The organism is Ruegeria sp. HKCCD7181, assembly GCF_057221055.1.
Map to the genome: position 1 here is coordinate 452,923 of NZ_JBWVBC010000003.1, position 48,287 is coordinate 501,209.

The 48,287-nt window shown below is 57.3% G+C and carries 52 protein-coding genes and 1 tRNA gene (1 of these 53 running past the window's edge); 30 read left to right on the plus strand and 23 right to left on the minus strand.

Features of this window, described 5'->3' with window-relative positions; translation table 11 throughout:
- The 4 genes in view from AC2TCY_RS08965 to AC2TCY_RS08980 are tightly spaced (at most 42 nt apart) and all read left to right on the plus strand, a layout consistent with a single transcriptional unit that may run on beyond the window.
- Positions 1 to 1,722, plus strand: partial view of a [protein-PII] uridylyltransferase family protein gene (locus tag AC2TCY_RS08965; RefSeq protein ID WP_480846897.1) — the 3' portion only. 1,071 nt of this gene lie to the left of the window's left edge; the window shows 1,722 of its 2,793 coding nt (coding positions 1,072-2,793); the start codon falls outside the window, past its left edge; it ends in the stop codon at positions 1,720 to 1,722.
- A complete protein-coding gene (locus AC2TCY_RS08970; RefSeq protein WP_480846899.1) occupies positions 1,709 to 1,981 on the plus strand; it encodes a hypothetical protein in 273 nt (90 codons plus the stop codon). Before AC2TCY_RS08965 ends, AC2TCY_RS08970 begins: the two co-directional genes overlap by 14 nt.
- 42 nt (positions 1,982 to 2,023) lie before the next feature.
- A complete protein-coding gene (locus tag AC2TCY_RS08975; protein ID WP_480846900.1) occupies positions 2,024 to 3,226 on the plus strand; it encodes an RSP_2647 family RNA methyltransferase in 1,203 nt (400 codons plus the stop codon).
- Positions 3,223 to 3,777 carry an RSP_2648 family PIN domain-containing protein gene (locus tag AC2TCY_RS08980; protein WP_480846901.1) on the plus strand — a complete coding sequence of 185 codons (555 nt, stop codon included), beginning with the start codon at positions 3,223 to 3,225 and terminating at the stop codon, positions 3,775 to 3,777. The genes AC2TCY_RS08975 and AC2TCY_RS08980 overlap by 4 nt, the downstream gene beginning before the upstream one ends.
- A 61-nt stretch (positions 3,778 to 3,838) precedes the next feature.
- On the opposite strand, the gene AC2TCY_RS08985 is transcribed toward AC2TCY_RS08980, so the two are convergent.
- The 7 genes from AC2TCY_RS08985 to AC2TCY_RS09015 form a co-directional block, all read right to left on the minus strand.
- On the minus strand, positions 3,839 to 4,528 hold the full coding sequence (locus AC2TCY_RS08985) for a M48 family metallopeptidase (RefSeq protein WP_480846902.1): 690 nt from the start codon (positions 4,526 to 4,528) through the stop codon (positions 3,839 to 3,841).
- A 196-nt stretch (positions 4,529 to 4,724) separates the two neighbouring features.
- Positions 4,725 to 6,437, minus strand: coding sequence for a hypothetical protein (locus AC2TCY_RS08990; RefSeq protein ID WP_480846904.1), 1,713 nt, complete (start codon positions 6,435 to 6,437; stop codon positions 4,725 to 4,727).
- Positions 6,438 to 6,608: 171 nt separating this feature from the next.
- Positions 6,609 to 7,793 carry a vWA domain-containing protein gene (locus tag AC2TCY_RS08995; RefSeq protein WP_480846905.1) on the minus strand — a complete coding sequence of 395 codons (1,185 nt, stop codon included), beginning with the start codon at positions 7,791 to 7,793 and terminating at the stop codon, positions 6,609 to 6,611.
- 3 nt (positions 7,794 to 7,796) lie between these two features.
- The gene (locus AC2TCY_RS09000) at positions 7,797 to 7,967 is read right to left on the minus strand and encodes a hypothetical protein (protein WP_480846907.1); all 171 of its coding nucleotides are present in this window, start codon (positions 7,965 to 7,967) and stop codon (positions 7,797 to 7,799) included.
- Between the two features lie 6 nt (positions 7,968 to 7,973).
- On the minus strand, positions 7,974 to 9,338 hold the full coding sequence (locus tag AC2TCY_RS09005) for a DUF2927 domain-containing protein (RefSeq protein WP_480846909.1): 1,365 nt from the start codon (positions 9,336 to 9,338) through the stop codon (positions 7,974 to 7,976).
- On the minus strand, positions 9,335 to 9,784 hold the full coding sequence (locus tag AC2TCY_RS09010) for an N-acetyltransferase family protein (protein WP_480846911.1): 450 nt from the start codon (positions 9,782 to 9,784) through the stop codon (positions 9,335 to 9,337). The genes AC2TCY_RS09005 and AC2TCY_RS09010 overlap by 4 nt, the downstream gene beginning before the upstream one ends.
- A 128-nt stretch (positions 9,785 to 9,912) precedes the next feature.
- The gene (locus tag AC2TCY_RS09015) at positions 9,913 to 10,758 is read right to left on the minus strand and encodes an AAA family ATPase (RefSeq protein WP_480846912.1); all 846 of its coding nucleotides are present in this window, start codon (positions 10,756 to 10,758) and stop codon (positions 9,913 to 9,915) included.
- A gap of 380 nt (positions 10,759 to 11,138) precedes the next feature.
- Between AC2TCY_RS09015 and dksA the strand changes: the two genes are divergently transcribed.
- Together dksA and AC2TCY_RS09025 are read left to right on the plus strand one after the other, a co-directional pair.
- On the plus strand, positions 11,139 to 11,561 hold the full coding sequence (gene dksA, locus AC2TCY_RS09020) for an RNA polymerase-binding protein DksA (RefSeq protein ID WP_480846982.1): 423 nt from the start codon (positions 11,139 to 11,141) through the stop codon (positions 11,559 to 11,561).
- 71 nt (positions 11,562 to 11,632) lie between these two features.
- Positions 11,633 to 12,790: an FAD-dependent monooxygenase gene (locus tag AC2TCY_RS09025; RefSeq protein WP_480846913.1), complete on the plus strand. Its 1,158-nt coding sequence runs from the start codon at positions 11,633 to 11,635 to the stop codon at positions 12,788 to 12,790.
- A gap of 1 nt (position 12,791) precedes the next feature.
- Here the strand turns inward: AC2TCY_RS09025 and xth are convergent, their stop codons facing one another.
- Together xth and AC2TCY_RS09035 are read right to left on the minus strand one after the other, a co-directional pair.
- Positions 12,792 to 13,571 carry an exodeoxyribonuclease III gene (gene xth, locus AC2TCY_RS09030; protein WP_480846915.1) on the minus strand — a complete coding sequence of 260 codons (780 nt, stop codon included), beginning with the start codon at positions 13,569 to 13,571 and terminating at the stop codon, positions 12,792 to 12,794.
- A 60-nt stretch (positions 13,572 to 13,631) separates the two neighbouring features.
- Entirely contained in the window at positions 13,632 to 13,955 is a 324-nt protein-coding gene (locus AC2TCY_RS09035; protein WP_480846916.1) for a HesB/IscA family protein, read from the minus strand.
- A 76-nt stretch (positions 13,956 to 14,031) separates the two neighbouring features.
- Between AC2TCY_RS09035 and AC2TCY_RS09040 the strand changes: the two genes are divergently transcribed.
- The gene (locus AC2TCY_RS09040) at positions 14,032 to 15,174 is read left to right on the plus strand and encodes a deoxyguanosinetriphosphate triphosphohydrolase (RefSeq protein WP_480846918.1); all 1,143 of its coding nucleotides are present in this window, start codon (positions 14,032 to 14,034) and stop codon (positions 15,172 to 15,174) included.
- On the opposite strand, the gene AC2TCY_RS09045 is transcribed toward AC2TCY_RS09040, so the two are convergent.
- Positions 15,175 to 15,726 (minus strand): putative pterin-binding protein, encoded by a 552-nt coding sequence (locus AC2TCY_RS09045; protein WP_480846919.1) that lies wholly within the window; start codon positions 15,724 to 15,726, stop codon positions 15,175 to 15,177.
- A 133-nt stretch (positions 15,727 to 15,859) separates the two neighbouring features.
- Between AC2TCY_RS09045 and argS the strand changes: the two genes are divergently transcribed.
- The 6 genes from argS to AC2TCY_RS09075 all read left to right on the plus strand — a co-directional run bounded on the left by argS (position 15,860) and on the right by AC2TCY_RS09075 (position 21,503).
- Positions 15,860 to 17,605, plus strand: a complete 1,746-nt coding sequence (gene argS / locus AC2TCY_RS09050) for an arginine--tRNA ligase (RefSeq protein ID WP_480846920.1) — start codon at positions 15,860 to 15,862, stop codon at positions 17,603 to 17,605.
- 39 nt (positions 17,606 to 17,644) lie between these two features.
- Positions 17,645 to 18,760, plus strand: a complete 1,116-nt coding sequence (locus AC2TCY_RS09055) for an SPOR domain-containing protein (RefSeq protein ID WP_480846921.1) — start codon at positions 17,645 to 17,647, stop codon at positions 18,758 to 18,760.
- Positions 18,757 to 19,764 (plus strand): beta-N-acetylhexosaminidase, encoded by a 1,008-nt coding sequence (gene nagZ / locus AC2TCY_RS09060; RefSeq protein WP_480846922.1) that lies wholly within the window; start codon positions 18,757 to 18,759, stop codon positions 19,762 to 19,764. Before AC2TCY_RS09055 ends, nagZ begins: the two co-directional genes overlap by 4 nt.
- A complete protein-coding gene (locus AC2TCY_RS09065) occupies positions 19,754 to 20,548 on the plus strand; it encodes a segregation and condensation protein A (protein WP_480846923.1) in 795 nt (264 codons plus the stop codon). The genes nagZ and AC2TCY_RS09065 overlap by 11 nt, the downstream gene beginning before the upstream one ends.
- Complete coding sequence (scpB, locus tag AC2TCY_RS09070; RefSeq protein ID WP_480846924.1) at positions 20,541 to 21,197, plus strand: SMC-Scp complex subunit ScpB; 657 nt, start codon at positions 20,541 to 20,543, stop codon at positions 21,195 to 21,197. The genes AC2TCY_RS09065 and scpB overlap by 8 nt, the downstream gene beginning before the upstream one ends.
- Before the next feature lie 63 nt (positions 21,198 to 21,260).
- A complete protein-coding gene (locus AC2TCY_RS09075; RefSeq protein ID WP_480846926.1) occupies positions 21,261 to 21,503 on the plus strand; it encodes a hypothetical protein in 243 nt (80 codons plus the stop codon).
- A 3-nt stretch (positions 21,504 to 21,506) separates the two neighbouring features.
- Here AC2TCY_RS09075 and AC2TCY_RS09080 read toward each other — a convergent pair whose 3' ends face one another.
- The 8 genes from AC2TCY_RS09080 to AC2TCY_RS09115 form a co-directional block, all read right to left on the minus strand.
- The gene (locus tag AC2TCY_RS09080) at positions 21,507 to 22,586 is read right to left on the minus strand and encodes a 2'-deoxycytidine 5'-triphosphate deaminase (RefSeq protein WP_480846927.1); all 1,080 of its coding nucleotides are present in this window, start codon (positions 22,584 to 22,586) and stop codon (positions 21,507 to 21,509) included.
- 61 nt (positions 22,587 to 22,647) lie between these two features.
- A tRNA-Pro gene (locus AC2TCY_RS09085) sits at positions 22,648 to 22,724 on the minus strand.
- 62 nt (positions 22,725 to 22,786) lie between these two features.
- Positions 22,787 to 23,431: a MerR family transcriptional regulator gene (locus AC2TCY_RS09090; protein ID WP_480846928.1), complete on the minus strand. Its 645-nt coding sequence runs from the start codon at positions 23,429 to 23,431 to the stop codon at positions 22,787 to 22,789.
- Positions 23,432 to 23,449: 18 nt separating this feature from the next.
- Positions 23,450 to 23,752: an integration host factor subunit alpha gene (ihfA, locus tag AC2TCY_RS09095; protein WP_298385582.1), complete on the minus strand. Its 303-nt coding sequence runs from the start codon at positions 23,750 to 23,752 to the stop codon at positions 23,450 to 23,452.
- 96 nt (positions 23,753 to 23,848) lie between these two features.
- Positions 23,849 to 24,820 (minus strand): beta-ketoacyl-ACP synthase III, encoded by a 972-nt coding sequence (locus AC2TCY_RS09100; RefSeq protein WP_480846929.1) that lies wholly within the window; start codon positions 24,818 to 24,820, stop codon positions 23,849 to 23,851.
- A gap of 24 nt (positions 24,821 to 24,844) precedes the next feature.
- The gene (gene plsX / locus AC2TCY_RS09105) at positions 24,845 to 25,930 is read right to left on the minus strand and encodes a phosphate acyltransferase PlsX (protein ID WP_480846930.1); all 1,086 of its coding nucleotides are present in this window, start codon (positions 25,928 to 25,930) and stop codon (positions 24,845 to 24,847) included.
- 24 nt (positions 25,931 to 25,954) lie between these two features.
- Positions 25,955 to 26,161: a 50S ribosomal protein L32 gene (gene rpmF, locus AC2TCY_RS09110; protein ID WP_008756996.1), complete on the minus strand. Its 207-nt coding sequence runs from the start codon at positions 26,159 to 26,161 to the stop codon at positions 25,955 to 25,957.
- Between the two features lie 206 nt (positions 26,162 to 26,367).
- Positions 26,368 to 26,904 carry a YceD family protein gene (locus tag AC2TCY_RS09115; RefSeq protein ID WP_480846931.1) on the minus strand — a complete coding sequence of 179 codons (537 nt, stop codon included), beginning with the start codon at positions 26,902 to 26,904 and terminating at the stop codon, positions 26,368 to 26,370.
- A gap of 105 nt (positions 26,905 to 27,009) precedes the next feature.
- On the opposite strand from AC2TCY_RS09115, the gene AC2TCY_RS09120 reads away from it, so the two are divergent.
- From AC2TCY_RS09120 to AC2TCY_RS09130, 3 genes are all read left to right on the plus strand, one after another.
- Positions 27,010 to 27,462: an outer membrane protein assembly factor BamE gene (locus AC2TCY_RS09120; RefSeq protein ID WP_480846932.1), complete on the plus strand. Its 453-nt coding sequence runs from the start codon at positions 27,010 to 27,012 to the stop codon at positions 27,460 to 27,462.
- 98 nt (positions 27,463 to 27,560) lie between these two features.
- Positions 27,561 to 28,301 carry a GNAT family N-acetyltransferase gene (locus AC2TCY_RS09125; RefSeq protein WP_480846933.1) on the plus strand — a complete coding sequence of 247 codons (741 nt, stop codon included), beginning with the start codon at positions 27,561 to 27,563 and terminating at the stop codon, positions 28,299 to 28,301.
- Positions 28,302 to 28,368: 67 nt separating this feature from the next.
- Complete coding sequence (locus AC2TCY_RS09130) at positions 28,369 to 30,177, plus strand: ABC-F family ATP-binding cassette domain-containing protein (protein ID WP_480846935.1); 1,809 nt, start codon at positions 28,369 to 28,371, stop codon at positions 30,175 to 30,177.
- A gap of 73 nt (positions 30,178 to 30,250) precedes the next feature.
- Here the strand turns inward: AC2TCY_RS09130 and AC2TCY_RS09135 are convergent, their stop codons facing one another.
- Positions 30,251 to 30,793 carry a sugar O-acetyltransferase gene (locus AC2TCY_RS09135; RefSeq protein ID WP_480846936.1) on the minus strand — a complete coding sequence of 181 codons (543 nt, stop codon included), beginning with the start codon at positions 30,791 to 30,793 and terminating at the stop codon, positions 30,251 to 30,253.
- 9 nt (positions 30,794 to 30,802) lie between these two features.
- The gene (locus AC2TCY_RS09140; protein WP_480846937.1) at positions 30,803 to 31,558 is read right to left on the minus strand and encodes a 3-hydroxyacyl-CoA dehydrogenase; all 756 of its coding nucleotides are present in this window, start codon (positions 31,556 to 31,558) and stop codon (positions 30,803 to 30,805) included.
- A 214-nt stretch (positions 31,559 to 31,772) separates the two neighbouring features.
- On the opposite strand from AC2TCY_RS09140, the gene AC2TCY_RS09145 reads away from it, so the two are divergent.
- Complete coding sequence (locus AC2TCY_RS09145; RefSeq protein ID WP_480846938.1) at positions 31,773 to 32,648, plus strand: hypothetical protein; 876 nt, start codon at positions 31,773 to 31,775, stop codon at positions 32,646 to 32,648.
- A gap of 73 nt (positions 32,649 to 32,721) precedes the next feature.
- On the opposite strand, the gene tyrS is transcribed toward AC2TCY_RS09145, so the two are convergent.
- On the minus strand, positions 32,722 to 33,972 hold the full coding sequence (tyrS, locus tag AC2TCY_RS09150; RefSeq protein WP_480846939.1) for a tyrosine--tRNA ligase: 1,251 nt from the start codon (positions 33,970 to 33,972) through the stop codon (positions 32,722 to 32,724).
- 429 nt (positions 33,973 to 34,401) lie between these two features.
- Here tyrS and AC2TCY_RS09155 point away from each other — a divergent pair, with 429 nt between their 5' ends.
- The gene (locus AC2TCY_RS09155; RefSeq protein ID WP_480846983.1) at positions 34,402 to 35,475 is read left to right on the plus strand and encodes an anhydro-N-acetylmuramic acid kinase; all 1,074 of its coding nucleotides are present in this window, start codon (positions 34,402 to 34,404) and stop codon (positions 35,473 to 35,475) included.
- Positions 35,476 to 35,611: 136 nt separating this feature from the next.
- On the opposite strand, the gene AC2TCY_RS09160 is transcribed toward AC2TCY_RS09155, so the two are convergent.
- Complete coding sequence (locus AC2TCY_RS09160) at positions 35,612 to 36,508, minus strand: LysR family transcriptional regulator (protein ID WP_480846940.1); 897 nt, start codon at positions 36,506 to 36,508, stop codon at positions 35,612 to 35,614.
- 85 nt (positions 36,509 to 36,593) lie between these two features.
- Here AC2TCY_RS09160 and AC2TCY_RS09165 point away from each other — a divergent pair, with 85 nt between their 5' ends.
- The 5 genes from AC2TCY_RS09165 to AC2TCY_RS09185 all read left to right on the plus strand — a co-directional run bounded on the left by AC2TCY_RS09165 (position 36,594) and on the right by AC2TCY_RS09185 (position 39,799).
- On the plus strand, positions 36,594 to 37,025 hold the full coding sequence (locus AC2TCY_RS09165; protein ID WP_480846942.1) for a VOC family protein: 432 nt from the start codon (positions 36,594 to 36,596) through the stop codon (positions 37,023 to 37,025).
- Between the two features lie 27 nt (positions 37,026 to 37,052).
- Positions 37,053 to 37,808, plus strand: a complete 756-nt coding sequence (locus AC2TCY_RS09170) for a hydrolase (protein WP_480846943.1) — start codon at positions 37,053 to 37,055, stop codon at positions 37,806 to 37,808.
- 217 nt (positions 37,809 to 38,025) lie between these two features.
- Positions 38,026 to 38,367 (plus strand): 5-carboxymethyl-2-hydroxymuconate Delta-isomerase, encoded by a 342-nt coding sequence (locus AC2TCY_RS09175; RefSeq protein ID WP_480846944.1) that lies wholly within the window; start codon positions 38,026 to 38,028, stop codon positions 38,365 to 38,367.
- Positions 38,368 to 38,533: 166 nt separating this feature from the next.
- Positions 38,534 to 39,055, plus strand: coding sequence for a GNAT family N-acetyltransferase (locus AC2TCY_RS09180; protein ID WP_480846946.1), 522 nt, complete (start codon positions 38,534 to 38,536; stop codon positions 39,053 to 39,055).
- A gap of 129 nt (positions 39,056 to 39,184) precedes the next feature.
- The gene (locus AC2TCY_RS09185) at positions 39,185 to 39,799 is read left to right on the plus strand and encodes a LysE family translocator (protein WP_480846947.1); all 615 of its coding nucleotides are present in this window, start codon (positions 39,185 to 39,187) and stop codon (positions 39,797 to 39,799) included.
- 54 nt (positions 39,800 to 39,853) lie between these two features.
- Here the strand turns inward: AC2TCY_RS09185 and AC2TCY_RS09190 are convergent, their stop codons facing one another.
- Positions 39,854 to 40,273: a cupin domain-containing protein gene (locus AC2TCY_RS09190; protein WP_480846948.1), complete on the minus strand. Its 420-nt coding sequence runs from the start codon at positions 40,271 to 40,273 to the stop codon at positions 39,854 to 39,856.
- An 88-nt stretch (positions 40,274 to 40,361) separates the two neighbouring features.
- Between AC2TCY_RS09190 and AC2TCY_RS09195 the strand changes: the two genes are divergently transcribed.
- From AC2TCY_RS09195 to AC2TCY_RS09225, 7 genes are all read left to right on the plus strand, one after another.
- On the plus strand, positions 40,362 to 41,780 hold the full coding sequence (locus tag AC2TCY_RS09195; protein ID WP_480846949.1) for a protein adenylyltransferase SelO: 1,419 nt from the start codon (positions 40,362 to 40,364) through the stop codon (positions 41,778 to 41,780).
- Between the two features lie 172 nt (positions 41,781 to 41,952).
- On the plus strand, positions 41,953 to 43,620 hold the full coding sequence (locus tag AC2TCY_RS09200) for a sulfatase-like hydrolase/transferase (RefSeq protein WP_480846950.1): 1,668 nt from the start codon (positions 41,953 to 41,955) through the stop codon (positions 43,618 to 43,620).
- Between the two features lie 62 nt (positions 43,621 to 43,682).
- Entirely contained in the window at positions 43,683 to 44,927 is a 1,245-nt protein-coding gene (locus AC2TCY_RS09205; protein WP_480846951.1) for a DUF3179 domain-containing (seleno)protein, read from the plus strand.
- A gap of 71 nt (positions 44,928 to 44,998) precedes the next feature.
- The gene (locus tag AC2TCY_RS09210; protein WP_480846952.1) at positions 44,999 to 45,763 is read left to right on the plus strand and encodes an outer membrane protein; all 765 of its coding nucleotides are present in this window, start codon (positions 44,999 to 45,001) and stop codon (positions 45,761 to 45,763) included.
- A 115-nt stretch (positions 45,764 to 45,878) separates the two neighbouring features.
- On the plus strand, positions 45,879 to 46,583 hold the full coding sequence (locus tag AC2TCY_RS09215; RefSeq protein ID WP_480846954.1) for an endonuclease/exonuclease/phosphatase family protein: 705 nt from the start codon (positions 45,879 to 45,881) through the stop codon (positions 46,581 to 46,583).
- 72 nt (positions 46,584 to 46,655) lie between these two features.
- Entirely contained in the window at positions 46,656 to 47,069 is a 414-nt protein-coding gene (locus AC2TCY_RS09220; RefSeq protein ID WP_480846955.1) for a Fur family transcriptional regulator, read from the plus strand.
- A gap of 136 nt (positions 47,070 to 47,205) precedes the next feature.
- The gene (locus AC2TCY_RS09225) at positions 47,206 to 48,087 is read left to right on the plus strand and encodes a DMT family transporter (RefSeq protein WP_480846957.1); all 882 of its coding nucleotides are present in this window, start codon (positions 47,206 to 47,208) and stop codon (positions 48,085 to 48,087) included.
- Positions 48,088 to 48,287 lie beyond the last annotated feature (200 nt).

Here is a 48,287-nt window from a genome sequence, read left to right on the forward strand (position 1 = left end):
CTGGCGGGGAAAGGTTGGGTGCCTCAGGATGTGGCCGACAAGCTGACGGATCACTACCGGGCCCACCGGGAAGTTGAGCATCGCATTCAGATGGTCCACGACGCGCAGACGCATAAGATCCCTCAATCGGAGGACGGGTTCGAAAGGGTCGCCTGCCTGATGGGGCTCAGCAGCGCTGAGTTGACCAGCGTTCTAACCCGCCGGCTGGCCGAAGTGCACGATCTGACCGAGGGTTTTTTCGCCCCGGGACCCTCTGCCGCGCCTGCATCTGTTCAAGAGGTTTCCTTCGATCAGAATATAATGGCCCGCTGGCCTACATATCCGGCACTCCGCTCGCAGCGCGGGGCGCGAATATTCGAACGGCTGAAGCCGGAAATTCTGTCGCGCCTTGCCAAAACCGCGCAGCCAGACGAAGCATTGCAGGCGCTCGACGGATTTCTCGCTGGGCTCCCTGCCGGTGTGCAGTTGTTTTCCTTGTTCGAGGCCAACCGGCAACTGATCGATCTGCTGATCGACATCGTCGGCACCTCACACGCTCTGGCGTCTCATCTGTCGCGCAATGCTTCGGTGTTTGATGCGGTGATTGGCGGCAGTTTCTTTGCCGACTGGCCGGGCAGAACAGCGTTGGAAGCTGAGTTGTCAGACTCTCTGGCTGCGGAGACCGACTATGAATCGCAGCTGGATCTGGCGCGCCGCTGGTGCAAGGAATGGCACTTTCGCATCGGTGTGCATCACCTGCGCGGACTTATTGATGGCGCACAAGCAGGACAGCAATATGCCGAATTGGCAGCGGCCGTGATCGCCGCCATTCTGCCCTGTGTTACCGAGCAGTTCACCAAAAAACACGGCCCCGCGCCGGGGCGTGGAGCCGCCGTTCTGGGTATGGGGTCTTTGGGGGCCGGGCGGATCAATTCACAGTCTGATCTGGATATGATCGTAATCTATGATCCGCTGGATCAGGACATGTCGGATGGCCCGCGACCTCTGGCCACTCGCACCTATTATGCGCGGTTTACACAGGCGCTAATCACGGCGCTGTCGGCTCCGATGTCGCAAGGGCGGCTCTATGAAGTTGACATGCGCCTGCGCCCGTCCGGAAATCAGGGTCCGGTTGCGACCAGCTGGGCCAGTTTCACCAACTATCAGCAGAATGAGGCCTGGGTGTGGGAACATCTCGCGCTGACGCGTGCGCACGTGGTCGCAGGTGATGTCGGGTTGGGCGAAGACATTGAAACATTCCGCTCTGAGTTTCTGTCGCGCCCTCGTGATCGGGTGAAGGCTCTGCGCGAAGTGGCTGAGATGCGCACCCGGTTGGCGGCGGCGAAAGCGCCCGCGGGTGTTTGGGATGCCAAAAATGGTCCCGGTCGGATGATGGATATCGAACTGATCGCCGAAACGGGGGCTCTGTTTTCAGGAACCACTCAGCGAGACGTGCATTCCGGTCTGGATGGTACCGTCGCAGTCGGCTTGTTGGATGTCGCGCAGGCGCAAACCCTGAAAGACTGTTACGACTTATGCTGGTCCGTACAATGCGCGGCACGGTTGCTGTCTGGGAAAGTGATCGAGGCTGACAAGATCGGGGAGGGTGGCGCGGCCTTTCTGTGCCGGGCGACCGGTTTCGAACAGGTCGAACATCTGCAAGCCGCACTGCAGAAGAGTTACGCAACTGCCGCCGATCTTATCGGTGGTGTCGTCGAGGAGGGCAATGATGGCGCGAAGTGATGATCCCAATGACCCCAAAGGGCTGATCCGAGAAGCTTATCGCATCGAAGGCATCGCCTTGCCCGAGTGCCGCAGCATCTTTCTGGACTGGGCTCTGGGATTGCCCGCCGAGCGCGATCAGAGGCAGGCTCTAACCGAGTTGCACGCGGCTTATTCCGCGCAGGATGCAGACCATCCGATGACGCAGGTTTTGCGCGATGGGCTTGAGACCGCCGAAGCGCCGAAGCGACGCGGCGGTTGGCGCAAGCGAGCCCGCTGACAGGGTCTTTCCCCGCGCCGCATTCGAGACTATGAGGGCGCCATGACCCAAACAGTTGACCGCCCACGTATCCGCCTGAAACCCAAAGCCAATGCGCGCGGTCTGCGCCATGGATTCCCTTGGGTATATGCCAACGACATCGTTACAGACCGCCGCACGCGCAAGATCGCGGCAGGCGCTCTGGCCGTGCTTGAGGATGACAAGCGCGCGCCCATTGCGCTGGTCGCGGTAAATCCGAACTCGAAGATCATGTGCCGTGTGCTGGACCGGGATATCGGTGCTGATCTCAACGCAGAATGGTTCGAAACTCGCTTGCGGCGGGCGTTGGAACTGCGCGAACGCCTGTTCGATGCGCCTCATTATCGACTGATCCACGCCGAGGCCGATGGCTTTCCGGGTGTGATCATCGACCGATTTGGCGACGCCTGCGTGATCCAGCCCAACGCCGCATGGGCGGAAGTATATCTAGAGTTGCTGACTGAAGCACTGGTCAAGGTCACGGGCGTGACGATCGTTCTCAAGAACGCTTCGGGCCGGACCCGCGGGTTGGAGGGGCTGGACGATGTGAACAAGACCCTTCGCGGTCAGGCGCCGGAAGAACCTCTGCCCGTGCCCATGAACGGCGCCACTTATATGGCTGATCTGACCGGCGGGCAAAAAACAGGCTTGTTCTACGACCAACGCCCCAACCACGCGTTTGCGGCGCAGTTGGTTCATCCGCAAGCTCAGGTTCTGGATGTGTTCAGCCATGTGGGCGGCTTTGGACTTGCCATGCTCGCGGGAGGGGCCGCTCAGGCGCTGTCGGTAGACGGATCTGCCGCAGCGCTGGAGCTGGCGGCCGAGGGGTCAGAAGCTTCAGGATTTGCAGGCCGGTTCCAGACCCGTCAGGGCGATGCGTTTGAAGTTCTGACAAAGTTGGGGGAAGAAGGTGCGCAGTTCGACGTTGTTATCTGCGATCCGCCAGCGTTTGCTCCGTCAAAACAAGCGCTTGACGCAGGGCTGCGCGCTTATGAACGCGTCGCCCGTCTGGCGGCAGTTTTGGTCAAACCAAGTGGTTATTTGGGCCTGTGCTCGTGCTCGCATGCTGCCGACCTGGGACGATTCCGCGACGCATCCTCGCGCGGGATTGGCCGGGCAGGGCGGCAGGCACAACTAATCCATACCGGCTTTGCCGGGCCAGATCATCCGCAACTGCCGCAGTTGGCGGAAAGCGGATATCTCAAAGCCGTGTTCTACCGGCTATGAAGGTCGTACTGGATACCTGCGTCATCTATCCGACAGTGATGCGGGAAATGCTTCTGGGCGCTGCCAAGCTGGGCCATTTCACCCCTATCTGGTCGGGCAGAATTCTTGAAGAATGGGCCCGTGCCGCTCGCAAACTCGGACCCGAGGGCGAGGCGCAAGCACGTGCCGAAATAGCATTGGCTAAGGTTCAGTGGCCGGATGCGGAGCGTCCTGCATCTGCCGGGCTGGAGCAGCGGCTTTGGTTACCAGACATCTCCGATATTCATGTGCTGGCTACCGCTGTTGTGTCGTCTGCCGATTTGATCATCACGGTTAACGCCAAGGATTTCCCGCGCAACATCCTTGCTGAAGAAGGGCTCGATCGTCGTGATCCGGACAGCTTCTTGCATGAGCTATGGTTAAACGACTCTGACGGTATCGCCGATTTGGCATCCCGTGTTCTGGACGAGGCCAATCGCCTGTCTGGCAGCCAATGGACCCTGCGCGCTTTGATGAAAAAGGCACGCCTGCCTCGAGTCGGAAAAGCGCTGCAATCAACTTCTGCTCAATAGATACCTCGAATAACTGCGAACGGTCGAAGTATCGGGGAAGGCTGGATCTACGCTACGTTACCTAACCCTTCGCGCTCCACCGGTGTTCTAAGGCTTCTAACGCGGCGATCCGTTCATCTGTCTTGGGGTGGCTCATCAACCAGGCTGGAACCACACCTGCGCGTTGCTTGGTGAGGTCTTCCAGTTTGTGAAATAGCGACTTCTGAGGCCCGATCCCAATCCCGGCCTTGGTTAACAATGCAGCGGCATATTCATCCGCCTCGTATTCATCGCTGCGTGACAGTCGTGACGCAAGGAGAGCCGTCAGGGCATTGGCTATCCACGCTCCGATAAACGGAATAAAGCGGTTCAGAACCATCATAAGCGCCGCTCGCATGGCATTCTGGCCGGAAAAATCGATCATGCGACGGCGCGCATGCCCAAGCGCCACATGCCCTAGCTCATGCGCGATCACGCTGGCCATCTCCTCGGCCGAAACCTCGCCGCTACGGAATTTGCGATAAAAACCACGTGTAATGAAGATACGCCCGTCCGGAGCGGCCAGACCATTTACCGGATCGATCTCGTAAATGTAGACCGGCACACGCGCAACATCCAACGCGGCGGCCAGGCGATCGGTCATACGTTTCAGTACTGGATCAGCCAGTTCGGTCGATTTTGCATCCAATTCCCGATGCGTGCGCCAGACAGAAATCCGGTACATTACAACGGCATAGGCGATTGCCAGCAAGATTGGCGTGAGGCGCAGCATGACTTAGATATGGGCCAGTGCATCCCGGCTGGCAAGGGGGCAGAGTGGCAGCGGATCAGACAATCCTGAGTTCTCAATGTTCCATCGGGCCAACCATTGGTCGTCTGCTCATATTGCCCTGAGACCTAAGAAGGTCTCGTACTATGATCAATTGTAAGTGCTTCAGTTCCTTCAGCACTCGGCAGCAGGCACGCAGTTAGTATTGAGGGGTGGTCAAACCCAGATTATCGTGCAGATTCACCAGCGCCTCCGAAGTCAGGACCGCCCCTTTGGAGGCATCCAGGAATGCATGTTCTGCGTCCTTTTTTGCAACCAGGCTGTCAATTTTCAGGCCCTTGGCATCCGCGCGCAGGTCATCGCGTGCCGCTTCATAGGATTCCGCCTGCTTCAACTCGTCTTCCAAATTGTCGAACTTGTCATCATATTCGGGATCGGACGGATCAAGCGCGGCGATGTCATCGATAATCTCGTCACTGCTACGCCCGTCGTAGCTTTCATTCAGGGCGCGTAAATCCCGACGGGTATCATAGAGTTGTTCGCGAAGATCGTAATACTCCGCCGCAGCAGCCTGATAGGCGGCAATCTTTCCGACATTGCTGTTGGCAGAGGCATTTCTGAATGCTGGCGCAGCTGCCTTGGAGGCATTCAGGTTGCGCAGTTTGTCTGAGCCATAGGGATCAGTGATCGCAGCCGCCAGAGGGTCACGATACCGGCGCTTCTTGTCGCCATAAATTGGCTCATCATAGCGAAGACGGTAGTCCGTTTCCTTGAGGCGGTAATTTTTATCAGGATATTGAAGATAACCCGGATCATAGGGCACAGGTTGGATCGTCACATCGTCCTTGTAGCGGTGTTTGGGTTGCGGCAACCCAAGGTGTCCGTGAAAATCTCCCAGTGTACTACGCGTCAGAGTACGTCCTTTGGAGGCGTCAAAAAAGGCCTCTTCAGCCACTTGCTGTGCATCATAGGTTTGGTGTCCCAAATCTTTGACGTCTGCGCGCAGGTCATCTCGGGCCTCCTCGTAGGCCTTCGCGTCCTGCAATTCGGCCTCCAACTTGTCGCGCTCGGTGTCATAATCGGGATCGGACGGATCCAATGCTTTGATGTCGTCGGCTATCTCTTCGCTGCTACGTCCGTCATAGCTTTTGTTCAGGTCGCGTAAATCTCGTCGTGCATCATAGAATTCTTTGCGCGTATCATAATACTCGGCCGCAGCAGCCTGATAGGTGGCAATTTTGCCGACATTGCTGTTGGCAGAGGCATTTCTGAACGCCGGGGAGGCTGCCTTGGCGGCATCCAGATTGCGTAGCTTGTCCGAGCCATAGGGATCAGTGATCGCTGCCACAAGCGGATCGCGGTACCGGTGCTTCTTGCGGCCATCCACGTCATGAAATCTGTTGTTGCGTGTAACCGGGCGGGGCGAGCGTTCAAGCGGTTTGACCGAGGCTGTCTGATATGAGCGTTTTTTTGAGGCTGAGTTACGCTCGGACTTCCGTGCAGGTTGCTTTCCGAACAACTGTCCGACGTCCCGTTTGAATTCGCGCCCAAACTCTGCAAGCGTGGTTGTCCGGACTTTTCCGTTCCCGGCTTTGCCAGCATAGGCTCTCTGTGTCTTTCCTTTGTTTTGCTTTTTGATCTTGTTGTTTTTCTGGGAGCCTACGGTCCGGACCCGGGACTTGTCTTGACCGGCTTTAGCATCGCTTCCTTTTGCAGAGTTCCCTTTCCCATTTCCGCCGGCCTTGTTGCCATTGTTGCCTTTTCCGGCATTGCCGTTGCCTTTTCCCTTGTCGCTCTTTGCGTATGCTGCATCGGGCGATAACGATAATGTAGCTACCGCAGTGGATGTGATGATCAGTGCCGCGGCAGTCGCCACGGACGCAAAAATTGTGCGAAGTTCTTGATTGGTCATTTCAGCCCCCCAGCCTCAATTCGGTCAAAACATATCACGAAAAGGATAACCGCCGAGTATTTTAGATGGATTGTTTATCCACGGCGTCAAATCGAGCGAAATTGGCCGAGTTTTGCTCGCTTTGTCCGTCGAGCGGAAACAGTTGGGTGGCGTGCAAACCAAATTACGGGGCTAACGTGTCAGCTCTCGCATACCCTGTTCCAGCCCGGCCAATGTCATCGGCACCATGCGATCTTCGAAGATCTCGCGGATCATGCCGATGGAATGAGTGTATTCCCAGTACTTCTCGGGCACTGGGTTGATCCACAGGTTCGATCCCCACTGCTCGCGCGCACGTTGTAGCCAGACTTGCCCGGATTCCTGGTTCCAGTGTTCGTTGGCGCCGCCGGGGTAGGCGATCTCATAGGGGCTCATCGAGGCATCGCCGACAAAGATGCACTTATAGTCTCCGCCGTAAGTACGCAGCACTTCATGAGTTGGAATCTGTTGGTCCCATCGGCGGCGATTGTCGCGCCATACGCCTTCATACAGGCAGTTGTGGAAGTAATAATATTCCAGGTGTTTGAATTCGGTTCGTGCCGCTGAAAACAGCTCTTCGACCACCTTGATATGCGGATCCATCGAGCCGCCGACGTCGAGGAACAGCAAGACCTTGACTGCGTTATGGCGTTCAGGGCGAGTTTTCACATCGAGATAGCCGTGTTCAGCCGTCGCGCGGATCGTGCCGTCCAGATCCAACTCTTCCGCTGCGCCTTCACGAGCCCAGCGGCGCAGGCGCTTCAGGGCGACCTTGATGTTACGGGTGCCCAGTTCAACGGTGTCGTCAAGATTCCTGAATTCGCGCTTGTCCCAGACCTTGACCGCGCGTTGGTGGCGGCTTTCCTTCTGGCCGATGCGCACACCCTCGGGGTTATAGCCATATGCCCCGAACGGAGAGGTCCCAGCCGTACCGATCCACTTGTTGCCGCCCTGATGCCGACCCTGCTGTTCGCTCAGGCGTTCGCGCAGTGTTTCCATGAGCTTTTCGAACCCGCCCATGGCCTCGATCTCGGCTTTTTCCTCGTCCGACAAGTGTTTTTCAGCCATCTTGGCCAGCCAGTCCGCCGGAATGTCTACGGCCTCGAGCACCTGATCGAAGGTGATCTCGTTCAGGCCTTCGAAACTGGCGGCAAAGGCGCGATCGAACTTGTCGATATTGCGTTCGTCCTTAACCATCGACACGCGAGCAAGGTAGTAGAAAGCCTCGACATCATAGGTGGCCAGCCCCTTTTTCATCCCTTCCAAAAAGGTCAGATATTCTCGCAATGATACGGGGATGCCGGTCTTCCGAAGGTTTTCGAAGAAGGGCAGAAACATCCGTCAGGCCACCAGTCGTACCAGGATCAGTGACAAGACCAGTCCAACCAGAGCAAAGGCGATCCCGTAACCGGCAGCATATTGCGCCATGTCGGCACCGCTTCCCTTCCGTTTGCGGGCAGTCAGGGCACCCAGAACCGCCCCCAAGATCGCCATTCCAAATACCACTAACATGCGCCGTTACCCATTTGTGTTGCTGGCGGTCCTCTGGGCGATTTCCTGTGTCACCGAGTGCACCACCACGTCCGAGCCGAACCCGTAACGCGCCCATCCGATACTGTCCACCCTGACCGCGCGTGCCTGATCGGTTCGCCCGGCCTGACGCAGCGCTTCGGATTTTAACAGCATAAGCGTCGCCAGAAGCGCAGCATTTTCGGCGCGCATCATTACGTCTATAGCTTGGTCGAGTTCGGGCAAAGCGTCCGGGCCTTTACCATTCGCCAGCGCAAAAGCGGTTGTCTGGGCGGTGATGTGGGCGCGGTGCACTTCAGTTCCTGGTGTTGCGTCCAGATATTGCAACGCAATCTGGTACTCGCGCTGTGCCGCCGCGGGGTCGTCAAATTGCTTCATGCGCCCCATTAGATAGTGGGGATAGGCGCGGCGGTGATCGGTCCAACCTTGTTCCTGCCCGATCCGCGCGGCCTCTTGCGCGGAACGCAGCCGCCGGGCGTCCGTTGCGCTGGGGCCCAATGCTCGCTCGACCACATTGATCCACGCGCGGGGTGTTTCCGAGACGGGTTGAGGGGGAATTCTTTCACCACGCGGGTTCAGGCGCCTGAGCACGCCGGGTACAGCCTGCGCAACCTGTTCCTGAGTCATACCGGTGCGCAGTTCGGGCGCATAGGCCGTGCGCAGGATCAGCATGTCAAAACCGGTGAGAACGGTGTGAAAATTATCGTCGTTAAACACCGAATCCGGAAGGTGATACAGGTCGTTTAATGGGCCAAGGGCCTGAGCCAGTTCCTCGTGTAGGCAGTCGCGGATTTCCTGAGGGCTGGCATCATATGGGATGAAAATACCCAAGCGTTCGCGGCTGCGCAGTTCGGTCCAGCTGCTTTTGCGTTTGCGGCGGTCGCGGCGATACTCTTCCAAGCTTGATGAATTAGGTACGACGAAACAGGCCGCCTGAGGCAGAACGCGGTGAATTTGCTTCTGGCTGACGGCCTCGATCGTGATATTGGCCTGGCCTTCCGTGATTTGGTGAATATCAATCCCGGCTTCGCTCCGAATGCGCCCCAGCACGCGGGTTAGGTCCGTCAGCATCGAACGCGTCGGTGTGCCAGTCAGGCGAACGGTGATCGGTCCTTCGAACCGGGTGAACACCGGCAGTGGCGCACCGCTTTCCAGTGCGAAATGAAGGGCCAAAAAGTCAGCTGCGATGTTTTCATTCGAGCGGGCAGGGGGCAACGGGCGGGCGGCTGCGAAGGATTTGGCCGGAGGCAAAGAGGCTTCGACGACCTGTACGCGCGTCGGCTGATCGTCAGGGCCAACACCGGCGCATCCCGCCAGGATCGTCAACAGACCGAGTACCCCTAATCGCCTCATGGGCGCTGATACCGGATAAAGGGCGTCTGTTTACCGATGCGGTCGTATAGTTTGCGTGCAGTGTGGTTGAAGTCCTGAGTCAGCCAATAGACCGACGGTGCACCCTGTCGATCCGCCTCGGTATAGACTGCCTCGATCAATGCACGGCCAACGCCTTTTCCACGAATTTCGGGACGGGCAAAGAGGTCCTGAAGGTAGCAGGTATTTTCGACCTTCCAGGCATGACGGTGAAACAGGTAGTGGGTCAGCCCGACAAGTTCCCCGTCGGCCTCGGCCACAAAGCACGAGAAGTCTTGCGGGTCATCACCCAGCAAACGCGTGAAGGTCGTGTCGTAGACGGCGTCCGGTACGATGGTTTCATAGAAGGCCAGATAGTCACGCCACATCTGGGACCATTCGATACGGTCGTCGGGGCGCAAAGGGCGGATCGACAGATCGTCGGTCAAAGCGGGCGTCCTTTCCTGCAGGGCAGTCGGGCGCCGAGCGATGGCAAGCCCTGATTTCGGTTATGCTGCCATCCGGCCCGCCCGGACGCAACCGGTCTTCACCGTATAGTCACCCGGACAGGCAACTTTCAGCGCTTACTGCGCGCCATAAAGGCAAGGCGTTCGAACAAGTGCACATCCTGTTCGTTCTTCAGCAGCGCCCCATGCAGCTTGGGCAGGGCGTTGACACCATCGCGCTTGAGATCTTCTGCGGTCAGATCTTCGGCCAGCAAAAGCTTCAGCCAGTCCAGAACCTCGGAGGTCGAGGGCTTTTTCTTCAACCCTTGCGTCTCGCGGATTTCGTAGAACTGGGTCAGGGCGGTCGTCAGCAACGCGTCTTTAATGCCGGGGTGGTGCACCTCGACGATCCGGCGCATGGTCGCATCGTCCGGGAAACGGATATAGTGGAAGAAACAACGCCGTAAAAATGCGTCAGGCAATTCTTTTTCGTTGTTCGAGGTGATGATCACAATCGGACGGTGTTTGGTCCGGATCGTCTCACCAGTCTCATAAACATAGAACTCCATCTTATCGAGTTCCTGCAGCAGGTCGTTGGGAAACTCGATGTCGGCCTTGTCGATTTCGTCGATCAGCAGAACAACCTTTTCGTCCGCTTCGAACGCCTGCCACAGTTTGCCCTTGCGGATGTAGTTGGACACGTCATGTACGCGCTCGTCGCCCAACTGGCTGTCTCGCAACCGGCTGACCGCGTCATATTCATACAGGCCTTGCTGCGCGCGGGTGGTGGATTTCACATTCCACTCGATCATCTTCAAACCCAGCGCTCCGGCCACCTGTTTGGCTAGTTCGGTCTTGCCGGTGCCAGGCTCGCCTTTGACCAGAAGAGGGCGTTCCAGCGTGACAGCGGCGTTCACAGCGATGGTCAGGTCGTCGGTGGCAACGTATTCTGCCGTGCCTTGAAAACGTGCGGTCATAGGGCCCTCATGTGGATTCGTGCCCAGTCGGGCGCGGTTGCCATCCGAGTTACAGAGCGGCTGTATGATTTTCAAGGTAAGTCGCTGCGTCTCCTTGAGTTGAAAACCTCAATAACTACAGGCCGTTCTGATTGATTCGCTAAGCTCGCTCGAGCGAAGTTTCTGAGATTGCCTCAAAAATGCCCGGCTGTTTCCACAGATTATCAAGGATTTGTTGTTACAAGTCTCATATTTAGACTGAGCGAGTTGACGACGCGGCGGGGCACAGTTTGCATAGTGACATTCCCTGCGTCGTCGGATAAACGCTCCGAAGAAAGGGGAGCCAAATGTCAGGTAATACAACAGCGACCGACGTTTCTGGCCATACCGAGGGAGCAAATATGAAGCAGGAAGTTTTCCTGCCGGACGATTACCGTCCGGCTGAAGATGAACCTTTCATGAATGAACGCCAGCTTGAGTATTTTCGTCGCAAGCTGCTGGATTGGAAAAACGAACTTTTGGCGGGCAGCCGCGATACGATCGAAGGGTTGCAGGACAACACCCGGAACATCCCTGATGTCGCTGACCGCGCAAGCGAAGAAACCGATCGCGCGCTGGAGCTGCGCACGCGGGACCGTCAGCGCAAACTGGTCGCCAAGATCGACTCGGCCCTGCGCCGGATCGAAGAAGGCGAGTACGGATATTGCGAGAAGACGGGCGATCCGATCTCGCTGAAACGCTTGGACGCACGCCCGATTGCAACCATGACGCTTGAGGCGCAGGAGCGCCACGAGCGACGCGAAAAGGTCCACCGCGACGATTGATCGCTGGAACTTTGCAAGAAACATGAATGCCGGGGCCTGTCGCTCCGGCATTTTTGCTTTAAGCCGGGCACATGAATATCGATGGCTTGAAATTTTGCGTAATCGGAGCGGGCATTGGCGGACTCTCGGCCGCTCTTGCACTGCGCTTGCACGGAGCCCAGGTTGTGGTGCTGGAACAGGCGCCCGAGCTGACCGAGGTTGGTGCCGGGTTGCAGATAAGCACCAACGGTATGGTGGTTTTGCGCGCTTTGGGGGTGGTCGGAGATCCGCCTGCGAGTGGGCAAAGGTCTTATGGCACAGTCTTGCGGGACTACCGAAAAGGTCGGATTATTAGTCAGCTGCCGGCGCCAGAGGTCGGGCCAACCTATTACTATCACAGGGCGGACTTGCTGGATCTGCTGCGCAAGGCGGCGGATCGAGCGGGTGTTGAAATCCGATTGGGCACGAAGGTGGCAAGGGTGCAAATGCACTCCTCTGAAGCCGAGGTCATATTGGATGATGGCGAAACGCTTCGGGTCGAATGTGCCATTGCCGCCGATGGCGGGCGCAGCGCGCTCCGTCCTATCGTGAACGGCGAGGAATCGCCTGAATTCACGCACCAGATCGCCTGGCGGGCCACGATCCCTTGGCAGGACAAAGTAGATCGGGTGCGCGCAACTTTGACTATGGGGCCGGGAAGGCATGTGGTCACATACCCTTTGCGCAACCAGAAACTGATGAATATCGTGGCCATCGAAGAGCGCTCGGACTGGCACGAAGAAGGGTGGCAACTGAAAGGTGACCCCGACGAACTGCGGGCCCGCTTTGCCGATTTCGGCGGTCCAGTCGCGAATATATTGTCCGAGGTAAAGGACACGTTCCTTTGGGCGCTGTTCCTACGTCCAGTCGCTAAGAATTGGCAAAACGGGAGATTGGCCCTGCTGGGAGATGCAGCGCATCCAACCCTGCCTTTCATGGCACAGGGTGCGTGTCTTGCGCTCGAAGACGCCTGGGTCTTGGCGCGGGCGTTTCAGGAGCAGTCCGGAATAACCTCCGCGCTGGCAGAATATGAATCAGTGCGAAGCCCCCGGGCGCGTCAGGTTGTTGCTGCTGCTTCCGCGAATGCGCGCAATTTCCATTTGCGTGGCCCGGTCCGGTTGGCGGCTCAGTGCGCGCTGACCGCCCTCGGCCCGCGCCTGGCACGTCGGTATGACTGGATATACAGTCACGATGTGACGGCCTGGTTGTAGGTCAGATATCCATTTCGACCCAGACCGGCACGTGATCCGATGGTTTTTCGTGTCCACGAACTTCGGCGTCAATCTGGCAGTCTTGCATCAAATCAGCGGCTTGAGGCGTCAGCAGGAAATGGTCGATACGGATGCCATCGTTCTTGTTCCATGCACCAGCTTGGTAATCCCAGAACGAATAGTGGCCGGCGCTTTGGGTTCGGGCTCGAAACGCTTCGGTAAAGCCCAGGTTCATGATTTTGCGAAATGCCGCGCGGCTTTCCGGCCGAAACAGGGCGTCTTCACGCCAGGCATCGGGGCGGGTAGCGTCCTCGGCCTGTGGGATAATGTTGTAATCGCCAGCCATCAGGGCGGGCTCCTCAGTGGCCAGAAGAGCGCGAGCCCGATCATAGAGCCGCTCCATCCACGCCAGTTTATAGTCGTATTTTGGACCCGGAGTGGGGTTTCCGTTGGGCAAATATAATCCGCAGATACGCAGTGCTTTCTTGCCTACGACCGTCGCCTCGATCCACCGCGCCTGCTCGTCTTCGTCATCACCGGGTAACCCGCGCGTGACGTCCTCGAGCGGTAATTTCGACAAGATCGCCACGCCGTTAAAGCTTTTCTGGCCGTGCGTTTCCACGTTATAGCCGCGCTCTTCGAAAATCTCGCGGGGAAAGTTCTCGTCGATCGACTTGATCTCTTGCAGAAGAACCACGTCCGGCTGTGCGTCGTCCAGCCAACGTGGCAGGGCCTCTGCCCGCGCTTTGATGCCGTTGATGTTGAATGTAGCGATTTTCATGCGCGATCCTCCGGCTGGCTGCCAGTTGATCTATCCCTCAACCACGCGGGCAGGGCAAGGTCACATTGAAAATGATGTCCCGCAGCCGCAGGAAGAGGTTGCGTTGGGATTCTCGATCACAAACCGCGCACCGATCAGTTCTTGTGTGAAGTCGATCACCGCGTTTTCCAGAAAAGGCAGCGAAACCGAGTCGACAATCACCTTTTGCCCATTGCCTTCCAGCACAAGGTCGTCGTCTTTTGGTTCGTCTAGCGCAATTTCATATTGAAAACCGGAACATCCGCCGCCTTCCACTGCGACGCGCAGGGCCTGACCCTGATCCGCTGCACCAATTTCGGCGAGGCGTTCAAAGGCGCGTTCGGTGACTGTGGGGGGCAGATTCATGCCAAACTCCAAAGGTTTATTTCCTTTACTCATTACAATATAGAAATTGCAAGGACAGGCGACAAGGACAAGGCCTTTGGACAGAGCGGGATTTGCCTCGGACCCAGGCCGCGCCAGAGGGCGGCTTGTACCAGAGGAGGAAAGCAGTTTTCGGTCATGCTTTCAGCGCGACCGGGATCGGATCATTCATGCCAGCGCGTTTCGACGGCTCAAGCACAAGACGCAGGTTTTTGTTGAGCATGAGGGTGACAGCTATCGCACGCGTTTGACCCATTCCATCGAAGTGGCCCAGGTGGCGCGCACGATTGCCGGGGCTTTGCGGCTGAACCCTGAATTGACAGAGGCTGTCGCGCTGGCCCACGACCTTGGGCACACCCCATTCGGTCATACGGGTGAAGACGCGTTACATGCGTTGATGGAGCCTTACGGCGGATTTGACCACAACGCGCAAGCCATTCGGATTGTTACGAAGCTCGAGCGTCATTACGCTGATTTCGATGGCTGTAACCTGACGTGGGAATGCCTTGAAGGTATTGCAAAACACAACGGCCCGGTGCTGGGCGCGCTGCCGTGGGCGCTGGCCGAGTGCAATGACCGCTTTGATCTGGAATTGCACACCCATGCCAGCGCCGAGGCTCAAGTAGCGGCGTTGTCTGACGATATTGCCTACAACAACCATGATCTGTTCGACGGGTTGCGGGCCGGGTTGTTTGATGACGAGGATATTCGACAGCTTCCGATCGTTGATGCGTGCTTTGCCGAAGTGGATGCCAAATATCCCGGGCTCGACGCCTATCGTCGCCGGCACGAGGCGTTGCGTCGGGTTTTTGGCGTGATGGTTTCTGACGTGATCGACACATCGAGCAAACTGATCGCTGCCTCAGGTTCGCGTTCGGTCGAGGATGTCCGCCTTTTGGGGTATCCGGTCATTCAGTTCTCGGATGACCTTTGGGGGAAACTGAAACAGATCCGCGCATTCCTGTTCAACCGCATGTACCGCGCCCCCAGCGTGATGGAGGTGCGTTCCAAGGTCAGCAAAGTGGTGGAAGAGTTGTTTCCGATCTATCTCAACGACCCGAAGCAGATGCCCAAGCACTGGCATGACGATATAGAGGCTGCAAGTGACGAGACCGCACTGGCGCGCATCGCATCGGATTATATTGCTGGTATGACCGACCGGTTCGCCTTGCAGGATCACGCGCGACTTACTGGCAGCTGATTATTCAATGCCGATGTAAGCCAGCGCCCAGACTTGCTGACCGGATTGTATTTGTGCCAGGTCCGCGTCGTCGGTTGGTGGGAAGACAATCATCGTAGGGCCATAACCGCCAATTCCCATCGGTGCGCCATCCGCGTGCGTAGCGACAATCGGTTGATGTGCAGCGATGCTGTCCCATGGAATTTCCGATTGATAACCATCCATTGCCATAGGTTTGGCGGTTTTCCCTTCCGCTCCGACCAAGATCATTACTTCCGATAAGCGCGGCCCGGAAAACGCAATGTCACGTTGGTTGCCTTCGGGACCGTAAGTGATTGTGATTTCGGTTTGTTCCAACCCGTCGAGCATCGCCGCATCAAGGCCTGCTGCTCCATCGTGCTGCACCTCGAGATACCCTAGAAGTCCGCCATCGTTTTCCCCACGCGCGGGCAGGTTGGTCTCTGACACGGCTCCCCCCAGCGTTAGTAATACGTGGCCTTGTGGCTCGGGCATCTCGGCCCACGCTTGCAGAGAAGTTAACAGAAGCAGGGCAAGGGGCAGGGCAGGGCGCATGGATCGGTCTCCGTTTCCTGAAATATCGCTGACACTAGCGGGCTTTGTCGGTAAACCAAGCCCAAAATGCTCGCTTCCATTGACCTTGTCGCTTTGCGTGGTAAACCGCCGGGCAAGCAAAAGGACATCCGAAATGAACCTGTTTTCCGAGATCCGCGGCCTCGTACTGGACGCGCTGGCGCAGATGCAGTCCGAAGGCGCGCTGCCTGAGGGGCTGAGCTTTGACAACGTGGCGGTCGAACCTCCGCGCGATGCGGCGCATGGGGACATGGCGACCAACGCCGCAATGGTGTTGGCGAAACCGGCCAAGATGAAGCCGCGCGACATTGCGGATGTACTGGCTAATAAGCTGGCAGATGATCATCGCGTAACCAGCGCCGAAGTTGCCGGGCCGGGCTTTCTGAACCTGCGGTTGGCGCCGTCGGTTTGGCAAGGTGTTCTGGCGGCTGTGCTTGAGCAGGGCACCGACTATGGCCGCTCGACCATGGGGCATGGCCAGAAAGTGAATGTCGAATATGTGTCGGCCAACCCCACAGGCCCGCTGCATGTGGGTCATACGCGCGGTGCGGTGTTCGGTGATGCGCTTGCCAGCCTGCTGGCCTATTCCGGCCATGACGTGACTCGTGAATACTACATCAACGATGGCGGTGCACAGGTCGACGTTCTTGCTCGGTCCGCCTACGAGCGGTATCGCGAAGCCAACGGTCTGAGCCCCGAGATCGCCGAAGGTCTGTATCCCGGCGACTATCTGATCCCGATCGGTGAGGCGCTGAAAGAGAAATACGGGGACAGCCTGATCGACAAGCCGGAAAGCGAATGGCTGGACGATCTGCGTGAGTTCTCGACTGACGCGATGATGGATTTGATCCGCGCCGACCTGAAAGCGTTGGGCGTCGAGATGGATGTGTTCTTCTCGGAAAAATCGCTTTACGGCACAGGCCGCATCGAAGCCGCGCTGCAATCCCTGACCGACAAGGGCCTGATCTACGAAGGCGTTCTGGAACCGCCCAAGGGCAAAAAGCCCGAGGATTGGGAACCGCGCGAGCAGACTTTGTTCAAATCCACCGAGCACGGTGACGATGTGGATCGACCCGTCAAGAAATCCGACGGCAGCTGGACCTACTTCGCCCCGGATATCGCCTATCACTATGACAAGGTGAGTCGTGGTTTTGACGCGCTGATCGACGTGTTCGGCGCGGATCACGGTGGCTACGTCAAGCGGATGAAGGCCGCGGTTTCAGCGCTGTCCGATGGCAAGGTGCCACTGGATATCAAGCTGACGCAGCTGGTGAAGCTGTGGAAGAATGGCGAGCCGTTCAAGATGTCCAAACGGGCAGGAAACTTTGTCACCCTGCGCGATGTGGTTGATCAGGTTGGGCCGGACGTGACCCGTTTTGTTATGCTGACACGCAAGAACGACGCACCGCTGGATTTCGATTTCGACAAGGTGTTGGAACAGAGCCGCGAGAACCCTGTGTTCTACGTGCAATACGCCCACGCCCGTGTCATGAGCGTGCTGCGCCGCGCCGCTGAGGCGGGGATTGATGCCCAGGATGGAACTCTGAAAGCTGCCGATTTGGGTAAGATCGACCACGCGTCCGAGCTGACAGTCGCCAAAAAGCTGGCTGAGTGGCCGCGTCTGGTGGAGATCGCTGCGCGCACTAATGAACCGCACCGTGTTGCCTTCTATCTCTATGAACTCGCTGGAGATTTCCACGCGTTGTGGAATAAAGGTAATGATGAAACCTCGCTGCGCTTCATCCAGGATGGCGATGCAGCCACAAGTCAGTCAAAAATCGCCTTGGCCCGGGCCGTTTCTGTTGTGATTTCAGCGGGCTTGGGTATTCTTGGCGTTACTCCGGCGCAGGAGATGCGGTAACCAATACCGCCCGAACCGCCGGTCCGAGGCAGACAAGAAATGACCCGCGCGCCACATTTTAAGGCGCAATCGGGCGGTGAGGCGGATATGGCGAGTTACGATTACTCGGGGCAAGCAAGCCCCGAGCAGATGCATTACACGAATCAAACACATCCTCAGGATGCGTATGATTACCCGGATGATATGCACGACTACGATGGCGCACCGCGCGCCGGCGCCGGTCTGGGACGTATGATCAATATGTTCGGGGCCGTCGCATCTTTGGCGCTGGTCGCAGGCATAGGTGTCTGGGGATACAAACTGGTCATGCGCGATGTCAGCGGTGTGCCGGTTGTTCGTGCTGTCGAGGGTCCGATGCGCATCCAACCGGAAAACCCAGGCGGTACGCCTGCCGATCACCAAGGGCTGGCCGTCAACACAGTGGCCGCAGTGGGATCAGCTGCAGCACCGGCGGATCGCTTGATTCTGGCGCCGCGCCCGGTATCGCTGACGGACGAAGACACCCCGATGAGCGCGTTGCAACCCACACCGGCGGTTCACGTTGTCGAGGAAGAAGTCACAGACCAGCAGGCCTCCAAACTCCGGCAAGGCGCCGTCGACTCGCTGGTTGCGGAATTGGCGGGCGAGGCTGCCGACACTGCCCAACCGTCAGAGCAGGGCGTGCAATTGGCTTCACTGGTCACCCCGGAAGAAGAACCAGCAATTGACCCGGTGGATTTCGCGGCCCAGCAACCTGATCCGGCCCTGGCCGCGCTGCCGGGTGTTCGTCGTTCCTTGCGGCCGCAGAACAGACCAGCCCGGGCAACACCCAGTGGTATTTCAACAAACAGCGGAACCGAAGCCGCGATCAACGCTGCTGTCAAAGCGGCCGTGGGATTGGACGTAGACCCCAATACTCTGACCAAGGGCACCCGGCTGGCGCAGCTGGGCGCGTATGAGAGTGTCGACGTCGCGCAGACGGAATGGGCGCGAATTAGCGGTCGTTTTGGCGAGTATATGGATGGAAAACAGCGAGTTATCCAGAAAACTTCAAGTGGCGGGCGCACCTTTTACCGTCTGCGCGTCCTCGGCTTTGAGGATGTTAGCGACTCGCGTCAATTCTGCGCTGCGCTGGTCGCTCAAGGCGCGGACTGCATTCCGGTCGCCGCACGGTGAGTTTTGGAGCAACCATTACCGACGCTGAAGGGTTTCGACTAACACCCGACGAGAAATCCCTGTTTCGACAGATGAACCCATTCGGGTTCATCCTGTTTGCAAGGAATATTGAAAGCGCCGATCAGGTTCGTGCGCTTTGCGACGATTTTCGCGAGTCGGTTGGGCGAAACTGCCCGATCACGATCGATCAGGAAGGCGGCCGCGTACAGCGTCTTCGGGCTCCTATGGCCCGCGAATGGCTGCCGCCGCTTGATCATTCGGACCGTGCCGGTGACGAGGTCGAGCGCGCGATGTATCTGCGGTACCGTTTGATTGCTAATGAACTGTTTTCGCTCGGGATAGACAGCAACTGTGCCCCCATGGTCGACCTTGCCCGAGAATCGACGCATCCGTTTCTGAAGAACCGGTGTTATGGCTCTGAACCGGCTACAATTTCCCGGATTGGGCGGGCAGTTGCGAAAGGCCATCTGGATGGCGGGGTTTTACCGGTTGTGAAACACATGCCGGGACATGGATTGGCGACTTTGGACAGTCATTACGACCTTCCGCATGTGGATTTGCCGCTGGAGGAGTTGGAGCACCGCGATTTTGCCCCGTTTCGGGCTCTGAATGATCTGCCGATGGGGATGACGGCGCATCTGGTCTATGATTTGATCGATGCGCAACCGGCGACGATATCGGCGAAGATGATTGGTTTGATCCGCGAAAACATTGGTTTTGATGGTCTGATCATGACCGACGACATCTCGATGAAGGCGCTCAGTGGTACGCCGTCTGACATCGCGCAGCAGGCGTTGAACGCTGGCTGTGACGTGGTTTTGCACTGCAACGGTTTATTTGAGGCGCGAGCTGATGTTCTTGAGGCTGCGGGGCAGATGTCCGAGGCAGCGCAAATCCGCGCGGATCGAGCCCTTGCAATGCGCCATCCGCCGCAGGAACTTGACATCCCTGCCGTCGAGGCTGAACTATCTCGCCTAATGGGCGGGCAGGTGTATGAACGATAATCTTTTCAGCGAAGACCCGGTCTCGGTCGCGGATCGGCTCGCTGCCGAGGCGCTGATTGTTGACGTCGACGGGTTTGAAGGCCCTCTGGATGTACTGCTGACCTTGTCGCGGACGCAGAAGGTTGATCTTCGGAAAATCTCGGTTCTGGCGCTGGCCCAGCAATATTTGGCCTTCGTCGAAAAGGCGCGGGCCTTGCGGATCGAGCTGGCGGCGGACTATCTGGTGATGGCAGCCTGGCTTGCGTTCCTGAAATCCCGCCTGCTGCTTCCCCCGGACCCCGATGATGACGGCCCGTCTGGTGAGGAACTGGCTGCACACCTGGCGTTCCAGCTGGAGCGCCTTCAGGCCATGCGCGACTCTGCCGCTCGATTGATGGCACGTGATCAGCTGGGTCGTGATTTCTTTAAACGCGGGCAGGGTGAGGATATCACCCGCATCCGCACCGTAACCTATTCTGCCACGTTGCTGGACCTGATGCAGGGCTACGCACGTATCCGAACCCGGGATGAATTTCGTCCATTCGTTATGGATCGCGATGCCGTGTTCACGATGGAGCAAGCGCTTGAACGCATGCGTCCTCTGATCGGTTTTGCAGGCACATGGACCGATATGGAGACCTATCTTCCCGATGGCTGGGACGCAGATCCGGTGCGTAAGCGATCTGCAACGGCAGCTACTTTTGCGGCCTCGCTGGAATTGGTGAAAGAAGGACACATGGAGATCAAGCAGAGCGAAACCTTTGCCCCGATTCATCTGCGCAAAAGGACCGAGAATCGTGACTGACGCCCCCCAAGAAGACGACACCGGCACCCTGTTTGAGGCGCCTCCGCTGGCCGAGCAGGAACGGATGGTTGAAGCGGTGTTGTTCGCCAGCGCCGAGCCTGTGACTGTTTCGGACTTGGAAGCCCGCATGCCTCATGGCAGCAACGCAGCACAAGCGGTTGAAATGCTTCAGAAACGTTATGAAGGGCGCGGCGTCCGTTTGGTGCAGGTTGGTGAGGCCTGGGCTATCCGTACCGCCCCTGATCTGGGCTTCCTAATGCAAAAAGAAACGGTCGAAACGCGCAAGCTGAGCCGGGCCGCAATCGAAACTTTAGCCATCGTCGCCTATCATCAACCCTGTACGCGAGCCGAAATTGAAGAGATTCGTGGTGTGTCTGTCTCGCGCGGTACGATCGATCAACTGCTTGAGATGGAGTGGATCAGACTGGGTCGCCGCCGTATGACACCGGGCCGACCCGTCACCTTTGTCGTGACACCACAATTTTTGGACCATTTCGGTTTGGAGAATGCCCGAGATCTGCCCGGTCTCAAGGAATTGCGCGCAGCCGGCCTTCTGGAAAACCGTCCACCGCCCGGTGCTGTGCCTTTAGGAGGCGAGCGTGAAGACGATCTTGATGAAGATCAGTCAGAGTTGTTCGAGGAAGAGTGATCGGCGCGCCCTTTTATTGCCGCGCAGATCGTCTACCTTGAAGATCGGAACACGGAGAGAGCAATGAACGCCAATCGGATCATCGACATGATCGTGCGTCAGGTGATGCGCCGTCTTGTGACTCGCGGGGTCGACAAAGGGCTGAATATGGCAAGCGGGGTAGGTCGCAAGCCTGAGTCCGGTCAGAATTCATCGCGTGATCCCGAAGGCGCGCGCCACATGCAGGATAAAACCGTCCGGCAAGGGCAGAACATGAAACATGCCCAGCGGATGACGCGTCAAATGCGACGCTTCATGAAATTCTGAATCCTAACTTACTGCCTTGAAATGTTTTGATAGTTTCAGGCCTTGCCCCTGGTAATTCGAGGCAATACCTGCCCCATAAAGCTGCGTGGGCATCTCGGCCATCTTCTCATAAACCAGACGTCCAACGACCTGTCCGTGCTCCAGCACAAAAGGCGCCTCATGGCATCGCACCTCCAAGACACCTCGTGAACCTGCTCCGCCTGCGGCTGCATGACCAAAGCCAGGATCGAAGAAGCCTGCATAATGCACCCGGAATTCGCCCACCATGGCCAGATAGGGGGCCATCTCGGCGGCATACATTGGCGGGATGTGCACCGCTTCTCGGCTGACGAGAATATAGAACGCACCGGGATCAAGTATGATGCGACCGTCCGTGGTACGCACTTCTTCCCAGTAATCCTGCGGATCATAGCCACCAATGCGGTCCAGATCGATCACGCCGGTATGGGGTTTGGCGCGGAATCCGACCAGATCAGTGTCCGGCAGCTGAAGATCGACCGAAAACCCCAGCCCGTCTTGAATAACTGCAGGGCCATCAACCAGAGGGGACGCGCTGTGCAGTTTGGTCAGTTCGGTGTCACTCAGTACTGCCTGACCTTGTCGGAAGCGGATTTGGTTAAGGCGCATTCCCGGACGTACCAGAACTGAAAATGAACGCGGACAAATCTCGGCATAGAGTGGGCCGGAATAGCCCGCAGGAACGCGGTCGAACTCGGTGCCTCCATCAGTGACCGTGCGGGTCAGTAGGTCCAGCCGCCCGGTCGAACTTTTGGCATTGGCCACAGCAGTCATGTCTTGAGACAGCGCCAGGGATTCCATCAGGGGCACCAGATAGACGCAGCCTTTCTCAAGCACGGCGCCGTCGGTGATGTCGATGCGGTGCATCTCAAATTCGGCCAGACGATCCGCAACGGTGCGACCTTCACCAGCAAGGAAAGAGGCACGCACACGGTAAGCGACTGTTCCTAAACGCAGATCAAGGCTGGCTGGCTGAATTTGCGCCGAAAGGACATCCGGACTGGCCGCGATCTCACCCCGTGTGATCATCGCCTCGATCTGTTGGTTTGGGCATACGCCTGTCATTCCGATCCCCCCTGGTGCCAGAGCGGGATCTGGCCTGTCTGCCATAAACGTCGGTGTGATTTGGTCGGGCTAGCAGGACTCGAACCTGCGACCTTCCGTCCCCCAGACGGACGCGCTACCAGGCTGCGCCATAGCCCGACGTTGAGGTGTTCATAAAGACTTTCCCGGCAGGGGCAAGAGGAAATCATCGCCTTTTATTCTTATCCCACCGGTTGGGTTTCAACCCGGTCCAGCCAGGCACGCAGGTCTTTGGCTATGGGTGCGATCCGGCGCAGAACCTGCGGATCGAAATCCTCGACCTGCCAGGTCAGCGAAGCGATTCCACCCAACAATGGAGCCGTATCCAGATCGTTCTGACCAGACGGCTCGGTCAGAGAAACAGGGGCCTCGGGGGGCGTGGAAACCTGTCCGTTGGCAGCAGCAGCCGGTGTTGTCAGGTCCATACCGAACTGCCTGTCTTCTTCTGGGGTGGGCTTAGCAGTGAAAGGTACGACAGTGCTTTCCTCAGAGGCTTCGGCTTGTGGAATAGGGCTCTCAACCACCGAGCTTTTCGCCTGCTGAGACTCGTCGTCCAGAGGAGGGGAGAGTGCGGCCACATTGGCCACGCCCTTTTCCCGTAGAATGCGTTGGACACCCTTTATCGTGATGCCGTCATCGTGAAGCAACTTCTTGATGCCGCCCAGCAGGCGCATGTCATTGGGGCGATAGTACCGGCGCCCTCCGGCGCGTTTGACCGGTTTCACCTGCGTAAATCGACTTTCCCAAAAGCGTAGCACATGGGCCTGAACACCCAGCCAATCCGCAACTTCACTGATGGTGCGAAAGGCGTCGGGGGACTTGCTCATTTTTGCTGGCCTCGGGGTTTACTTGCGGTTCCCAGCGGCGACGCGATCCTTCATCAGGTGCGACGGGCGGAATGTCAGAACGCGGCGGGGTTTAATCGGCACTTCTTCACCGGTTTTGGGGTTGCGACCTATGCGGGCAGTTTTGTCCCGTACGCTGAACGTCCCGAAAGACGAGATCTTGACCTGTTCGCCGCGCACCAGCGCATCCGACATGTGGTTCAGAACGCTTTCGACCAGTTGCGCACTTTCATTGCGTGAAAGGCCAACCTCACGAAAGACGGCCTCGCTCAGATCCATTCGGGTCAGTGTTTTGTCGCCCATGCTTTTTCCCCTGTTGATAGGAGAGCATATGGCGATGGGAAATTCACTGTCAATATCAATGAATTGCAGGAGGCTCTGTAAGCCGGATTGTGCCAGTTACCAGCGCAGGGCAACCGCGCCCCATGCCAGACCCCCGCCGATGGCTTCGGTCACGATCAAATCACCTTGCTTGATCTGGCCGCGTTCCTTGCCCACAGACAGTGCCAGAGGAATGGATGCAGCGGATGTATTTCCGTGGTCCTGTACCGTAACCACGACCCGTTCCATCGGCAGACCCATTTTCTTGGCTGTGCCCTGAATAATGCGGATATTGGCCTGATGCGGGACAATCCAATCAACTTCTTCGCTGCTGAGCCCGGCCCGTTCCAACGCGGTTTCTGCAGTTTTCGTAAGTTTTTCAACAGCATGGCGGAAGACTTGATTGCCTTGCATCCGCAAATGCCCGGTGGACTGGGTCGAAACGCCCCCGTCTACGTACAACAAGTCCTTGTAGCGGCCATCTGAATGCAGGTCAGTCGCCAGAATTCCACGATCCGATGGGGAACCTTGCCCGTCTTGCTCTTCCAGCACCAGAGCGCCTGCGCCATCGCCGAAAAGCACACAGGTCGAACGATCAGTCCAGTCCATGATTCGCGAAAAGGTTTCCGCCCCAATAACCAGAACTCTTTTGGCCTGACCGGACAGGATCAAGGCGTTGGCATTGCTGAGTGCGAAAACGAATCCGGCGCAAACAGCCTGAACATCAAAAGCGAATCCGTTTGTCATGCCCAGCCGGGCCTGAACCATGGTTGCAGCAGAAGGAAAGGTCAGATCTGCCGTCGAGGTTGCAAGAATGATCGCGTCTATGTCGCTCGCTTCAAGGCCTGCATCAGCAAGAGCTGCCTCAGCCGCACGTGTCGCCAAATCCGAGGTCGTCTCGTCATCGGCGGCAAAATGGCGGCGTTCGATCCCGGATCGGGTGCGAATCCATTCGTCTGATGTGTCCAGTGTCTTTTCAAACTCGGCATTCGGTACGACACGTACCGGTAGATAATGCCCGACACCTACGACAACTGAGCGGCCTGCCATGCTGGGGTACTGCCTTTTTTGTTATTATTCTGTCTGCGACGCAGAATGCGCGGCATCTTGTTCAAGCTCGGCTGTGGATGCAACCCGTGCGGCCAACTTTTCTGAAAATCCGGATTCCGCGAGTGTAAAGGCCAGCTTTACCGCCGCTGAAACGCCCGTGGCGTCAGCCCCGCCATGGGATTTGATAACTGTTCCGTTGAGGCCCAGAAACACTCCGCCATTGACGCGTCTTGGATCGATGCGCTTCTTCAGGCGGTTCAGAGAGGTGATAGCCAGGATCGAAGCCAGGCGCGACAGCGGAGAATACTTGAATGCCTGACGCAGCAAATCACCGATCAGGCTGGCTGTGCCTTCGCCCGTCTTAATCGCGACATTGCCGGTAAACCCATCCGTAACAATGACATCCGCCTTGTCGCCCGGAATGTCGCTGCCTTCAACAAAACCCACAAAGTCGAAATTTGCACGTTCGGCAAAATCCGAAATCATCGCGTGAGCTTCTTTAAGTTCTGCGCGCCCCTTGTGCTCTTCAGTACCCACGTTCAGCAGGCCAATCCGAGGGCGCGTCTGCGCCATACCGTTGCGGGCATACGAGGCGCCCATCAGTGCAAACTGCAGTAAATCTTTCGCGTCGGCCCGCACATCCGCGCCCACATCCAGCATCACGTTGAACCCTTGCGGGTTGCGCGAAGGCCACAGAATCGCAATGGCAGGGCGGTTGACGCCGGACAGTTTACGCAGGCGCATCATCGACAGCGCCATCAACGCGCCAGTGTTGCCGCAGGATACGGCGCCATGAGCCTCGCCCTCACGGACCGACTCCAAGGCCGACCACATCGAGGTCTGCTTGCCATTGCGAACGACCTGGCTGGGCTTGTCCTCCATCGTGACAACATCCGGGCAATCACGAAAAACGACGCGCCCATCAAGAACGCGCCGTTTGGCAACCAGTTTTCGCAGCACATTTTCCTGACCGTGCAGGATGAACCCGATCTTCGGGTTCTTGTCCGCAGACTTGGCTATTCCCGCCACAACAACAGCGGGCCCCGAATCTCCGCCCATAGCATCAACCGAGATGACTATCCGTCCGGTTTGCGAGGGCTGATCCGTCATACCTTTGCCTGCGCTCGATAGGGCTTAGGCTGCGTCTTCGTCCAGATCGATTTCGTCGGCTTGTGCGACGACTTCGCGATCATCATAGTGGCCGCAGGATGCGCAAACGTGATGCGGGCGCTTCAGCTCGCCACAGTTCGGGCATTCGTTCGGGTTTGCAGCAACCAGAGCGTCGTGTGCGCGGCGGTTGTTGCGACGCGACTTGGAAACTTTGTTCTGTTGGACGGCCATGGTCTCAACCTTTGTCTACTAAGGGTCAGCAGATTCGCCGCCGACCGGGTTTCATTCTTCGTTTTTCACGTGGTTCGACGCGCGTTTAGGGGACGAGCCCCGCGATGTCCAACCCAAATTCCGATGAGCGCGCGAAAATACTGCGATTCTCGGCATGTTCAAGCGATTTTTCTGAGGGCCTGCTATGACAGGAAAACAGACCTATGTCACTCGTCTTTTTTTAACGAGTCGCGCAATTCTGCCAACCCAGCAAAGGGCTTTACGTCATCGTCGGTCATTGCCTGTTTACCTGGCTCAGTAAAGCCGGTCTGTCCGATCTCGGCATCGGCTTTGCGCGGATATTGAGGCAGAGCCAGCGACAGAGCCTCAGTCATGACCTGAGATGGGTCGATTTCAGAGCCCAGCGGTTCTGTTTCGTCATCATCGGTCATTTCGAACTCGGGTTCGTCCGGTTCTGCCCAATCAGCCAGAAAAACCCTGCGCACTTGGGTTTCTACCCGTGTGGTGACAGGATCCAGCGTGATCACGCAAGGTTGAATAACGGTCGCGCCCAGTTTTCCGGTCAGCACCCAATCGTGCTTGCCCTGCGCCTGCACCGTGCCGACAAAGGACAGTTTGCGAAGACCCAGCAGTCCGAGCTCCTGTTTGAGTACATCCAGAGCAGCCGCGCCAGGGCGCAAATCAAACGGTGTCGGGGTGTTTTGCTGCAGATCCGCGACGCGCAGCGGATTTGATCCGGTCATTCGAGACCCTTTCCTGTGTTGAACCAAGGCAATGGTTTCTGTAATCGGATAGAAGCCGAAAGGTGCCAAGGCAAGAGGGTGTGAATAGTGAAGGTGACAAACAAGATGAAACCAGTGTTTAAATCGCTGGCCTTTGGTGCCCTTCTGGCCGCGATGGCCTGCTCGCCAGTATTCAAGAATCACGGTTATGTGCCGACCCCCGAAGAATTGGCCGAGGTCAAAGTAGGGGTCGATAACCGTGATACCGTGCTTGAAGCTCTGGGCGCGCCAAGCTCCTCCGGCGTGTTGCAGGATTCCGGATACTATTATGTCGCATCGCGCGTACGCTATCGCGGCCCCAAACGGCCCGAGGTCGTTTCGCGCGAGTTGGTTGCCGTTAGCTTTGACCAGCGTGGTGTGGTGCGAAACATCGAGCGATTCGGGCTGGAGGACGGCTACATCATTGTTCTGGACCGGCGCGTCACGGATTCCAGTGTCGAGAACAAGAGCTTCCTGCGGCAATTGCTTGGCAATATCGGCCAGTTCAACCCGGCAAACATTCCGGGTGTCAGCAACTGATTTTGTGACGACCCTTGATGCCGTCACAAGATGGTCACACATCTTGTGCTAGGGGACGGATAGCGAAACACAGGTCGGCAACCGCGGAGGATGCGACCATGGCCAAAGCAGTTTTGTTGACCAAAGGCCGCTATCGGGCCCGTGTCGCGCAATCAGAAAAGGATATTGCTGCTGCACAGGGCCTGCGCACACAGGCCTTTAGCACCGATGGGACCGACAGCGACCGATTTGACCGGGTTTGCACTCATATCCTGATTGAAGACATGAGGGCCGGTGGCCAACTGGTGTGCTGTTTCCGAATGCTTATGATGCAGGACGGAACTAAGATCGGGGACAGCTATTCAGCGCAGTTCTACGACCTCGCCGCCCTCCAGGACTTCAAAGGGCCCATGGTGGAAATGGGGCGATTCTGTATTCATCCCGATTGGAATGATCCTGATATATTGCGGGTCGCGTGGGGAGCCATGACCACGTATGTTGATCAGAACGAAGTCGAGATGCTGTTTGGCTGTTCATCTTTCGCAGGGACTGAAACGGCCGAGTATCTGGACGCGTTTGCTGTACTCAAACATCGGCACCTCGGACCGAAACGCTGGTTACCGCGTGTCAAGGCAAACGATGTGTTCCGCTTTGCTTCGCGTCTACGGCGCAGGCCGGACGCGAAAAAAGCAATGATGAGGATGCCGCCGCTGTTGCGCACCTATCTGTCGATGGGTGGCTGGGTTAGCGATCATGCGGTTGTGGACCGGCACTTGAATACCCTGCACGTCTTCACAGGGCTCGAAATCAAGACGATTCCCCCGGCACGCAAACGTCTGCTGCGCACTATTGCCGGGTAATTGAGTATTTCCGAAAACCTGAAGCCGGGGCGTTGACGCTTTGCGCAAGCCGGTTTAGCTGGCGGGCATGGCGAGAATTCCTTTATTGCAGATGTCCGGCATTTCCCTGACCTTCGGGGGTGATCCGGTGTTTTCCGGTTTGGATCTGGTTGTCCAGCCAGGTGATCGTGTTGCTCTGGTGGGGCGCAACGGTTCGGGTAAGTCCACTTTGATGAAAGTGATGGCGGGCCTGGTCGAGGCAGACCACGGTGATATCGTGATACCTCCTGGAAAATCTGTGGGCTACATGGAGCAGGATCCGGGGATGCAGGGATTTGCCACACTTGGCGATTACGCTTCCAGCGGGTTGGAGCCGGGTGAGCTGTACAAGGTTGAACGCGCCGGAGAAGGCCTGAAATTTGATCCCTCGCGCCCGGTCGAGACGGCCTCGGGTGGGGAACGGCGGCGGGCGGCGCTGGCCAAGCTGATGGGTGAAGCGCCTGACCTGATGTTGCTGGACGAACCGACGAACCATCTGGATATCGAAGCCATCGCTTGGCTGGAACGCGAACTGGGTGCCACGCGGGCGGCATTTGTCCTGATATCGCACGACCGGGCCTTTCTGCGCGCCCTGACGCGGGCGACGCTCTGGATCGACCGGGGTGCCGTGCGGCGACAGGAACAGGGCTTTGAGGCCTTTGAGACGTGGCGCGACAAGATTTGGGAAGAAGAAGATCAGCAGCGCCACAAGTTGAACCGGCTGATCAAATCCGAGGCCCGCTGGGCCGTAGAAGGCATCAGCGCGCGGCGCAAACGCAATCAGGGACGCGTCCGAGCCCTGCAAGCGCTGCGCGCAGAGCGTACGGCACAGATCAAGCGGCAAGGATCGGCCGCCATGTCATTGGAATCCGGTCCAAAATCCGGGCGCAAGGTGATCGAAGCCAAGGGGCTGACGAAAGGTTTCGGTGAAAAACAAATCGTGCGGAACTTCGACCTGTTGGTGCAGCGCGGCGACCGGGTGGCGTTTGTCGGCCCCAACGGCGTGGGCAAAACAACTCTGCTGAAGATGCTTCTGGGTCAGGAAACGCCCGATCAAGGTGCTGTCTCATTGGGGACTAATCTTGAGGTCGCTGTATTTGACCAGACCCGTGCGCAACTAGACCTGGAAATGAGCCTTTGGGACAGTCTGACCGGCGACCCCGAGATGCGGGTCTCTGGCAAAGCCGATCAGGTGATGGTGCGGGGCCAGCCGAAACATGTGGTGGGCTATCTAAAGGAATTCCTGTTCGACGATGCGCAAGCAAGAGCGGCAGTTAAATCATTGTCTGGCGGTGAAAAAGCGCGGCTGTTATTGGCCAAGCTGATGGCTAAAACGTCAAACCTGCTGGTGCTGGATGAACCGACCAATGATCTGGACGTCGAGACTCTGGATCTGCTGCAGGAGTTGCTGGATGACTATGACGGCACAGCCCTCTTGGTCAGCCACGATCGGGATTTTCTGGACCGCGTCGCCACAACGACCATCGCGATGGAAGGTAACGGACGGGCGACCGCATACGCTGGTGGATGGTCGGATTACATCGCGCAGCGTGGCGATGTTCTTGGGAAAACAGAAGAAAAATCAAAGCCCTCGAAGCCGAAGGTAAAGCAGGAAAGTAAGCCGAAGGCAGGCCTTTCGTTTTCGGAGAAACACCGGTTGGAAAACCTCCCGGCCGAGATTTCGCGACTGGAGGCAGAGATTGCCAAGTTGGAAGAGCTAATGTCGGACCCAGAACTGTTCACGCGCGAGCCGGTCAAATTTCAGAAAGCCACCGAAGCGTTGGTCGAGCGGCAGGAAAAACTGGTCGCTTTCGAAGACGAATGGTTGATGCTCGAGGAAAAAGCCGAGGCCGAATAGTTTCGGTCTGCAAGCCGCAAAACGCGCGAGTGTATCAAGCTGCCAACATCGCCGCGTACCGAGATTTGATTCGTCAGATGGTACGTGCCGGATTTCCGACCACCGTCTGGCCTTCTTGCACGTCTTTTGTCACCACACTGCCTGCTCCGATGATTGCGTTGTCGCCAACTGTCACTCCGGGCAGGATGATGGCGCCACCGCCGACCCAGACGTTCCGGCCGATAGTGACGGGCAGGGCGACCTCTAACCCGCGAGCGCGTTCAGCCGATTCTTTCGCGTGTTGCGCACAATAGATTTGGGCGTTCGGCCCAAACATGGAATTATCCCCGATCTGAACCCGTGCCGTGTCCAGAATGATGCAACCGGCGTTGAAATAAACCCGATTGCCCAGATGGATATTCATGCCATAGGCGCAGTGAAAGGGCGCCTCGAGAAAACAGCCATTTCCCGCGTCGGCAAACAGCTCCCGTAAGGCCGGGCCCATCGCGTCACGCGTGTCGGGATCACAGGTATTGTGTGCGTGAACGGCGCGGCGGGCTTTGGCGCGCAACGCGTCGAGCTCCGGGTCCAGGCAGCTGTACCATACTCCTGCTTCCATCTTTTCCCGTTCGGTCATGCGTCATGCCTAACGCATACGAAGGGCACCGTCGATGCGGATGACTTCCCCGTTCAGGTACCCCATCTCGACGATGAAGCCAGCCAGACGACCATATTCACGCGGGTCACCCAGTCGGGCAGGGTTGGGCACGTCCGCAGCCAGTTGTTGTTGTACCTCATCGGGCAGGCCCGCCAGCATCGGGGTCATGAAGATACCCGGCGCGATGGTCATTACGCGGATACCGGTCGACGCGAGATCCCGCGCCATGGGCAGGGTCATGCCAACAACGCCGCCTTTGGACGCGGCATAGGCAGTCTGACCCTTCTGCCCGTCAAAGGCGGCGATAGAAGCCGTGTTGATGATCACACCGCGCGCGCCGTCCGGTTCGGGCGCATTCTTGGCCATCTCGGCAGAGGCCAGTCGCGAGACATTGAATGTACCCACCAGATTGATATCGATCGTGCGTTGAAACGCATCTAAAGGATGGGGGCCATCCTTGCCGACTGTCTTGATCCCATAGGCAACGCCCGCGCAGTTCACGGTTGCTGTGATCCGCCCCATCTTTTCCATCGCAAGCGAGACAGCTGCCGCGACCGAATTTTCGTCCGTCACGTCTGTCTGCGCAAAATACCCGCCAATCTCAGCCGCCACCTGAACTCCGCGATCGGCGTCGCGATCCAAGATCGTGACCTGCGCGCCATTTTCAGCAAAGTAGCGGGCTGTGGCCTCACCCAGACCAGAGGCGCCTCCGGTAACGATGGCCGAAGTGGTGGACAGGTGCATGGCGGTCTCCTCCCAAGATTTGAACACTTGTTCATTTATCGCGTTGGCCCACCTGTGTCTACTGATATGAGTGGTCAATACACTGTGGATGCCGGATTTCTGGCGCGAACGCGGGCTTTCTCAGCAATTCTTAATTTACGCTTCACGCCAATTCGCCAATTCGTGATCGATGACTCTGACGCACCCGGGTGTTTTGGTGCAAGGAGGTAACGAGATGCGAAAGTTAAAGATTAAGACCATGGGTGCGATGGTCGCTGCACCATTCGTGGGAGTTTTGATTGTAGGATCTGCAGAAGCTGCGCCTGAAACGTGCAACGGAAACACGGCGCGTAGCCTGACCAATGCGGGTGATTATGCGGCGCTCTGCGATTGTGCGCAGGTGACCCCAAGCTTCCTGGAGCGGCTTCAGCGACGATCAGACTTCGAAACAACCCTTCGCGTGACCGGCGCTGAATGTCCAGGACTGGCGGCGCTTTTGACAGATTTTCCAACCGCTTCTATCGGAAGCGCCGGCAATGCCGATCGCGGTGAAGATCGCAGTTCTGACTTGGCACAGGTTGGCGGTTCGGTGTCCCCGGATAATGGCTCCGGTGACGGTGGCGGCAATGACGAGCCCGGTGACGGCGGCGGCAACGAAGACCCCGGTGACGGCCGTGGCAATGACGAGCCTGGTGACAGTGGCGGCAGCGAAGACCCCGGTGACGACCGTGGCAATGATGAGCCCGGTGACGGCGGCGACAGCGAAGACCCCGGCGACAGTGGCGGCAACGAAGACCCCGGTGACGGTGGCGGCAATGACGAACCTGGCGACGGCAGCGGCAATGACCGCCCTGGCAAAGGTGGTCACGGCGGCGGCAAGGGCGGTGACGGTAAAGGTGGCGGCAAGGGCGGCCACGGCGGCGGCAAGGGCGGTGACGGTAAAGGTGGCGGCAAGGGCGGCCACGACGGCGGTAAAGGCGGCGACGGTAAAGGTGGCGGTAAAGGTGGCCACGGCGGCGGCAAGGGCGGCGACGGTAAAGGTGGCGGTAAAGGTGGCCACGGCGGCGGTAAAGGCGGCGACGGTAAAGGGGGCGGCAAGGGCAAGCGCTAAAGAAGCTGATACGCCTTGATCATAACGTAACGGCCACCTGATCAGGTGGCCGTTTTCTCGGGAGGAAGGTGAATTAACCCAGCTGCACCAGAGCGTGACGTTTCTTACCGGCGCTCAGCTTGATGGGCGAGGACAGGGCACCCGCGTCAATCATCAGCCCCGCGTCAGTCAATGGGGCGTCGTCCAACTTTGCTCCGTTCTCGGCGATCAGACGCTTGGCCTCTTTGCCTGATTTTGCAAGTCCGGATTTCACAATGATCTGAACGATAGACATGCCCTCGCCCAGCTCATCAGCGCTGAGGGTCAGTGTCGGCAAATCCTCTCCAACACCGCCTTTTTCAAAGACTTCGCGGGCTGTGGCTTCGGCCTTTGCAGCGGCTTCGACACCGTGCAGAAGGGTCGTGACCTCGTTGGCGAGACGAACCTTGGCTTCGTTGATCTCGGATCCTGCCAGTGCGCCCATACGGTCACATTCATCGACAGGCAGCTCGGTGAAGATTTTCAGGAACCGGCCGACATCGGCGTCGGTAGTGTTGCGCCAGAACTGCCAGAACTCGTAAGCCGACAGCATCTCGTCATTCAGCCAGACTGCGCCGCCCTGGGATTTGCCCATCTTGCGACCGTCGCTGGTGGTCAGCAGCGGTGTGGTCAAACCATAAATCTCGTGATCCAGCACACGTCGGGTCAGGTCGATGCCGTTAACGATGTTGCCCCACTGATCCGAACCGCCCATCTGCAACACGCAGTTATATCGACGGTTCAGCTCCAGGAAATCATAGGCCTGCAGGATCATGTAGTTGAACTCGAGGAACGAGAGCGACTGCTCGCGATCCAGACGCGATTTCACCGATTCAAAGCTCAGCATCCGGTTGACCGAGAAGTGCCGCCCGATATCGCGCAGGAAATCGAGGTAGTTCAGGCTATCCAGCCATTCTGCATTGTTTAGCATCTTCGCGCCGGTTTCGCTGTCGTCATAGGACAGGTACTTGGCGAACACTTTCTGCATGCCCGCGATGTTGGCATCGATTTGCTCGGGTCCCAGCAAGGGGCGTTCGTCCGACCGGAATGATGGGTCGCCGACCTTCGTGGTTCCGCCGCCCATAAGTGTGATCGGCTTGTGCCCGCATTTCTGCAACCAGCGCAACACCATGATGTTCATCAGATGCCCCACGTGCAGCGACTGCGCCGTGGCGTCATAACCGATATAGGCTGTTTGCACCCCACTGATCAGCGCGTCGTCAAGGCCCTGATAATCGGTGCAGTCGGCGAGAAAGCCGCGCTCGATCATCGTGGCGATGAATTCCGATTTGGGGTGGTAGTTCATATCGTGCCTCGGGTTAGTATTGCGAGGCACTGTATAGGCGCGGGAATCGGCAAGGAAAAGGTGCCTTTTCCAAGAAACGCGACAGCTGTGGCTCACCAATTCAAAGAGGTGGGTAAGTGCTGCTCTGTTGATGCGCTCTGAAGCCGAGCGAAGTGGCGCGAGATCGGAAAATGCCAGCGCTTCGGTAATAAACTGGCGCGCGCGCCAGATCGAGTTTCGCCGTCTGGTTGTGCTGATCCGGCCTCGATTTGGTCTCAATATTCATTGTTTTCGCGGCAGGTGCCTTGCTTTGGATCCGAGAAAATGGGCAACTTACCCAGATCGTCGGGTTTGGGCAAATACCGGAACGACGCTGGGCAGAAGTTGGCAGGAGATGCGCGAGTGAGCCGGATCATCGGAAAAACTGGGGCAGTCAGGGCGCTAGGAGCCATGTCCGGCACATCGCTAGACGGCGTGGACGCTGCTGTGGTCGAAACGGACGGGTATGAGATTCTCGGATTCGGCCCAAGCGCGTACCGGGCTTATACCAAGGCCGAGCGCGCGCAACTGCGTGACGCATTGGGTCAATGGCATGGTGCACAAGTCGAGACTGCCGGCGAATTGGTGACGCATGCACATGCTGACCTTTTGGCGGAATTTGAAGATGCGAACCTGATCGGATTTCACGGCCAGACCCTTGCGCATGAACCTCGCGGACGCGGGACGCTGCAAGTAGGCGATGGCCTTAGCTTGTCGCAGGCACTGGGTCTCCCGGTTGTCTGGGATTTCCGCAGCGATGACGTGGCTATGGGCGGTGAGGGCGCACCTCTGGCGCCGTTCTTTCATTTTGCCTGTGCCAAGTGGATCGAAGCCGATGCCCCTTTGTGTTTTCTTAACCTCGGCGGGGTCGGCAATCTGACCTATGTGGATCCGTCCTTTGACGGCCCTGAGGCCCCGGGAGCACTTTTGGCTTTTGATACCGGGCCCGCGAACGCACCTGTCGACGATCTGATGCAGGCGCGTCTGGGGCAGTCGATGGACCGGGATGGTGCGGTCGCCCGCAATGGGGCAGTCGAACCGGGAGCGCTAGAACTGTTTCTTGCAGAACCGTTCTTTGCCCGAATGCCGCCAAAATCTCTGGATCGCAATGACTTTGCCGAGATGGTCGAACTGGTGCGACAATTGAACGACCAAGATGCGGTGGCCACATTGACAGCCATGTGCGCTGCCGGGGTCGCAAAAGGGATGGAGCATTGCCCAAAACCACCTGCTCGCGTTCTGGTCACAGGCGGCGGTCGGCACAACCCGGTGTTGATGGAGATGTTGCGGGTTTCGCTGGACTGCCCGGTCGAACCGGTCGAGACCGTCGGTCTGGACGGGGACATGCTCGAGGCGCAGGCTTTTGCCTATCTCGCCGTCCGGGTGGCGCGTGGATTGCCAACTTCATGCCCGGGGACGACCGGTGTGAAAGCTCTGGTAGGTGGCGGGGTTGTGAGTGCGGTTTCGGCGGGCGCGGCGGGGTGAAGGTTGCGTTTCTTAATAGGGGCTTAGCGGAAAAAGCTGATTTTGACCGTAGCCGCTACAATGTCTGATTGAAGTTCAACTTTCGTTCGTTGCAAAACCTTCGAAGGAAATTCGCATCCGGTAAGAGACAAAAAATTCAACGAATCTTTTCGGCCAAGAAGTCGATCATGGCACGAGTTTTTGCTGGCAGGTTGTCACGGCTCGCATAGATCACATGAACGCCAAGCGGTGGGTTTTCGAACTTCGTTAGAATGGGAACAAGAGTTCCGGCGTCCAGTTCGGCCTGACAGGCGATCTGAGGGAGGCGGGTAATCCCGCGGCCTGCAAGGGCAAGCACTTTTTCGGTGTGCGCGTCATCGCATCGTACCCTAGGAGAAACTGGCACCGCAATTCCCTCGCCATCCGGCCCCGCATAGGTCCAGCTTTGCGTGATCCCGTGAAACGAGAAATCGATCAGTTCGTGATCTTTTAGGTCGTTAGGGTGATGCGGGGTGCCATTGCGTTTCAGATAGGACGGGGATGCCACTGTAAGACCCCGCGTGCGCAGTATCTCTCGGGCTATCAGATCGGACGATGGCAGGGTCCCAATCCGAACCAGCAAATCTATACCTTCTCCGATCATGTCCGAATGACGTTCAGAAATGTCCAGGTGGAGATTGATGTCAGGGTAGCGGTCAAGAAACTCGGGCAACCAGTGATTTAGCCAACCGTGTGCAAAGACCACCGGCACGCTCATCCGTAATTCTCCAAAGGGTTGGTCGCCTAACGAATGCAATCGATCTTGCATGGCATGGGCGTCTTCTACAATTCGGCGGGCATTTTCATAGTAGATGCGGCCAGATTCCGTCAGGCTTAACCGTCGTGTTGTCCGGTTCAAAAGCCGCGTCCCAAGCCTCGTTTCAAGTCGCGCAATTTCCTTGCTGACGTGGCTGGGTGTATGTCCCAGCAATTTTGCCGCTGCACTCATGCTTTCCCGCGCCACCACAGCACAGAACAGAACCATGCCGTCAAAGAGGTCTTTATTCTGATCCATTTGGAATAGATGCCGTTCCAATTGAGTTATTAAAGTTTGATACCGGCAAAATTACCTTTGTTGCAAGCAAAGGAAAGGCACAGCCATGTTGGATATTAGAAACTTCGATCACATCGGTATTCGCATCAGCAACCGGGATGCGTCTGTTTCGTTTTATGAACTGTTGGGATTCGAACTGATCGCTGACGGTGGTTATGACAACGGCCATCCGCTAGTGATGTTGCACCCGTCCGGGATCAACATCAACCTGCTTGGTCCGGCCACCGCAAAAGCCGGTGAAAATGTTCTGATGGACGAGGTTGGGAAATACCCCGGCATCACTCACCTGGCCGTAAAGGTTAAAGACGCCGAAGCGACCGAAGCCTTTGTCACCGAAAATGGTATCGGCATTACCGGCCGTCGTGAATTTCGGGGTACCAAAACCATCTTCATCCGCGATCCGGATCGCAACGTGCTTGAGCTTGTCGGCCCAGGGCCGTCAGTCGCGCAGCTGATTGCCGAGCACGTTCACGCCTAACCCCCTACATCCAAAGGAGCAACTCTCATGACCTTATCTCTCAAACCCCTCGCAACAGCTCTGAGCCTGAGCATCGCTGCCACAGCGCTGCCGGTACTGGCAGAAACTCCGATGATCAAAACAGTAGATGGCGTTGCCACCTACCCCAAGGGCTATCAGGGCACGCCGGTGCGGGCTGCGGACGAAGACCCTTTTCTGTCACCAACCAACTCGGTGCTGGTCCTTATCGACTACCAGCCGCCAATTCTGGCGGGGGTCAAGAACATCGAACATGAAGAGCTGATCAATAATACCACCGGGTTGATCAAGACCGCGGTAATCTACGATATCCCGATCATCTTTAGCCATGTCGCAGTGGGATTGAATGGATACGATCCAATGATCGAGGAACTGCGTGAGCTGGCCCCAAACGCCGTGTTCATTGACCGGACTAATGTGAACGCCTGGGAAGAGCCCGAGTTTGTTGCCGCCGTTGAAGCAACCGGGCGGAAAAAGCTGATCATGGGAGGCCTCTGGACTGATGTTTGCTTGGCATACCCTGCGATTGAAGCCGAAAAATCAGGGTATGACGTATACGTGCCCGAGGACGCAGTCGGTTCGATTTCCCAGTTAAGCCATGAAAACGGCATGCGTCGAATGATCGAGGCCGGCGTCGAGCCAATCACCTGGAACGTCGTTCCCGCAGAACTGCAACGCGACCATGCTCGCACTGAACATTTGCAGGCGGTCACCCGGGTGTTCATGGAGCATCTGTTCAAGGTTGACCCCGACTCGACCTGGTAAACCAGAGCCGGTCAGGGGCTTCAGTCCCTGACCTTCCTTCCCACCTTCAATGCCACCCACATTTGCCCGAAACAGGAACAGTTTAACTTGGGGTCGCATCTGTCTGCCGAGCGAACAAGCTGGCGTATCGGATACCAACGCCCAGATTATCGGGCTACACAAGGGGCTGAAGGCGTATCGGCCCTGCTTGGAGCCGTGTTTAGAAAAAGGATATTGCATGCCCCACGTTTCGATTGAGTTTTCGAAAGGCCTAGAACAAATCCACGATATCCAATCAGTGTGCGACCAGTTGTTTTCAGTTCTTTCCGAGCAGGATGTGTTCGATCCGCCGACCATTAAGGTGCGTGCAAAACCGGTGGAGTTCTTTCGGATTGGAACCGATCCTCAGACGTTCGTCCACGCGACGCTTTTGCTGATGGAGGGGCGAGATGTGCTGACCCGGACACAACTCAACCAGAAAATACTCGAACTTCTGGCGCAAGCGCTGCCCGATGTTGGAAGTATAACGGTTCAGGACATGGAAATTACGCGCGCCTCTTATGCCAAGCGCCTGTTGTAGGCTTGGTTTTACGGAGTGAGGGTCGGCCGATCGGGCGGCTCGTTCTCGGGTAAACACGTGCGCGCATACCGACGAAGCGGTCGCTCACTCCGAGGCTGAAATTGGCGTGTTAACCTCGCCGTCACGGAATATAGAAGCCAAGAGGTTGGCAAGAATGGAGCCCCGGATGCCCGAACCTTTGACGTCTGCACCAATCCTGGAAACGGAACGGTTAACATTGCGCGGCCCACGCAAAAGCGATCTGGCTGAGTTCACGCGTTTCATGACAAGTTCTTCAAGAATGCAGGCGCAAGATGAAACGGTTAGCAAGGAACAAGCTTGGTTCGGTTTTCTAACGGGTATCGGCCATTGGCACTGGCACGGTTTCGGTTTCTTTACATTGGTTCCGCGTAAGGGGGGCACTCCACTTGGTCGAGTAGGGCTGCTCAAACACGCCAATTGGCCGCAAGTGGAGTTGGCATGGCATCTCTTTGACGGTGCGGAAGGCAATGGATATGCAACCGAAGCCGCGGCGGCTGTTCGTAGCTGGGCGCATCGGTGTCATGGATTCAATCGGTTAGAGAGTTACATCCATCACGAGAACCGTCGTTCGCAGGCCGTCGCGATGCGTCTTGGAGCCAAGACCGATGGTACTCGTGCTGACCACGAACCAGATGCCGAGGTTTGGGTTCATCCAAAAGCAGATTGAGTGCTGCCGCGATGTTTGCCTTAGGCTCACAACAGCAATGCGACTGCCATTACCAGATTGCCATTCTGCGAAACTTTGCTGACATTTAAGAAAAGTCTGCTTAGGGTCTGACCTGAAAGGATATTCTCGGTGGAACCAAGCCTCATCATCGCTCTGGTCGGCGCTACTGCGCTTCTCGTTGCTATTCCCGGCCCCAATGTCGCGCTCATTGTTGCAAACACCATCGCAAATGGGTTTCGTTTCGGTGCGGCGACTGTCCTGGGAACAACCGTAGGAGTCGCGTTGCAACTGGCGGTCGTGGTTCTGGGTTTATCCGCGCTTCTGCAATTCGCGGCCTCTACTTTCATCTGGTTGAAATGGCTGGGCGTCGCATATCTGCTTTACCTTGGCGTTTCGACGTGGCGACAAGGAACCGCGAAGATGGAAGAGCGCCCCCCCAGTCGAAAACCGGTGAAAGCGCTATTCTGGCAAGGTCTGTTGCTTGCGACGATCAACCCGAAGACGCTGATTTTCAACGCTGCCTTTCTTCCACAGTTTGTGGCGCCCGAAGCGGGGATTAATGCGTTGTTGTTGACGGCGACGATCTATCTCGCTGTGATTTTTCTTGGAGATCTGATCTGGGCCGCAACAGCGCAGACGGCCAGACCTGTCATCCTTCGGCTTGGGCGGCTGCGCTATAAGCTGACGGGGGTGCTCTTTTTCGGATCCGGTCTAGGGCTCGCACTCGCGCGCGTGGATAAGTAGCCCCTCGGCAATCTTTGTCAGAGAACGCAAAGAGCGACCATGCGCAGTGAACGATCACTTCCGAGCAATATCAAACCCGGCTTTCGCCAATTCAAACCCACCAAACTCAAATCCCGGTGAAACGGTGCAGCTGACCAGAGTGTAGTCACCCGTGGTATGCGCCGCCTGCCAGTGATCTTTAGGTACGACCAATTGCGGTGCACCTGCCTTCAGATCCGGCGAAAGTATGTGATCCGTGGCCGGTCCCTGATCTGTTTCGCTCATTGACAGGATCAGGGGGGCGCCTGCGTGGTAAAGCCAGATCTCGGTTGCATCGACGCGGTGCCAATGGCTGCTCTCACCCGCTTGCAGTAGGAAATAGATGCAGGTTCCAGTGGCGCGGCCGGGATTGTAAGCCCTCCACGTTTCCCGAAACCAGCCGCCTTCGGGGTGGCGTTGCAGGTTCAGATGATCGATGATCTCTTGGGCCGTCATGAGGTCCTCGTTTGTTTGACTGCAATTGTGCACGGGGCGCGGGATGATCCGCTATGGCAATTGCCGGTATACAAATTATGTTTGCCACATGACCCTGATGATCCCGTTTGACAACAGCTACGCCCGCCTTCCGGATGGTTTCTATGCGCGACAAGCGCCCGAGCCCGTGCGGGCTCCGCGGATGGTTGCATTCAATGAACCGCTAGCGAAAATCCTGAACATCTCACCCGGGGACGTACAGGAGATGGCCGAAACCTTTGCAGGCAACGCCGTGCCCGAAGGGGCCGAGCCGCTGGCGCAGCTGTATTCCGGCCATCAGTTTGGCCACTACAACCCACAGCTTGGGGACGGACGCGCGATATTGCTGGGTGAAACTGTAGGCACGGACGGTGTTCGGCGTGACATACAGCTGAAAGGTTCAGGCCGGACGCCGTTTTCGCGTCAGGGCGACGGGCGCGCATGGCTGGGTCCGGTTCTGCGCGAGTATGTCGTGTCCGAGGCGATGCATGCGCTGGGCATTCCCACGACTCGCGCGTTGGCAGCGGTAGAGACCGGCGAGGTCGTTTTGCGCGAAGGACCGATGCCAGGTGCGGTGCTGACTCGTGTGGCGCAAAGCCACCTTCGTGTGGGTACATTTCAAGTCTTTGCTGGGCGCGGACAACTGGACCGCCTGCGAAAGCTCACCGAATACGCAATCGCGCGGCACTACCCGCAAGCGGATGGCCCGATGGGTTTGCTGCGCGGTGTTCGCGATGCCCAGGCACGTTTGATTGCCGGTTGGATGAGCGTCGGGTTCATCCATGGCGTGATGAACACCGACAATTGCGCGATCTCGGGCGAGACGATCGACTATGGGCCATGTGCCTTCATGGACAGCTACCACCCGAACACGGTCTACAGCTCGATTGACCGGATGGGGCGGTATGCGTATTCGAACCAGCCTGAAATCGCCGTGTGGAACCTGGCACAGCTGGCAACCTCGCTGATCCAGCAGATCGAAGACAAAGAGGCCGCCGTTGAAGAGGCGACCGAGATTGTTCACGCTATGCCTGATCTGATGCAAGGTCATTGGCTGGATCGCTTCCGGGCCAAGATCGGTCTGAGCACTGCCGAAGATGGCGACCTGCAACTGATATCGGATTTGCTAACGCGGATGGCGCAAAACCAGGCGGATTTCACCAATACGTTTCGTGCGCTGACAGGTGACAAGCCGCGGGATCAATTCACCGACCCTCAAGCATTCGATAGCTGGTCTGTGAACTGGCAGGAGCGATTGCAGCGCGAAGCCTCATCACAGGCTGTCATGGAAGCCGCGAACCCGGTCTTCATTCCGCGAAACCATCGGGTCGAGCAAATGATTCAGGCGGCCGTGCAGGGCGACTTCGCACCGTTGCAGCGACTGAACACGGTGTTGGCATCGCCTTACACGGAACAGGCCGGGAACGACGACCTGACACGACCGCCGACTGACAGTGAAGTGGTGCATGCAACCTTCTGCGGCACCTAAAACGTCGGTAAGAAGGCAACAGTCCGGAGATCACTCCAGGCGCTGAGCAGGCATGGATTAAGGGGCAGCAAGCGTACTGTTTGAAAAACAGTTAACTTAGATTAGCATGTTTCTATGTGAGCCGATCTGATCCTCTGATCTCGGCAGAACCCTTAGTCAGTAAGGAAGTTACATGAAGTCTCCTTTGGTTTATTCGTTCGTTTTCTCCCTGACTGCTGCGCCGGTACTTGCGCAGGACACTCCCATTTCGCATGACGCGGAATACTATATCCTTCAGGCGCAGCACGGCGATCAGTGGGCAGAAGATGACGCTGCCGTCGATTCTGCGTTGGCCGCGTTTCAGGAAGGCAATGGGGGTAAACCGCCCAACATCGTGAGTGTGCTGATCGATGACATGGGGTTCGGTGACATGGGCATCCCGGAACTGAACGCGGTGCGCGGATATCAGACGCCCAACATAAACGATTTCTCGGATGAAGCGCTGCGAATGGTGCGGATGTATACTGAACCTTCTTGCACGCCGACGCGTGTGGCCCAGATGACCGGTCGCCTGCCGGTGCGAATGGGAATGGGTGATACCACCGTTGACATCGCTGGATTTGGCTTGCCTGAAAACGAAGTTACGCTGGCTGAAGTGTTGAAGCAAGCAGGCTATGCCACCAGCCATGTGGGCAAGTGGCATATGGGGGACATCGCGGAAAGTTGGGCCATGAACCAGGGGTTCGATTATGCGCAACACGCCATTCACCAACAAGGACAGATGACCATCTTCAACGACGATGCGATCAAGGAACAGGTCGCGGTTGCGATCCGGGATTATGATGACAAATACACAATTGACGACTGGTTCCGGCCTGATGCCTCGTCGATGATGACAGTGATTGAAGGCGAAACCGGAGGACCAATTCGTGAAATCCGGATGGAAACCGGCGAACGCTGGAACGCTGCCAAGTATGATGAGATGAACCAAGCTTTTCAGGACAAAACACTGGAAGAATTGGATCGTCTAGCAGGTGGGGCAGAGCCCTTCTTCTTACAGTACTGGCCCATGATCCCGCTGGACAATACGCGCGCCGGTAGGGAAGGCCCCGAAAGCGTGAATGGTGGTCTTTACGTCGACAAGATGCAGCTGTTGGATCAATGGCTGGGCGACATATTCACGCGCATGGATGACCTCGGCCTTGCTGAGAACACAATCGTCATTGTTATGGGTGACAATGGCCACTTCACCAAATACGCGCCGCAATCCGGTTTTACTCCGCTCATCTATGCCGGGGGTAAAGGCGACACGACTGAAGGTGGCGTGCGTGTGGATGCCTTTATCCGGTGGCCCGGAATGATCGAGGCCGATGGGCTGTTGAACAGCATCGTGCACGTCTCGGACCTGTACACCACGTTGTCTCGGTTTGCCGGAGCAGAGCAATATATCCCGCGGGATCGTCTGGTTGATGGGGTTGATCAGTCTGCGGCGCTGCTGTTTGCTGACGAGTCCAAAGCGCGTCGGGATCACGTCATCATTTATTCCGTCGCGAAACCCGAGGCGGTCGTCAAAGATCAGCTGAAGCTGAAACTACCGGGGCCGGGCGAGAGCGCAATTCTGGCGAAATTCTTCGATCTTTACCGGGATACCCGCGAGGAATACTCGGTTTCGACCGAAGTCGGCGCATGGGGTGGGCAGGAGTTTGCGCGCATCCTGGGTCGCCACATGGCTCGGAAAGAAAAATACCCGGATACTCCGCCGGCCTATGGCGTGCCATATGAAGGGATCGAGAATATCCGGCCTGAAACCCAACAAGCGGTTGAGGCGTTTCTGATCAAACGTGCGTCTGTGGAGCAATAAAACCTGTTCGCGCGCAGAAGCCACGTGCGCGACATTTCCAATCAGACCTTTAGGATGAAGACATGATAGGAAACATACTTTTTGCACTTGGCATGCTTGCATCAATGGGCATCGGGTTTGTCTACTTCCGCGATCTGGGTGACGTGTCGCAGATGCTACTCAAGGTCAAACGCCAAAACATGGTGCGGTTCATTCGTCATGAGTACAGGTTTATCGCCATCGGTCTAGGCGGGTTTGCGGTGGCCACGCTGGCGCATTTTGCCCTTGGGGGCGGAGCGCGCTGGGCATGGGTGCTCGGAGGGCTGTTGGTTCTGTTCCTCTATGGGTTTCCCTATGTCTGGGTGCATCTCGGGTTGCGCAATCAACTGAACGACGCCCGCTATTTCCCAATCTCCGAAGCTCGCAAATATGTCGGACCGACTGCACCTGTAGTGGTGATCGAAAACAATGGCCAGGCTCGGGCGCATCCTGACGCGCAGATCATGCGCCCTCATCTGGCGGGCAATGAAGCCGGACTGGGTGGTGAAGATGTCGTCATGACGTATTGCGCAATGGCCAATCTGGGGCAGGGCTATATCCCCCGGATCGAAGGCAAGCGACTGGACCTCGAGGTTCTGGCACAGCATGGCAACAACCTGATCCTGCGCGATAATGAGACAGGCGAGCCGATCCAGCATATCTACGGCTTTCGCGAAGCGGATCAAGATACTGGTACGGAAGGTCCCGCATGTCCGTTGCGCCCCGAGGCACGGATGACGCCGTGGCCGACCTACCGGATGACCTTCCGCGGGTTTCAAAAGGCTTTCCCTGAAGGTGAGGTCTTTCTAAACCGGCCTTCCTCTAATCCATTGCTGCGGCTGTTGGATATGGCGACCGAAATTACTTTTGGCTGGGGCATCAGCCGCCAGCATCAGGAGGATGCGCCCGTCATGGACAACATGGAGCGCTCGGATGACCGCCTGCCGAACAAGACACTGGTCTGGGGGGTTACAATCGGAAAGGACGCGGCGTGCTGGACCGATGATTTCGTGATCGACAATGACTGGATTGTGAATGCCCAAGTTGGCGGGCGGGATGTCGTGATCTCTCTGGACCCAAAATACGAAAGTCTTGGTGTTTGGTATAACGACAGCGGTCAGCCCGTAACCGGCTGCGATTTCTGGGGGCATTCGGATCAAGGGCAATTGCAACGGGTCGAAACGCTGCGCGCTGGGATCTTTTGGCATGTCTGGTCCGAGTTCTTTCCAGAGACCAGGATCAATCCGACCGGGCGTGAAGCCTCTGAACCTTCGGAGGCTGCCGCATAGGCCAAAACGCTGATTTTCATAGAATTTTGCAACCTGGATTTTGGGTGTTGGAAGGTAGAAGGAGAAGTTGAATGATTTTTGGAATTGGAAAAGCGCAAAGGGCAATGAAGTTGGCCCTTGTAGCTGCAACCGGTTTTCTTTCGGCGAATACGGCGACTGCGCAGCATTCCGATTGGTCCTACGAGGCTACGATTTATCTGTTTATGCCCGAGACAGAAACGACATTGGACACCCCATTTGGTGAACTGGACGCCACGCTCAGTTTTTCTGATGCGCTCAGCAATCTTGATATGGCGTTCATGGGTACGTTCGCTGCTTCGAATGGCCGCTGGAGCCTGTTGGCGGATTACAATTACACGAATATTTCCTTTTCAACTGCAACTGCGGGCCCCGCGCATGGTGATCTGAATACTTCCGTAAAAACGCAGTTCTTTAGCGGCTATCTGGGTTATCGGGTGTACTCGGACAAAGCGCTCAACGTGGATCTGGCGGGCGGGTTTCGCTGGTACAGCACGGATACGGATTTTCAACTGACGCCCGGTACCGCACCGGGGCGGAGTGCGTCAGCCGATGCAAGCTGGACAGACCCGATTATCGGCGCGCGTGCTCGGTATTTTTTCACTGACAGCTGGAGCGGAACTGCGTTTCTGGATTATGGAGGGTTTCGAAGCGGCAGTGAAACCTGGCAGGTACTGCTGACGGCCGATTACGCGATCAATGATAGGTGGCTGCTGCGAGGCGGATACCGGCATATTTCTTTTGAACATGATATCAACGGCAACGATTATTCGTTCACTCAGTCAGGTCCGGTGATCGGAGCAACCTATCGATTCTGATACCGGCGGATTCACTGCGATCCCGAAGTAGGGTTCACAGGCGCGTTTCTGAAACAGGGGCTTGCCTCTGCCTCTGCACGTGGCATCTTGTGGGCGATAGCAATCCTGGATCACAATGACACACCGATCGACCCTGCGGCTGGCCAGCTATAACATTCAGAAGTGCGTTGGGCTGGACCTGCGCAGGCAACCGCAGCGCATTCTGCAGGTGCTGAACGGGATGCAGGCCGATATCGTTGTTTTACAGGAAGCGGACAAGCGCCTGCCGCCACGTCCTGCAGCATTGCCCCACTTCATGCTCGAGGAATCCGGTTGGCAGGTCGTGGACCTCGGCGGCGCCGGCAGTCTGGGCTGGCACGGAAACGCCGTCATTTGGCGAGGAGACAGCATCCAGGTGCGTCGGACCGGGCACCATGATCTGCCCGGATTCGAGCCACGTGGCGCTGTACGTGTGGAGTTTGACACTCCGATAGGGCCATTGCGCGTGATGGGAATGCATTTGGGCCTTCTGTCAGCTTCGCGGCGGCAGCAGATCACGCAACTCAGGCGATGCGATTCCGATCTGAACCAGATGCCAACCGTCTGGGCGGGGGATTTTAATGAATGGTCGCGCCAACCCGTGCTGGACCATCTCGCACCCGATATGCGGTTCCTGCCGCCCGTACCCAGTTTTCCGGCGGCTCAGCCATTGGGTGCACTGGACCGGATTGCGCTGGGGCAGGGGTTGCTGGCAATGGCCCATGGGGTACACGACGCTCGGCCCGCGCATATCGCTTCGGATCATCTGCCTGTCTGGGCCGATTTACAGCGAGCAGCATAATGGGCAATTCACCTGTGGCGCAGCCCGCACATCCGTACTAAGACAGAGGCCCGAACAGCTCTGGGGGTAACAATGTCCGACACGATCATCGCCCGGTGCGAAGCCAAAGGCCTGCGCATGACAGGCCAGCGCCGTACCATCGCGCATGTGCTGCAACAAAGCGAGGACCACCCGGACGTTGAAGAGCTTTATGCCCGTGCTTCGGCTGAGGATTCCGGGATTTCGATCGCGACCGTTTACCGTACGGTAAAACTGTTCGAAGAGGCGGGGATTCTGGAACGTCTGGAATTTGGTGACGGCCGCGCACGCTATGAAGATGCGGAGCGGGACCACCACGATCATCTGATCGACATGCAATCGGGCGAAGTGATCGAATTTGTCGACCCCGAGATCGAAGCGCTGCAGGAAAAGATCGCGGCCAAGCTGGGGTATCGGCTGAAAGGGCACCGTCTGGAACTGTACGGCGTGCCGCTCAAACAGGACTGATCCATCACAAAAAGCGATTGATCGCCTCACGGCAAATCATCAATCATGTCGCTATATTGCTTGCGACGTCGCGAAAGTTACGGTTTGGGTGCCTTAAGGGCTCATGTTTTGTCAGCCCATCCCAACGGACGCACAAATGAACAACGTAAACGGCATTCTGCTGATCATCGCATCGATGGCAGCCTTCTCGCTAGAGGATATGTTCATCAAGCACCTGTCGATCAGTGTATCGACTGGGCAGATCATGGTCGTGCTGGGGCTGTTCTGCGGGCTTGTCTTTGTGCTCATGTCCCTGGTCACCCGCAAACGCATCTTTGATCCGGTGGCCTGGCAACCTCTGCCATTGGCCCGCGCCGGGACCGAAGCTGTCGGGGCGCTAACCTTTGTGACAGCGTTGTCGTTGGTGGAACTGTCCACCGTGGCTGCCGTGTTTCAGGCGATGCCACTGGCTGTGACCATGGGGGCGGCACTGTTTCTGGGCGAGCATGTCGGCTGGCGCCGGTGGAGCGCAATTGGCGTCGGATTCATCGGTGTTCTGATGATTATCCGCCCGGGGCTTGAAGGGTTTCAGCCCGAGTCGTTGTTTGTTGTCGCCACCGTCGTTGCGATTGCTGCACGCGATCTGATCACCCGTCGGCTGGATGTTCGGGTGGCCTCATCAGTTGTGGCGCTGCAGGCCTATGTCGCCGTCGCGTTGGCCGGAGCGGTGTTGATGGTATTCTCGGCCCAGCCTGTTGTGCCATTGCAGGTGATGCAGGTCGGGCCTTATCTGGGCGCCATCGGCTTTGGTGTTCTGGGGTACTACGGCATCGTCACGGCTATGCGAGTCGGAGAAGCCTCCGCTCTGACCCCGTTCCGCTACACACGGCTTGTGTTCTCGATCGCGGCGGGAATGATGATGTTTGGTGAACGCCCCGATCTGATGACGATAGCAGGCGCATCGCTGATCATCGGATCGGGCATGTATACGTTCATTCGGGAACGCAGACTGGCCCGCGAATTGGCGGTTGCGGTCTGACGGATCGTCGCACGTTGGCGCAAACAGGAAATTGTTAGCCCTAAAGGCAAGCAAATCGAGGCGTTAGCGTTAACGCGCCCCGTTTACTTTCTGCCGGGTGCTGGTATGAGGCTGGCAACTTACTGCAGCTTCAGGGACCGGCATCATGAGCACGATCATCGACATTCACGCACGCGAGATACTGGACAGCCGGGGCAACC

Excerpts from the sequence above, each read along its gene's own strand:
- AC2TCY_RS08970 (WP_480846899.1), top strand. The coding sequence starts at position 1,709 with ATGGCGCGAAGTGATGATCCCAATGACCCCAAAGGGCTGATCCGAGAA.
- AC2TCY_RS08975 (WP_480846900.1), top strand. The coding sequence starts at position 2,024 with ATGACCCAAACAGTTGACCGCCCACGTATCCGCCTGAAACCCAAAGCC.
- AC2TCY_RS08980 (WP_480846901.1), top strand. The coding sequence starts at position 3,223 with ATGAAGGTCGTACTGGATACCTGCGTCATCTATCCGACAGTGATGCGG.
- AC2TCY_RS08985 (WP_480846902.1), bottom strand. The coding sequence starts at position 4,528 with ATGCTGCGCCTCACGCCAATCTTGCTGGCAATCGCCTATGCCGTTGTA.
- AC2TCY_RS08990 (WP_480846904.1), bottom strand. The coding sequence starts at position 6,437 with ATGACCAATCAAGAACTTCGCACAATTTTTGCGTCCGTGGCGACTGCC.
- AC2TCY_RS08995 (WP_480846905.1), bottom strand. The coding sequence starts at position 7,793 with ATGTTTCTGCCCTTCTTCGAAAACCTTCGGAAGACCGGCATCCCCGTA.
- AC2TCY_RS09000 (WP_480846907.1), bottom strand. The coding sequence starts at position 7,967 with ATGTTAGTGGTATTTGGAATGGCGATCTTGGGGGCGGTTCTGGGTGCC.
- AC2TCY_RS09005 (WP_480846909.1), bottom strand. The coding sequence starts at position 9,338 with ATGAGGCGATTAGGGGTACTCGGTCTGTTGACGATCCTGGCGGGATGC.
- AC2TCY_RS09015 (WP_480846912.1), bottom strand. The coding sequence starts at position 10,758 with ATGACCGCACGTTTTCAAGGCACGGCAGAATACGTTGCCACCGACGAC.
- dksA (WP_480846982.1), top strand. The coding sequence starts at position 11,139 with ATGAAGCAGGAAGTTTTCCTGCCGGACGATTACCGTCCGGCTGAAGAT.
- AC2TCY_RS09025 (WP_480846913.1), top strand. The coding sequence starts at position 11,633 with ATGAATATCGATGGCTTGAAATTTTGCGTAATCGGAGCGGGCATTGGC.
- xth (WP_480846915.1), bottom strand. The coding sequence starts at position 13,571 with ATGAAAATCGCTACATTCAACATCAACGGCATCAAAGCGCGGGCAGAG.
- AC2TCY_RS09035 (WP_480846916.1), bottom strand. The coding sequence starts at position 13,955 with ATGAATCTGCCCCCCACAGTCACCGAACGCGCCTTTGAACGCCTCGCC.
- AC2TCY_RS09045 (WP_480846919.1), bottom strand. The coding sequence starts at position 15,726 with ATGCGCCCTGCCCTGCCCCTTGCCCTGCTTCTGTTAACTTCTCTGCAA.
- argS (WP_480846920.1), top strand. The coding sequence starts at position 15,860 with ATGAACCTGTTTTCCGAGATCCGCGGCCTCGTACTGGACGCGCTGGCG.
- AC2TCY_RS09055 (WP_480846921.1), top strand. The coding sequence starts at position 17,645 with ATGACCCGCGCGCCACATTTTAAGGCGCAATCGGGCGGTGAGGCGGAT.
- AC2TCY_RS09065 (WP_480846923.1), top strand. The coding sequence starts at position 19,754 with ATGAACGATAATCTTTTCAGCGAAGACCCGGTCTCGGTCGCGGATCGG.
- AC2TCY_RS09075 (WP_480846926.1), top strand. The coding sequence starts at position 21,261 with ATGAACGCCAATCGGATCATCGACATGATCGTGCGTCAGGTGATGCGC.
- AC2TCY_RS09080 (WP_480846927.1), bottom strand. The coding sequence starts at position 22,586 with ATGACAGGCGTATGCCCAAACCAACAGATCGAGGCGATGATCACACGG.
- AC2TCY_RS09090 (WP_480846928.1), bottom strand. The coding sequence starts at position 23,431 with ATGAGCAAGTCCCCCGACGCCTTTCGCACCATCAGTGAAGTTGCGGAT.
- ihfA (WP_298385582.1), bottom strand. The coding sequence starts at position 23,752 with ATGGGCGACAAAACACTGACCCGAATGGATCTGAGCGAGGCCGTCTTT.
- AC2TCY_RS09100 (WP_480846929.1), bottom strand. The coding sequence starts at position 24,820 with ATGGCAGGCCGCTCAGTTGTCGTAGGTGTCGGGCATTATCTACCGGTA.
- plsX (WP_480846930.1), bottom strand. The coding sequence starts at position 25,930 with ATGACGGATCAGCCCTCGCAAACCGGACGGATAGTCATCTCGGTTGAT.
- rpmF (WP_008756996.1), bottom strand. The coding sequence starts at position 26,161 with ATGGCCGTCCAACAGAACAAAGTTTCCAAGTCGCGTCGCAACAACCGC.
- AC2TCY_RS09115 (WP_480846931.1), bottom strand. The coding sequence starts at position 26,904 with ATGACCGGATCAAATCCGCTGCGCGTCGCGGATCTGCAGCAAAACACC.
- AC2TCY_RS09120 (WP_480846932.1), top strand. The coding sequence starts at position 27,010 with ATGAAACCAGTGTTTAAATCGCTGGCCTTTGGTGCCCTTCTGGCCGCG.
- AC2TCY_RS09125 (WP_480846933.1), top strand. The coding sequence starts at position 27,561 with ATGGCCAAAGCAGTTTTGTTGACCAAAGGCCGCTATCGGGCCCGTGTC.
- AC2TCY_RS09130 (WP_480846935.1), top strand. The coding sequence starts at position 28,369 with ATGGCGAGAATTCCTTTATTGCAGATGTCCGGCATTTCCCTGACCTTC.
- AC2TCY_RS09135 (WP_480846936.1), bottom strand. The coding sequence starts at position 30,793 with ATGACCGAACGGGAAAAGATGGAAGCAGGAGTATGGTACAGCTGCCTG.
- AC2TCY_RS09140 (WP_480846937.1), bottom strand. The coding sequence starts at position 31,558 with ATGCACCTGTCCACCACTTCGGCCATCGTTACCGGAGGCGCCTCTGGT.
- AC2TCY_RS09145 (WP_480846938.1), top strand. The coding sequence starts at position 31,773 with ATGCGAAAGTTAAAGATTAAGACCATGGGTGCGATGGTCGCTGCACCA.
- tyrS (WP_480846939.1), bottom strand. The coding sequence starts at position 33,972 with ATGAACTACCACCCCAAATCGGAATTCATCGCCACGATGATCGAGCGC.
- AC2TCY_RS09155 (WP_480846983.1), top strand. The coding sequence starts at position 34,402 with ATGTCCGGCACATCGCTAGACGGCGTGGACGCTGCTGTGGTCGAAACG.
- AC2TCY_RS09160 (WP_480846940.1), bottom strand. The coding sequence starts at position 36,508 with ATGGATCAGAATAAAGACCTCTTTGACGGCATGGTTCTGTTCTGTGCT.
- AC2TCY_RS09165 (WP_480846942.1), top strand. The coding sequence starts at position 36,594 with ATGTTGGATATTAGAAACTTCGATCACATCGGTATTCGCATCAGCAAC.
- AC2TCY_RS09170 (WP_480846943.1), top strand. The coding sequence starts at position 37,053 with ATGACCTTATCTCTCAAACCCCTCGCAACAGCTCTGAGCCTGAGCATC.
- AC2TCY_RS09175 (WP_480846944.1), top strand. The coding sequence starts at position 38,026 with ATGCCCCACGTTTCGATTGAGTTTTCGAAAGGCCTAGAACAAATCCAC.
- AC2TCY_RS09180 (WP_480846946.1), top strand. The coding sequence starts at position 38,534 with ATGCCCGAACCTTTGACGTCTGCACCAATCCTGGAAACGGAACGGTTA.
- AC2TCY_RS09190 (WP_480846948.1), bottom strand. The coding sequence starts at position 40,273 with ATGACGGCCCAAGAGATCATCGATCATCTGAACCTGCAACGCCACCCC.
- AC2TCY_RS09195 (WP_480846949.1), top strand. The coding sequence starts at position 40,362 with ATGACCCTGATGATCCCGTTTGACAACAGCTACGCCCGCCTTCCGGAT.
- AC2TCY_RS09200 (WP_480846950.1), top strand. The coding sequence starts at position 41,953 with ATGAAGTCTCCTTTGGTTTATTCGTTCGTTTTCTCCCTGACTGCTGCG.
- AC2TCY_RS09205 (WP_480846951.1), top strand. The coding sequence starts at position 43,683 with ATGATAGGAAACATACTTTTTGCACTTGGCATGCTTGCATCAATGGGC.
- AC2TCY_RS09210 (WP_480846952.1), top strand. The coding sequence starts at position 44,999 with ATGATTTTTGGAATTGGAAAAGCGCAAAGGGCAATGAAGTTGGCCCTT.
- AC2TCY_RS09215 (WP_480846954.1), top strand. The coding sequence starts at position 45,879 with ATGACACACCGATCGACCCTGCGGCTGGCCAGCTATAACATTCAGAAG.
- AC2TCY_RS09220 (WP_480846955.1), top strand. The coding sequence starts at position 46,656 with ATGTCCGACACGATCATCGCCCGGTGCGAAGCCAAAGGCCTGCGCATG.
- AC2TCY_RS09225 (WP_480846957.1), top strand. The coding sequence starts at position 47,206 with ATGAACAACGTAAACGGCATTCTGCTGATCATCGCATCGATGGCAGCC.